The organism is Flagellimonas aurea (assembly GCF_017313785.1).
GTDB lineage: Bacteria > Bacteroidota > Bacteroidia > Flavobacteriales > Flavobacteriaceae > Flagellimonas > Flagellimonas aurea.
Map to the genome: position 1 here is coordinate 403,701 of NZ_JAFLNL010000001.1, position 57,671 is coordinate 461,371.

50 protein-coding genes, 1 tRNA gene and 1 pseudogene (2 of these 52 cut by a window edge) are annotated in these 57,671 nt (G+C 45.2%); 18 read left to right on the forward strand and 34 right to left on the reverse strand.

Translation table 11 applies throughout. From position 1 onward, the window contains the following. The 6 genes from J0656_RS01770 to J0656_RS01795 form a co-directional block, all read left to right on the forward strand. On the forward strand, nt 1-1,488 hold the end of the coding sequence (locus tag J0656_RS01770; RefSeq protein ID WP_207031077.1) for a SusC/RagA family TonB-linked outer membrane protein. 1,740 nt of this gene lie to the left of the window's left edge; 1,488 of the gene's 3,228 nt are visible here — the last part of the coding sequence; its start codon lies beyond the left edge, outside the window; the stop codon is at nt 1,486-1,488. A gap of 11 nt (nt 1,489-1,499) precedes the next feature. After that, nucleotides 1,500-2,972 (forward strand): RagB/SusD family nutrient uptake outer membrane protein, encoded by a 1,473-nt coding sequence (locus J0656_RS01775; protein ID WP_207031079.1) that lies wholly within the window; start codon nt 1,500-1,502, stop codon nt 2,970-2,972. A 2-nt stretch (nt 2,973-2,974) separates the two neighbouring features. After that, on the forward strand, nt 2,975-4,363 hold the full coding sequence (locus J0656_RS01780) for a Gfo/Idh/MocA family protein (protein ID WP_375587599.1): 1,389 nt from the start codon (nt 2,975-2,977) through the stop codon (nt 4,361-4,363). Continuing rightward, entirely contained in the window at nt 4,363-5,748 is a 1,386-nt protein-coding gene (locus tag J0656_RS01785) for a DUF4832 domain-containing protein (RefSeq protein WP_207031081.1), read from the forward strand. The genes J0656_RS01780 and J0656_RS01785 overlap by 1 nt, the downstream gene beginning before the upstream one ends. Before the next feature lie 22 nt (nt 5,749-5,770). Next, nucleotides 5,771-6,634 carry a PKD domain-containing protein gene (locus tag J0656_RS01790; RefSeq protein WP_207031082.1) on the forward strand — a complete coding sequence of 288 codons (864 nt, stop codon included), beginning with the start codon at nt 5,771-5,773 and terminating at the stop codon, nt 6,632-6,634. Between the two features lie 104 nt (nt 6,635-6,738). Next, entirely contained in the window at nt 6,739-7,848 is a 1,110-nt protein-coding gene (locus tag J0656_RS01795; protein ID WP_207031083.1) for an acyltransferase family protein, read from the forward strand. A 36-nt stretch (nt 7,849-7,884) separates the two neighbouring features. Here the strand turns inward: J0656_RS01795 and glmM are convergent, their stop codons facing one another. The 6 genes from glmM to J0656_RS01825 are packed head-to-tail and all read right to left on the reverse strand — an operon-like array spanning nt 7,885 to nt 15,983. Then, nucleotides 7,885-9,264 (reverse strand): phosphoglucosamine mutase, encoded by a 1,380-nt coding sequence (glmM, locus tag J0656_RS01800; protein WP_207031084.1) that lies wholly within the window; start codon nt 9,262-9,264, stop codon nt 7,885-7,887. Between the two features lies 1 nt (nt 9,265). Further along, nucleotides 9,266-11,188: a glucosamine-6-phosphate deaminase gene (gene nagB, locus J0656_RS01805; protein WP_207031085.1), complete on the reverse strand. Its 1,923-nt coding sequence runs from the start codon at nt 11,186-11,188 to the stop codon at nt 9,266-9,268. Between the two features lie 33 nt (nt 11,189-11,221). Beyond that, complete coding sequence (locus J0656_RS01810) at nt 11,222-13,030, reverse strand: sodium:solute symporter family protein (protein ID WP_207031086.1); 1,809 nt, start codon at nt 13,028-13,030, stop codon at nt 11,222-11,224. Next, nucleotides 13,027-13,962, reverse strand: coding sequence for an SDR family NAD(P)-dependent oxidoreductase (locus J0656_RS01815; protein WP_207031087.1), 936 nt, complete (start codon nt 13,960-13,962; stop codon nt 13,027-13,029). The genes J0656_RS01810 and J0656_RS01815 overlap by 4 nt, the downstream gene beginning before the upstream one ends. A gap of 12 nt (nt 13,963-13,974) precedes the next feature. Next, nucleotides 13,975-14,856: a sugar phosphate nucleotidyltransferase gene (locus J0656_RS01820; RefSeq protein WP_207031088.1), complete on the reverse strand. Its 882-nt coding sequence runs from the start codon at nt 14,854-14,856 to the stop codon at nt 13,975-13,977. Continuing rightward, nucleotides 14,853-15,983, reverse strand: a complete 1,131-nt coding sequence (locus J0656_RS01825; protein WP_225605629.1) for a mevalonate kinase family protein — start codon at nt 15,981-15,983, stop codon at nt 14,853-14,855. Before J0656_RS01825 ends, J0656_RS01820 begins: the two co-directional genes overlap by 4 nt. Before the next feature lie 143 nt (nt 15,984-16,126). Here J0656_RS01825 and J0656_RS01830 point away from each other — a divergent pair, with 143 nt between their 5' ends. Then, a complete protein-coding gene (locus tag J0656_RS01830; protein WP_207031090.1) occupies nt 16,127-17,155 on the forward strand; it encodes a LacI family DNA-binding transcriptional regulator in 1,029 nt (342 codons plus the stop codon). 7 nt (nt 17,156-17,162) lie between these two features. Here J0656_RS01830 and J0656_RS01835 read toward each other — a convergent pair whose 3' ends face one another. Then, entirely contained in the window at nt 17,163-17,789 is a 627-nt protein-coding gene (locus J0656_RS01835; RefSeq protein WP_207031092.1) for a carbohydrate-binding family 9-like protein, read from the reverse strand. Between the two features lie 244 nt (nt 17,790-18,033). Between J0656_RS01835 and J0656_RS01840 the strand changes: the two genes are divergently transcribed. The 4 genes from J0656_RS01840 (at nt 18,034) to J0656_RS01855 (ending at nt 22,814) form a co-directional block, all read left to right on the forward strand. Then, on the forward strand, nt 18,034-18,228 hold the full coding sequence (locus J0656_RS01840; RefSeq protein ID WP_207031094.1) for a tetratricopeptide repeat protein: 195 nt from the start codon (nt 18,034-18,036) through the stop codon (nt 18,226-18,228). 96 nt (nt 18,229-18,324) lie between these two features. Beyond that, the gene (locus J0656_RS01845) at nt 18,325-21,555 is read left to right on the forward strand and encodes a DUF2723 domain-containing protein (RefSeq protein WP_207031097.1); all 3,231 of its coding nucleotides are present in this window, start codon (nt 18,325-18,327) and stop codon (nt 21,553-21,555) included. A gap of 36 nt (nt 21,556-21,591) precedes the next feature. Then, entirely contained in the window at nt 21,592-21,867 is a 276-nt protein-coding gene (locus J0656_RS01850) for a VOC family protein (protein ID WP_207031099.1), read from the forward strand. A 323-nt stretch (nt 21,868-22,190) separates the two neighbouring features. Further along, entirely contained in the window at nt 22,191-22,814 is a 624-nt protein-coding gene (locus J0656_RS01855; protein WP_207031101.1) for a class I SAM-dependent methyltransferase, read from the forward strand. A gap of 2 nt (nt 22,815-22,816) precedes the next feature. Here the strand turns inward: J0656_RS01855 and J0656_RS01860 are convergent, their stop codons facing one another. The 10 genes from J0656_RS01860 to J0656_RS01905 all read right to left on the reverse strand — a co-directional run bounded on the left by J0656_RS01860 (nt 22,817) and on the right by J0656_RS01905 (nt 35,951). Further along, nucleotides 22,817-24,184, reverse strand: coding sequence for an MATE family efflux transporter (locus J0656_RS01860; protein WP_207031102.1), 1,368 nt, complete (start codon nt 24,182-24,184; stop codon nt 22,817-22,819). A 2-nt stretch (nt 24,185-24,186) separates the two neighbouring features. Beyond that, the gene (locus J0656_RS01865) at nt 24,187-26,406 is read right to left on the reverse strand and encodes a DUF5916 domain-containing protein (RefSeq protein ID WP_207031104.1); all 2,220 of its coding nucleotides are present in this window, start codon (nt 26,404-26,406) and stop codon (nt 24,187-24,189) included. A 12-nt stretch (nt 26,407-26,418) separates the two neighbouring features. After that, nucleotides 26,419-27,849: a DUF3526 domain-containing protein gene (locus tag J0656_RS01870; RefSeq protein WP_207031106.1), complete on the reverse strand. Its 1,431-nt coding sequence runs from the start codon at nt 27,847-27,849 to the stop codon at nt 26,419-26,421. Next, a complete protein-coding gene (locus J0656_RS01875) occupies nt 27,846-29,273 on the reverse strand; it encodes an ABC transporter permease (RefSeq protein ID WP_207031107.1) in 1,428 nt (475 codons plus the stop codon). The genes J0656_RS01870 and J0656_RS01875 overlap by 4 nt, the downstream gene beginning before the upstream one ends. Nucleotides 29,274-29,283: 10 nt before the next feature. Further along, nucleotides 29,284-29,985: an ABC transporter ATP-binding protein gene (locus J0656_RS01880; protein ID WP_207031108.1), complete on the reverse strand. Its 702-nt coding sequence runs from the start codon at nt 29,983-29,985 to the stop codon at nt 29,284-29,286. Further along, nucleotides 29,985-31,181 carry a DUF4374 domain-containing protein gene (locus J0656_RS01885; RefSeq protein WP_207031109.1) on the reverse strand — a complete coding sequence of 399 codons (1,197 nt, stop codon included), beginning with the start codon at nt 31,179-31,181 and terminating at the stop codon, nt 29,985-29,987. The genes J0656_RS01880 and J0656_RS01885 overlap by 1 nt, the downstream gene beginning before the upstream one ends. Nucleotides 31,182-31,211: 30 nt before the next feature. Then, a complete protein-coding gene (locus J0656_RS01890; protein WP_207031110.1) occupies nt 31,212-33,653 on the reverse strand; it encodes a TonB-dependent receptor in 2,442 nt (813 codons plus the stop codon). Next, the gene (locus tag J0656_RS01895) at nt 33,654-34,571 is read right to left on the reverse strand and encodes a hypothetical protein (protein ID WP_207031111.1); all 918 of its coding nucleotides are present in this window, start codon (nt 34,569-34,571) and stop codon (nt 33,654-33,656) included. Between the two features lie 2 nt (nt 34,572-34,573). Then, the gene (locus J0656_RS01900) at nt 34,574-35,053 is read right to left on the reverse strand and encodes a UCP032817 domain-containing protein (RefSeq protein ID WP_207031112.1); all 480 of its coding nucleotides are present in this window, start codon (nt 35,051-35,053) and stop codon (nt 34,574-34,576) included. A 589-nt stretch (nt 35,054-35,642) separates the two neighbouring features. Continuing rightward, entirely contained in the window at nt 35,643-35,951 is a 309-nt protein-coding gene (locus J0656_RS01905) for a hypothetical protein (protein WP_207031113.1), read from the reverse strand. 134 nt (nt 35,952-36,085) lie between these two features. Here J0656_RS01905 and J0656_RS01910 point away from each other — a divergent pair. Further along, nucleotides 36,086-36,705: pseudogene (locus tag J0656_RS01910) on the forward strand (transposase). A gap of 286 nt (nt 36,706-36,991) precedes the next feature. Here J0656_RS01910 and J0656_RS01915 read toward each other — a convergent pair. From J0656_RS01915 to mce, 13 genes are all read right to left on the reverse strand, one after another. Beyond that, nucleotides 36,992-37,672: a hypothetical protein gene (locus J0656_RS01915; protein WP_207031115.1), complete on the reverse strand. Its 681-nt coding sequence runs from the start codon at nt 37,670-37,672 to the stop codon at nt 36,992-36,994. Between the two features lie 42 nt (nt 37,673-37,714). Further along, nucleotides 37,715-38,131: a VOC family protein gene (locus J0656_RS01920; RefSeq protein WP_207031116.1), complete on the reverse strand. Its 417-nt coding sequence runs from the start codon at nt 38,129-38,131 to the stop codon at nt 37,715-37,717. Between the two features lie 10 nt (nt 38,132-38,141). After that, nucleotides 38,142-38,381 carry a hypothetical protein gene (locus J0656_RS01925; RefSeq protein ID WP_207031118.1) on the reverse strand — a complete coding sequence of 80 codons (240 nt, stop codon included), beginning with the start codon at nt 38,379-38,381 and terminating at the stop codon, nt 38,142-38,144. A 64-nt stretch (nt 38,382-38,445) separates the two neighbouring features. Next, nucleotides 38,446-39,060 carry a hypothetical protein gene (locus J0656_RS01930; RefSeq protein ID WP_207031120.1) on the reverse strand — a complete coding sequence of 205 codons (615 nt, stop codon included), beginning with the start codon at nt 39,058-39,060 and terminating at the stop codon, nt 38,446-38,448. Nucleotides 39,061-39,122: 62 nt separating this feature from the next. Beyond that, the gene (locus J0656_RS01935) at nt 39,123-39,611 is read right to left on the reverse strand and encodes a hypothetical protein (RefSeq protein WP_207031121.1); all 489 of its coding nucleotides are present in this window, start codon (nt 39,609-39,611) and stop codon (nt 39,123-39,125) included. A gap of 488 nt (nt 39,612-40,099) precedes the next feature. Next, nucleotides 40,100-40,438: a hypothetical protein gene (locus tag J0656_RS01940; protein WP_207031122.1), complete on the reverse strand. Its 339-nt coding sequence runs from the start codon at nt 40,436-40,438 to the stop codon at nt 40,100-40,102. Nucleotides 40,439-40,452: 14 nt separating this feature from the next. Beyond that, nucleotides 40,453-40,755 (reverse strand): type II toxin-antitoxin system RelE/ParE family toxin, encoded by a 303-nt coding sequence (locus J0656_RS01945; RefSeq protein WP_207031123.1) that lies wholly within the window; start codon nt 40,753-40,755, stop codon nt 40,453-40,455. Beyond that, a complete protein-coding gene (locus J0656_RS01950) occupies nt 40,742-40,993 on the reverse strand; it encodes a type II toxin-antitoxin system ParD family antitoxin (RefSeq protein WP_207031124.1) in 252 nt (83 codons plus the stop codon). The genes J0656_RS01945 and J0656_RS01950 overlap by 14 nt, the downstream gene beginning before the upstream one ends. Before the next feature lie 98 nt (nt 40,994-41,091). After that, on the reverse strand, nt 41,092-41,613 hold the full coding sequence (locus tag J0656_RS01955) for a hypothetical protein (RefSeq protein ID WP_207031125.1): 522 nt from the start codon (nt 41,611-41,613) through the stop codon (nt 41,092-41,094). 84 nt (nt 41,614-41,697) lie between these two features. Beyond that, complete coding sequence (locus tag J0656_RS01960) at nt 41,698-42,306, reverse strand: recombinase family protein (RefSeq protein WP_207031126.1); 609 nt, start codon at nt 42,304-42,306, stop codon at nt 41,698-41,700. A 182-nt stretch (nt 42,307-42,488) separates the two neighbouring features. After that, complete coding sequence (locus J0656_RS01965) at nt 42,489-43,058, reverse strand: Arm DNA-binding domain-containing protein (RefSeq protein ID WP_207031127.1); 570 nt, start codon at nt 43,056-43,058, stop codon at nt 42,489-42,491. Nucleotides 43,059-43,282: 224 nt separating this feature from the next. Continuing rightward, nucleotides 43,283-43,356, reverse strand: a tRNA-Ile gene (locus tag J0656_RS01970). Nucleotides 43,357-43,415: 59 nt separating this feature from the next. Further along, nucleotides 43,416-43,823 carry a methylmalonyl-CoA epimerase gene (gene mce, locus J0656_RS01975; protein ID WP_207031128.1) on the reverse strand — a complete coding sequence of 136 codons (408 nt, stop codon included), beginning with the start codon at nt 43,821-43,823 and terminating at the stop codon, nt 43,416-43,418. A 102-nt stretch (nt 43,824-43,925) separates the two neighbouring features. Here mce and rbfA point away from each other — a divergent pair, with 102 nt between their 5' ends. Next, complete coding sequence (rbfA, locus tag J0656_RS01980; RefSeq protein WP_207031130.1) at nt 43,926-44,321, forward strand: 30S ribosome-binding factor RbfA; 396 nt, start codon at nt 43,926-43,928, stop codon at nt 44,319-44,321. Between the two features lie 2 nt (nt 44,322-44,323). Next, nucleotides 44,324-45,529 (forward strand): ABC transporter permease, encoded by a 1,206-nt coding sequence (locus tag J0656_RS01985; protein WP_207031132.1) that lies wholly within the window; start codon nt 44,324-44,326, stop codon nt 45,527-45,529. On the opposite strand, the gene dusB is transcribed toward J0656_RS01985, so the two are convergent. After that, complete coding sequence (gene dusB, locus J0656_RS01990; RefSeq protein WP_207031134.1) at nt 45,526-46,518, reverse strand: tRNA dihydrouridine synthase DusB; 993 nt, start codon at nt 46,516-46,518, stop codon at nt 45,526-45,528. The genes J0656_RS01985 and dusB overlap by 4 nt on opposite strands. A 52-nt stretch (nt 46,519-46,570) precedes the next feature. Beyond that, on the reverse strand, nt 46,571-48,991 hold the full coding sequence (locus J0656_RS01995) for an outer membrane beta-barrel family protein (protein ID WP_207031136.1): 2,421 nt from the start codon (nt 48,989-48,991) through the stop codon (nt 46,571-46,573). 151 nt (nt 48,992-49,142) lie between these two features. Between J0656_RS01995 and lepA the strand changes: the two genes are divergently transcribed. Next, the gene (gene lepA / locus J0656_RS02000) at nt 49,143-50,939 is read left to right on the forward strand and encodes a translation elongation factor 4 (protein ID WP_207031139.1); all 1,797 of its coding nucleotides are present in this window, start codon (nt 49,143-49,145) and stop codon (nt 50,937-50,939) included. Nucleotides 50,940-50,944: 5 nt separating this feature from the next. Here lepA and J0656_RS02005 read toward each other — a convergent pair whose 3' ends face one another. Together J0656_RS02005 and J0656_RS02010 are read right to left on the reverse strand one after the other, a co-directional pair. Continuing rightward, nucleotides 50,945-52,723 (reverse strand): SLC13 family permease, encoded by a 1,779-nt coding sequence (locus tag J0656_RS02005; protein ID WP_207031141.1) that lies wholly within the window; start codon nt 52,721-52,723, stop codon nt 50,945-50,947. Nucleotides 52,724-52,845: 122 nt separating this feature from the next. Continuing rightward, a complete protein-coding gene (locus J0656_RS02010; protein WP_207031142.1) occupies nt 52,846-54,699 on the reverse strand; it encodes a cation:proton antiporter in 1,854 nt (617 codons plus the stop codon). A gap of 209 nt (nt 54,700-54,908) precedes the next feature. Between J0656_RS02010 and J0656_RS02015 the strand changes: the two genes are divergently transcribed. The 3 genes in view from J0656_RS02015 to J0656_RS02025 are tightly spaced (at most 39 nt apart) and all read left to right on the forward strand, a layout consistent with a single transcriptional unit that may run on beyond the window. After that, nucleotides 54,909-55,766: an MBL fold metallo-hydrolase gene (locus tag J0656_RS02015; protein ID WP_207031143.1), complete on the forward strand. Its 858-nt coding sequence runs from the start codon at nt 54,909-54,911 to the stop codon at nt 55,764-55,766. A gap of 39 nt (nt 55,767-55,805) precedes the next feature. Continuing rightward, on the forward strand, nt 55,806-57,455 hold the full coding sequence (locus J0656_RS02020) for a S8 family peptidase (RefSeq protein ID WP_207031144.1): 1,650 nt from the start codon (nt 55,806-55,808) through the stop codon (nt 57,453-57,455). Between the two features lie 3 nt (nt 57,456-57,458). Further along, nucleotides 57,459-57,671, forward strand: the 5' end (the start) of a protein-coding gene (locus tag J0656_RS02025) for a M1 family metallopeptidase (RefSeq protein ID WP_207031145.1). It continues 1,638 nt past the right edge of the window; the window shows 213 of its 1,851 coding nt (coding positions 1-213); the start codon lies at nt 57,459-57,461; its stop codon lies off the right edge, out of view.

Consider the following 57,671-nt stretch of genomic DNA (forward strand, 5'->3'; position numbering starts at 1 on the left):
CGCTCTGAAAGTACCTCCGCCGGAAACACGGATTTCATTTCGGATGCCTTTCTATGGAACAATCTGAATGCAGGGGCAGGGACAAAAATCGTAGGGTCTTCAAAAACCGAAAACAATTTCGTATCCTATTTTGCACGGGTCAACTACGTATACAAGGACAGATATATTCTTACCTCTACGGTACGTAAGGATGGCGCAAGTGTATTTGCCGCCAATAACAAGTACGGTATATTTCCTTCCATTGCCGTGGGCTGGAACCTCAGTGAAGAGCCCTTTATGGAAAACCTTAAAGATGAAATATCCCAATTCAAGCTCCGAATCGGATATGGGGAAACAGGTAATGCCGATATCGGGGGTAATGCTTTTGCTGCCTATTACGCCCAACCCGCATATTTAGGTCCCGATGAATCCATTAATGTTGGGGTCTTTGCTTCAAGATTGGCCAATCCGGACCTTAAATGGGAAACCACCAAGGAAACCAACATCGGACTTGATTTTGGTTTCTTGAACCAACGTATTTACGGATCGGTCGAAGTGTTCAACAAAGAAATATCTGATTTACTGATGGAAAAACCCATCAATTCATATAACGAGATCAATTCCGTTTGGGCCAATGTGGGAAGGACGCAGAGTAAGGGATTTGAATTGACCTTGAGTTCAGACATCATCCGTTCAGAAGATGTCCTCTGGAGAAGCACCCTGACCTACTCCCAATACCGGGACAGATGGAAAGAACGTGCCGAGGATTTCAGACCGGCCGTTTATGAGAACGATACGGATCCCATCAGGGCCCGTTACACCTATATCTCAGATGGTATCATGCAAGCAGATGAAATCGTTGAGGCACAGCCGGACCTATTTCCCGGGCAGATCAAGATAAAGGATGTCAATGGTTTTTCAAGGGATGCCGATGGCAACCCGGAAGTCGATGAGAACGGTCGTTTTATCAGAACAGGAGCTCCAGACGGTAGGATCGATGAAGCGGACATTGTACTGATGGGGTCTACCGACCCGGATTTCATTGCCGGGTTTGCCAGTACCCTTCGCTATAAGAACTTTCAATTGAACTTTAACTTCAACGGCATGTTCGGAAGACAGATTATCGACCAGACGGATTTCACCTACGGGATCACGGCGGTGGGTGTCGCGACCAATGGGCGAAATGCCCTAAGAAACGTGCTCAATCGATGGACCCCTGAAAATCCATCCACTACAAGGCCAGCCTCCCATTTTGGGTACACCCAATACGGTTCAGGCGATTTTTTCCTGCAAGATGCCTGGTTCATCCGATTGCAGAATGTATCCCTGTCCTACAACCTGCCCAAAAAATGGTTCGGATCGGTAATCAACAGTGCAGCCATTAGACTGGATGGACAAAACCTCTTTGTAATCACTCCCTATGATGGTATTGACCCGGAAACAGATGCGTACACCGCGGCCTACCCCAATGTAAGGTCATACACGCTTGGACTTGATTTAAAATTTTAAAAAACATTGTCATGAATCGATTGAAAACATATATTTTCCTCACAGTCGCAATTGTATTGACCGGCTGTGACCCAGAATTGGAGTCCATCAATTACGATGAGATCAACCCCAGTATATTTCCATCCTCCGAGGCAGATGTGGAGTCCTTGGTCATTGCGGCCTACCACCCCTTGAGAGGAGCTTGGTCCGATGGTATCCATACCACTTCGGAAAACGGACTGATGTTCGTATTGGACGCCACCACTGAAATCCTCCAAGGAAACTATGCCGTACAACAAGAGGCCACTTTGCACCGGTATAATCCCACGACCACTGGGGTCACCCGTTTCTATGATACGTTTTACAACAAGATCAGTGCGATGACCTTGAGTATCGATAGAATCGCCAACTCCGATGTCAATGAGAACATCAAGGAACAGGGCATTGCTGAAATTCGCTGTGCACGGGGTCTTTTGGCCTATGAGCTCTTCGATATGTATGGTCCTTTGGTCATCGCTCCCTTGGAAATCCTTCAAAACCCACTGGAAGAGGCTCCACTGGCCAGACTTTCCCATGAAGAAATGGTCTCTTTTATAGAAACGGACCTATTGGCCGCCATAGAAGGGCTACCAACACCGGAAGAGGCCACCTATGGGCGGTTCAGCCAAGGTTTGGCGCGTATGATCTTGATTCGCCTGTACCTGCATGAAAAGCGTTGGGGCGACGTACTGACACAGGCCAATGCAATTTTGGATATGGGATATTACGAATTGGAAGATGATTACGTAGGGCTTTGGGACGTTGAGGCCCCAGTGGACAGTAGGGAGGTCATTTGGGCCATCCCTGCCGATTATGCCGGAACCAGCGAAAACCAATGGCAATTGATGGTGCTGCCCAGTAATTTTCCAGAGCGTGGAGGGTGGGGAACCATCCAAAGTTCTTGGAAATTTTATGACTCTTTTGAAGAAGGGGACATCCGAAAAACCAATCTCATCGCAGAGTATACAGGTACCGATGGAGTTACCTACAACCGTGAAAACCCGGCCAATTATATGCAATTGGGTCCATTGCCCCTTAAAATAGCGGCGGATGCCGATCGGAGCACTGGACTGACCACAGTGGATATAATTCAATATCGCTTTGCCGATGTACTATTGTCCAAAGCGGAAGCCTTGGCCAATATGAACGGAGGGGGAACCCAAGAGGCCATTGACCTAGTGAACATCGTACGTGAAAGGGCCCAAATACCACCATTGGAATTGACAGGGCATACGGATATCGATAGTTTCAACACCATGATATTAGTGGAACGATCCCATGAGTATTGGTGCGAGAACGGGCAATACCGTTCCGACCTTATACGACATGGAAAATATGTGGAATATGCCAATGACCTGAATGGCGTATCGAGTGAAAGCGCTCCCTACAAAGTATTGTTTCCCTTTTCGCTCGAACGTATCTCAGAGGGCAAAGGTGCTTTTCTCCAGAACCCAGGGTACAATTAAATATGGAACAAACAATAAAATCAATGGGGCTTAGGACTATGGATTCGAGAAGAACATTTTTAAAAAAATCAACATTGGCGGGCATTGGACTCTCTATCTCCCCTTCCTTTACCTATGGACAGTGGGACCCCAGTGAAAAATTAAAGATAGGAATGATCGGCGTGGGACTTCGGGGCACCAATCACTTGAACAACCTGTTGCTCAGGAAGGACATTGAAATCGTTGCCATCTGTGATATCGATACTGCCCGTACCGCATTGGCCAATGAATTGATTGCTAAGGCCGGTTTCGCGCGACCTAAAGTGTTTGGAAAGGATGTGTATGATTACAGGAACCTGTTGGAAATGGAACAAGTGGATGCCGTTATCATCTCCACTCCATGGCTTTGGCATACCGTAATGGCCAAGGACGCCATGAAAGCGGGAAAATATACCGGTCTCGAGGTATCTGCCGCCAATACCCTGGAGGAATGCTGGGATTTGGTCGAAGTCCATGAACAGACGGGTACACAACTCATGCTTTTGGAAAATGTAAATTACCGAAGGGATGTACTGGCCGTTCTCAACATGGTCAAACAACAAGTTTTTGGCGAATTGGTGCACTTTAGATGCGGCTATCAACATGACCTACGGGAGGTAAAGTTCAACAACGGCAAGCAACCCTATGGAGGCGGTGTGGAATTTGGTGAAAAGGCCATCTCGGAAGCCAGTTGGCGTACCAACCATTCCCTAAAAAGAAATGCCGATGTCTATCCAACTCATGGTGCCGGTCCCATCGCAGCCATGTGCGATATCAACCGCGGCAACCGCTTTTTGTCGATATCCTCCAATGCGACCAAAGGGATCGGACTCCATAATTATATTGTGCAACACGGCGGTAAGGACCATCCCAATGCCAAATTGAAGTTTAAGCAAGGGGATGTCATTACTTCCACCATTGAGACCGCAAATGGGGAGACGATAATCGTGACCCATGATTGCAACTTGCCCCGCCCCTACTCCCTTGGGTTTAGGGTACAGGGTGCCAAGGGCCTCTGGGAGGTCGATGGCAATCGCATCTATATAGAGGGACAATCCGAACCGCACACTTGGGACGATGCCTCGGGTTGGCTGGAAAAATATGATCACCCGCTCTGGAAAAAGTATGGAAAATTTGCCGAGGGATCGGGGCATGGCGGTATGGACTTCTTTGTCATCAATGCCTTTGTGGAATCTGCAAAAAAGAACATCGCACCCCCTATCGACGCATATGATGCAGCTGCTTGGAGTGCAATTACCCCACTCTCCGAGGTCTCTATTGAAAACAATGGGGAACCGCAGGATTTTCCTGACTTTACCAGAGGAAATTGGATTAAAAGAACTCCCTATAATTGGATGAAAAACGACTTCTAATGAAAAAGATAAAAATGACAAATCATTATATATTGGGCCTGATCTTCCTGGCCTTCAACTGGAACTGTCAAAGCGATGGCGGAGGCACGGAACCCACAGAAGAACCGGCGATCGAAGCGGGCGTCTCCCAAATCGATTATCAGGTCTCCCAGCAAGTATTTACCAATCCAGAACGTGGATTTATGCATACCTGGACGGTGTTTTCCGAAGGGAATGCGGTGGACCCTACGGCATTGGACAACCTGAAGAACCAAAATGTAAGCCTTATACTGCGATTGTATTATTTGGAGCAATTCAAGGACGGGCCGCTTAGTACGGTACAACTGGAACTGTTCCAGACCGATATGGAACGGTTTAGGGAGGCCGGGGTCAAATGCGTGCTCCGTTTTGCCTATACCAACGACCAGAATGGAACCGATGCGCCTATTGATGTCATGGAGACCCATTTGGACCAATTGGCCCCACTTTTTGAAGAAAATGCCGATGTTATCGCGTTTGTACAGGCCGGTTTTATAGGTGCCTGGGGAGAGTGGTACTATTCATCTAATGGATTGGCCAATACGGAAGGTAGGGAAGCATTGCTTACCAAAATGCTGGAAGTCTTTCCGGAGAACATCAAAATACAGGTGAGGACCCCATTGTACAAACAGGCGATTTTTGGGTATTCCACGGCCATGGGTTCGGATATCGGCTATGGAACAAGTGACCTGGCAAGGGTCGGCTTCCACAATGATTGCTTTATGGCCAGTACCACGGATTATGGGACCTATCAGGATATAGCGGCAGAAAAGGATTATATAAGTAAAGAAGCCCTTTATGTACCGACTGGTGGGGAAACCTGTCCGCCCGTAGACATCCCATTGGCCGACTGTACGACCGCGGAAACGGAAATGGAACTCCTGAAATGGACGTACCTGAACCTGGATTATTATGGCCCTGTACTGGACGGATGGCGAAATGCCAATTGTTTTGAGGATTTCCAGCGCAGACTGGGTTATCGCCTGGCCCTCAGACGTGCCACCTTAGCGGATGAAGTTTCCAACAGCCTTCAGCTTCGGTTGGACATGGAGAATCTGGGCTTTGCGCCCGTTTACAGTACCAAGAACTCCTATCTGGTACTACGGTCGACTGCGGACGGGACCCTATTCAAAAAACCATTGGAACTTGATATCAGAAGGCTTTTGCCGGATTCAACGTTCGAATGGGAAGAGACTCTGGATATCTCGGACGTACCCCAAGGCAGCTATGAACTGCTCTTGGAAATTGCAGATGCCTTCGAATCATTACAGGGCAGACCCGAGTACAGTATACGACTGGCCAATGCCAATGTTTGGGAAGCTTCCACCGGATTCAACGACCTGAACCATACAATTACAATCAATTAACCAACTTCTTAAAACGAATATTATGAAAAATCTACAGCTAATTTTAGGGATGCTAACCCTTCTGTTCTGTATCGGGTGTTCTGATGACGACGGCAGTGCAGGGAATGGTACGGGCCCCGTGGCGGACTTTTCCTTTAGCAATGACGAAAGTACGTTCACCTTCACCAATCTCTCGGAGAATGCAACGGATTACCAATGGGACTTTGGGGACTTAAAGTTCTATTCCTATGAGGAAAGTCCGACTTATACTTATGACATAGGCGGTGAAATTACAGTATCACTGACCGCCACCAATGAAGCCGGGGAAAGCGATTTTATTTCGAAGACCATCACGGCGCCCGAGATCATCATCATCAATATTGACATTGATGGAGAATTCGAGGATTGGACGGATGTAGCGATTGCTGCTGAAAATACCTCGGGTACCGGATCTATTCAACGTATAAAGGTATGGGCAGGAGGAGAAAACGTCAACATCTATTTTGAGGGAAATACCAGCATGCAAATGGAACTGGTGGATATGTTCATCAATAGTGATGGTGATCCCGCAACGGGATTCCTCCATGGTACTTGGCCAGAGAACTCAGGGGCAGAATTCCTGTTTGAAGGCCCTTTGGTCAGTAATGGTTGGGGCAGTTTTTATGCACATGCAGACCCTGCTGGAGGATGGGCCTGGAACGCCATTGCAGGTTCGGCGGCCAATTTGACCTCCTCTGGGATCGTGGCCCTCGATGAAGAGACCAATGCCATTGAGTTCCAAATTCCCAAGACCCAGTTTGGGACATTGGGCGAGTCCTTCGGAATTGCTATAACCGAAATGACAGCGGGTTGGGCCCTAGTGGCCAATTTCCCCGAAGGAGGTTCCTTTATCATCATTGAACCTTAAACATTCTTGGAAATAATTGAGTTAGTTTTATATTGATGCAAATGCCTTGGCCCGGTGGACTCCATTGGTCAGGGCTTTTTTGTTATAACCAAATATAACCGGCCATGAAAAATACTGCCATTACAGACACCCCCAAGCGATTGCTGTCCATTGACGTGCTCAGGGGGTTCGATATGTTGATGATCATTTTTGCCGATCATTTTTTCTACAATCTCCACCAGGGGGCACAAACTGGGACCACTGCATTTTTTGCCGAACAGTTTTCCCATCCTGATTGGTTTGGTTTTCATTTTTATGACATTATCATGCCTCTCTTTCTTTTTGTGGTTGGTGCGGTGATTCCCTTTTCCATGGAGCGCAGGGTCCGTTCCACGCCGAATAAATTCAGTCTCTACCCCCACTTGATCAGAAGGTTTGTCATCCTGTTCATCCTGGGTTGGGTCGTTCAGGGCAATCTCCTGCACTTCGACCTACAAAAGTTCCAGGTGTTCAGTAACACACTTCAGGCCATTGCGGTCGGTTATCTGTTCACCTGTATCGCTTATATACATCTGGGGAAGAAGGGAAGATACCTCCTTTTTCTGGGTTGCTTACTGGTCTACACCCTGTTACTGGAATTCGCATATATCCCCGGTATAGGTTCCAGTGAGTTACTGCCCGACAGGAACATCGCCTTATATATCGACCGCTTGATCTTTGGCCCCTTCGATGATGGGTATCAATATACATGGCTACTGACAGGACTGGGCTTTACAGCCACTACCCTATCCGGTCTTTTTGCCGGGGAGCTCCTAAAATCAAGGCCATTTGAGACCAGGACACTTTGGTTATTGACCATCGTGGGCCTGGCCGGCATTTCCATGGCACTGGTGCTGCATTTATGGCACCCGATCGTTAAAAAGATATGGAACAGTTCCTTCGTACTGCTTTCCTCCGGGATCTGTTTTTTGTTACTGGCCCTTTTCTACTGGATCGTGGACATTAAAAAATATAGGCAATGGGCCTACCCCTTGAAGGTCATTGGCATGAATGCCATTACGGCCTATGTACTGTCCCATGTGATCCACTTTCCTTCCATTGCCAAACAATTGTTATTTGGCCTTGAACAATTTGTAGGTCCGTACTATGATGCGCTGGCATCGATTGGAGGATTTCTGCTCTTGTACCTCTTGTTGTGGTATATGTACAAAAATCAAACCTTTATCAAAATATAAAGGGAACCGCCAGGCCTATCCGGTTCATGACAGTGATCATGAACCGGATACGAGGTTCCGGATCTCGGTTATCATGGCCGCGAGACCGCTTGGCTCCCTATGCTCGGCATACAAGCGTACAATGGGTTCCGTATTTGATTTTCTCAATTGGATCCACCCATTTGGGTAATAGATCTTGAGCCCATCTTCCTCGTTTACCTGTATACCGGTATGGGAAGCCTTGATCTTCGCGAACCATTGCTCCACCTGTACGTCCTCGGACAATTCCATTTTGGTCTTTTCCATAACGTACTTTGGCAATCGGTCCACTAAGGCCGATAGCGTTTGTCCTTCTTTGGCCAACAGGGTCAGTACGATCGCTATCCCTACCAACGCATCCCTTCCATAATGTAATTCGGGGCAAATGACCCCTCCATTGCCCTCTCCTCCGATAACCGCATGGTGGTTCTTCATCGCCTTCACTACGTGGACTTCCCCTACCGGGGACTCAAAAAAGGGCACGCCGCGCTTTTGGGCAATATCCTGTAAGGCCATGGTCGACGACATATTGGCCACCAGTGGCCCTGATTTTTGGGAAAGGATATGATCGGCAACAAGTACCAAGGTATTTTCCTCCCCAATGGGAACACCATTTTCTGCGACCAACGCCAATCGATCGACATCGGGATCAACGGCAATGCCCAGATCCAAACGATGTTCCCGAACAAGTTCCCCCAACCCTGTCAAATGCTCCGCCAAAGGTTCGGCCACACGCTGAAAATGGCCATGGGGCTCGTCATAGATCTGTTCGATACGGTCTACTCCCAATCTTTCCAAAAGCAGTGGTACGGCCAGGCTGCCAACGGAATTGACACTATCCACCCCAATGGAAAAATGGGCCTTCTTGATGGCTTCCACATCTACGATGGGCAACTTTAAAATAGCTGCAATATGCTGTTCCAGGGCATTTTGGTCCGTGCCATAGGTTCCCAATTCCGTGGACTCAGGAAAGCTAAGTGCGGTATGCTCCGCAAGTTCCATAATGGTCGCCCCTGCTTCCTTGGAAAGGAACTCCCCTTTGTCGTTCAACAATTTAAGGGCGTTCCAGTGCATCGGATTATGACTGGCCGTTAAAATGATTCCGCCCTGTGCCCTATGATGGACCACAGCCATTTCCACCGTGGGTGTTGTTGCAAGACCAAGATCCACAATATGGATGCCCATGCCCATCAGTGAACCGATGACCAAATGGGAAACCATTTCACCGGATATACGCGCATCCCTGCCCACGATCACCGTAGGGCCGGTATCCGAGTTGTTCTTGACCCATGTGGCATATGCAGTGGCATATTTGACAATATCCATTGGGGTAAGCGAATTCCCTGGGGTCCCTCCTATGGTACCCCTGATTCCAGAAACTGAACTGATCAAAGCCATATCAAAAGTCGTATTTTACAAAAGCTTCCATGGCCGCATAGCTGGCCAATCCCAATTTTTGATATTTCAGGGCGGTATCCTTATTACGATCTTCCGCCCGTACCCAGAACTCACGTAGGTCCTCCCCTTGGAACATCACACCATCTTTCTGGGTCTGATGATAAAAGATGGCCTTCCTTTTGCGCAGGACCTGTTCAGGGCTCATGGGGACCGCCATCTCGATTTCATGGATATCCCATTCATGCCATGCGCCCCGATAGAGCCATACCCAGCATGCTTTCATAAAAGGCTTTTTCTTGAGCTCTTCCAATGAAGCAAAAAGTGCTTCCAGACATACCCTGTGGGTACCGTGCGGATCCGCCAGGTCACCCGCCGCATAGATCTGATGGGGCTTAATGGTTTCAATGATCTGGTTCATGATCGCAATATCCTCGGGGCCCAATGGATTTTTTTTAATGGTCCCTGTCTCATAGAACGGAAGGTCCAAAAAATGTACCTGGTCATCAGGGATACCCATATAACGTGTTGCCCCGATACTTTCCGCCCGTCGGATAGTACCTTTTAGTTTTCTTACCAGTGAGGAGTCATAGTCCTCGGTTGTCTTTTGGCCGATGTCCTGAATGATCTGTTCAAACATGTTGCTCTCCCCCATGCTCTGCGCCACTTCGGCAACTTTGAGGGCCTCGTGATCGGCCACTGCGATATTTCCAGAGGTCTGGTAGACCACGTGGACCTCGTGCCCCTGGGCCACCAATCGGTCAAAGGTACCCCCCATAGAAATGACGTCGTCATCGGGATGTGGGCTAAAGATGATGACCCGTTTACATGCCGGTACTGCCCGTTCCGGTCTATGGGTATCATCGGCACTCGGCTTGCCCCCTGGCCAGCCCGTGATCGTATGTTGTAAGCGGTTAAAGGCCTTGATGTTGATCTCATAGGAAGATTGTTCCATACTGAGCAGGTCCGACATGCCCGAATCATTATAATCCTTGTCGGTCAACTGCAGAATGGGTTTTTCCTTTTGCAAGCTCAGCCAGACCAGCGCCTTATGGGTCAGCTCACCCGTCCATTTACAATCGCCCACCAGCCATGGGGTATCGATACGTGTCAAATGGGCGGCAGATTCCCTATCGAGCACAAAAGTGGTATTTTCATGTTCTTGGAGATAGGTCGCGGGAACCTCCGGGCTCATGGCTCCCTCAATAGTTCCCTTGATGACCTCCGCCTTGTTCTGTCCCCAGGCCATAAGTACGATTCGCTTGGCTTTCCGGATCGTTCCAATCCCCATCGTAATCGCTTTTCTGGGCACATTTTCCAGGCCTTTGAATGCCGGGGCTGCATCGACACGGGTAATATGGTCCAAGGTAATGTCCCTCGTGGCCGAATTAAAATGGGAACCCGGTTCATTAAATCCTATATGCCCGGTCCGTCCAATACCTAGAAGCTGAAAATCCAGTCCGCCGGCCGCTTCTATCGACTGTTCATAGGACCGACAATAGGCCTTAACGTCTTCGGAAGCGATCGTACCGTCCGGAATATGCACATTGGACGGGTCAATGTCCACATGATCGAACAAATGCTGGTGCATAAAGTAATGGTAACTCTGTATATTGCTTTTTTCCATAGGGTGGTACTCATCCAGATTAAAGGTCACCACGTGCTTAAAGCTGAGGCCTTCCTCTCGATGAAGGCGTACCAATTCCTCATAGACCCTGATCGGTGAGGAGCCCGTTGCCAAGCCCAACACACAGGTTTTGCCCTGATTCGATTTCTTGCGGATCAAATCGGCCATCTCATGGGCCACTTGGATAGCACCCTGTTTGGCATCCTCAAAAATGACATTGTGTATTTTTTCGAATCGGGTCTCTTCAAACTGACCCGCAGGTTGATAGTCGATCGTATGGACCGGTATAAATGTTTTCATTGTAATCGAATGTTGTTGTTGATTTTAAATAGGTTATTCAATGATATTTTTAATTCGTTTCCACAAGAGGAGTAGTGCACCTCCTGCCAGTAGACTGATTCCCGTCCACACCAAGGCATAGGTCCACCTACCGTATATCCAGTATCCCACGGCAAATAGGGCCGCATAGATAAAAACACTCCCCACGAGCATCGCGAGTATACCACTGGGGACGCTCCAAGAGGTTTCGGCATCGGCCAGATCAGAACTGGGATGACGGTCTATAATTCGCTTCCATCCCGGTCCTCCAGGCCTGGTCTTTTGATAAAAACGGTACAATACCCCATCGTCCTCTGGCGGGGTCAAATAGGTTACGGCAAGCCAGGCAACAGTGGTCAAGGCGACCACTACAATATATTCGGACCAATCGGGCAGGATTCCAACGTCCGTTGCGAACAGGTATGCGCCCATTGGTGTTAATTTGAACAGCAGGGAAAGGGCGCCGGAAACGAACATGGCCGTGATCTCGCTCCAAGCATTGATACGCCACCAAAACCAACGGAGGATAAAAATAAGTCCCGTGCCTGCGCCAAAGACCAATAAAACCTCGAACAATTGCAAAGCATTCTGTAGCACCAGGGCCAATAGGGCACTGACCAACATTAAGCCCACGGTGGCCATCCGGCCCACCCGGACCAATTGCTTTTCTGAGGCATCCGGATTGACCCTACGCTTGTAAAAGTCATATACGATATAGGAAGACCCCCAATTGAGCTGTGTGGAGATCGTGGACATATAGGCCGCCACCAAGGAGGCCAGTACGAGTCCCAACAAACCGGCGGGCAACAAGGTGAGCATGGCCGAATAGGCCAGGTCATGCCCCAGTTTGTCCTCGGATACGATAGGAAAGGCCCGTTGAAGGCTATCCAGGTCTGGAAACACGACCAATGAAGCCAGTGCGACCAATATCCAAGGCCATGGGCGTATGGCATAATGCATGACGTTAAAGAAGAAAGTGGCCCCAATAGCGTGTTTTTCATTTTTGGCCGATAGCATCCGTTGTGCAATATATCCGCCTCCCCCGGGTTCCGCACCTGGATACCATGAACTCCACCACTGGACCGCCAAGGGAATGACCAACAGGGGGATCCAGGAACGGGAATCGTCCATATCTGGTAGGATATCCAGTTTCCCTTTGACATTTTCATGGGCAAGGAGTACTTCAAGCCCTCCGACCTCCGGTAAGTTGACCAGGTAATACGCCGCACCTACCGCTCCGATCATGGCCACAAAAAAGAGTACGAAATCCGTATAGACCACCCCCTTAAAGCCACCTATGGCACTAAATATCACTGTGATCAGTCCTGCGGAGACCACGGTCTGCCACGGTTCCAGCCCCAACATGATACCCCCTATCTTAATGGCTGCCAAGGTTACCGCGGACATGGTGATCACGTTAAAGACCACACCGAGGTACAAGGCCCGGAACCCCCGTAAAAAGCGCGCCGGTGCACCGCCATAGCGCAATTCATAAAACTCTAGGTCCGTATTGACATTGGACTTTCGCCATAGGCGTGCATAGATAAAAACGGTCAACAGTCCTGTCAGCAGAAAGGCCCACCATACCCAGTTCCCGGACACCCCATTGGTCCGTACGATATCGGTCACCAGATTGGGCGTATCCGTGGAAAAGGTAGTCGCGACCATGGACATGCCCAGCAGCCACCAGGGCATGGAACGCCCCGAAAGAAAATAGTCGGCACTACTACGGCCCGCACTTTTGGACACATAGATGCCAATGCCAAGCGTTACGGCAAAAAAAGAAAAAATGATGATATAGTCCCAGAATTCCAAAGCAATCATACGCGCTGTTTTCCTAATAGTTGTTGTTCATAATACGTGATGGTCTCCATGAGCGCCCTATCCAATTCATAGATGGCGTTATAGCCCAAATCGGCAAAACGGGTCACATTGGCCCTGGAATGTTTGACGTCCCCTGCCCGTTCGTTCTCGAAGACTATCCGGGAACGCGAACCGGTAATGGAGATGATCTGTTGTGCCAGTTCCAATATAGAGGTACTTTGCCCCAGGGCCACATTGTACATTTCCGTTCCCTGTTCCATGGCGAAAAGATTGGCCCCCACGATATCCTTGACATAGATAAAATCCCGTGTCTGATGACCATCCCCATAGATGACCAAGGGTTGGTCCGTCAATGCTTGTCGTATAAATATGGGAACTGCCGCCGCATAACTCGAGGAGGGGTTTTGACGTGGTCCAAACACATTGAAATAGCGCAAGGAAGTGGTCGGAACCCCCCACTGCTCCCGATACATCCGAAGGTAATATTCGCCATCCAATTTGGTCACGGCATAAGGGGTCATCGGTTCAGGGGCCATCCCTTCCTGTTTGGGCAGGGTCGGGTTGTTGCCATAAATGGCGGCCGAACTGGAAAGAACGACCTTACAGCCCTTGTTTTTTTTGGCAGCCTCCAGAATGTTCAGGGTCCCCTGAACATTTATAGCAAGACATTCTTCGATGCGTTCGAGGGATTCTGGGACACTCACCAAGGCCGCCAAATGAAAGATTCCCTTGGCACCATCAGCCAATGCGACCATGGTATCCCTGTCCCTGATATCGGCCTCTACGAATTCCACCGCCAAGTGTTCGATATTGGCCGGGAAACCTGTTCTCAAATTATCCACCACGATGACCTTGTGCCCTTGCGAAGCCAAGCTTTCAGCTATATGGCCACCAATAAAACCGGCACCGCCCGTTACTACATATTTATCCATTCCATCACACATTTAGGCCCAATCCAGCACACTGTAATGCGCTTCCAGGTACTTTTTCACATCAACAATATCATCTTTGGCCGTTAGATCGGGAACGTGCTCCGAGAATGGCACCCCTATGGCGGATCGGGGGAACTCCCCCAACATGTTCAAAAAAGCGGTAGGGAGCTCCTTCTCATCACGCTCGGGATGGACGGGGCAATTCTTAAGATAGGGATACATTTTTTCGCCATCAAAGGTGAACGCATTCATGCTCACTCGAAGTTTCCCCCATTGGTCCCTGTAGGCGTCCACTTGATCTGCCTTGGGCTTTTCTATAATATCCAGTAGATAACCCTCGTCATCCAATTTGGCCAGGGCAAAGCGTGAAATACGTTCTTCCGGGAAATCCATCGCACTACGATCATACGCGATGAACGCGTTAGGGACCTCCGTGACCCGCAGCGCACGAAAAGCTTCCACTGAATATAGATTATCACTGTTACAGACGGAAAAACGCTGCTCTTGCAACTCGGGGTACTGGGTTACGGCCTGATACAGAGCATCTGCGGTACCGTAGGGTTTGATCATGCCATCAGGTACAAATTGCACGGCAAAGTTGATTTCCAAACCATGGAAATGATTGCCCGCACTTTGGGATCCATAAAAGTCTTGGAACAATTGGCCGTTTTCGCCCACAACGATATAAATATTGGTAAAACCGGCCGCTTTGGCATTATATAATACATAATCCAACATGGGCCGGCCTTGCTTGCCCACCCCAATAAGTCCTTTGCTACGTTCATTGGCCTGCTTGATATCCTCTTCGCTCAAACCATCTGAACGTGTGGCCTCTTTTTTCATTCTGGAGGAGGCTCCCCCAGCCAAGATCACTAAACTTGAAATTGCCTTCATTTTGATTTATTTTGATTAGCTGTTACGACATGGGTTCCCGGGTCGACATGGACCGCATACGCATCCCTGGCCCCGGCTTGCATCAATGCGTCGATGATCTTTTGCTGTTCGCCCGCTTTGGAAAGGACAACGATGCTCCCCCCCCTTCCCGAACCAACAATTTTGGCGCCTAGGGCACCTGCAGCGTTGGCACCATCCACCATACGGTCGATCAAGGGCAGGGTTATTTCCAAATAGTCCTTGAGAATATGGTGGTGCGCGTTCATTAGTTTTCCAATATGTTCCAGGTCGATTTTCGGTTTCCTGAATGCTTCCAAGGCCCTTTGGGTGATATCATGATTGCGCACGGCTGCCTCAAAATATACCCGTAGCCCGTCGTTCACATAAGGAACATATTGGGGAAAGTCTTGGATACTAAGTCCCTTGATATCAAACCCGGGAACTTTTTCCTTGACCCTATGGATGGCCAATAAAGCCTTTTCCTTCAATTCGCCCAGCACCCCTGTGGTCTCCTTGGGAATACCGGATTCCGCAACGATCAGACCGGGTATGTTCAGATCAAAGACCTCATAGCTCAAATCGTCGCCCGTCTCCAAATAGATGACATTGCCGAGCCCTATACTATACTGGTCCATTTTGCCTCCTGGAAAACCATGAAAGGCCACCTCTGCCTCATAGGCGATCCTGGAAATAAATTCCTTATCGATAGTGGCACTGCATCCATATGCCGTCACCAAAAATTGGATCCATGAAACGATTACGGCACTGGAACTGGAGGTACCTGCATTGATGGCAATATTACCGGTAATGGTGATATCATAACCCTGATTGGGAACACATCCATAGTGCTCCAAGATATCCATGGCGGCCAAAAAATAATCCCCTCTTGGCACCGGGCCCTTTCTATCGATGTCGATATATCGATGTCCTCCGATATCCGGAGTATCCACGAACAATCTTTTTTCACCATTCGGCTTGGCCCTTAAGGTAATGTGCCGATCAATGGCACAGGCAATTACAGGCAATTCCAAATAATCTTGGTGGTCGCCGAACAAACAGGTTCTCCCAGGGGATTTCACAACGATTTCCCCGGTATCCAAAAACGGAACTATTGAATTATCTATCACTTACTTACCATATTAAATACATAGGAACCACGATAGATTCCTTTCAATTCTGGTGCAATATATAAAAAAATGTGTACGTACACACTAAATTAGTGTTATCGTTAACACGAATAGATTTCCATTTTTGGATATATTTGTCCGTCATGAAGAAAAAAATCACCATTAAGGACATTGCCAAAGTGGCCAATGTATCCATAGGCACTGTGGACAGGGTCATACACAAAAGGGGGAAAGTTTCAGAAAAAGCACTTCTTAAAGTCAATGCGGCCCTTGAGGAGCTGAACTATAAGGCCAACCCCTTGGCACGTTCCTTAAAAAACAATGTGATTTATACCATTGCCATCTTGATTCCCGATCCCGAAAAAGATCTGTACTGGCTTCCTTGTCGAAAAGGTATTGAAGAGGTCATTTCGGAATATGAAGCCTTTGATGTGGATATCTCGGTACATTTTTTTGACCCTTCAAAACCCACGTCCTTTGTCCAAAAGGGCATGGAACTTATCGCTATGTGCCCCAATGCCTTTTTGTTCGTACCGTTGTTCGAACGGGAGAGCGACCGGCTCCTGGAAGCGCTGAACCAACGGGATATCATCAAGGCCACCTTTAACAGTCTACCCCGAAACCATGTGGACCAACATGTTGGGCAGGACCTTTATCTAAGTGGCCGGGTCGGCGCCAAGCTTATTTATGACTTTGTACGGCCCGCTTCAAAAATCGCCATTATCCATATTGACGAGGCGTTCAACAATGCCATCCATATGCAACAAAAAGAAGAAGGCTTCAAGTCATTTTTTAAGGAAATGTCCCCTGGACATGAGATCCACACCAAAATTGTGGATACCGAACAAATACGGCAGACCTTATCCGACTTCATTCAGGAAAACCAGATTACGATGTTCTTTGTGACCACCTCAAAGACCTACGAGGTAGCACGTACCTTGGAATCCTTGGACATGGCAGGTACCGTTGTCGGTTATGACCTACTCCCGGATAACCTCAGCTATTTAAAAAAGGGAAGGATACAGTTCCTGATCCATCAAGCACCGGGGCTTCAAGCTTCTTTATCTTTAAAAAGTTTGGTAGAAAAGCTCCTATTCGATAAAGAATCACCCAAAAAGCAATTATTGCCCATTGAGATCATCAATTCGGAAAATGTCGAGAGCTATCCGTAGGTCCCTGTCAGCCTAGTATCAATTTCCCAAAAGCGGACTTTACATGAAAATCCGGGGTATCGGTCCCAGGGTCCACCCAAGTGATCCAATTAAAGCTGGGCGCTTCCCCGTTTCCGGTTCCAAGCCGCTGGCAATCTCCCCTGAAAATCCCTGCATTCAAATTCCCGTCTTTTAAAATACCCAGATCGGCCAAAGATTTTAAACTGATCTTTGCCTCTACCAGATAGCCATCCTCATGGACCTCGGCCCGAACGGACAATTCTTCCTGAGGCCAACACCAGGTATAATCAAAATCCCTATAAAACGAGGCCCTGTAATCCAAGATCCTACCAAGAGGGTCCAACTCCAGACAATAATAACGTTCCAAGTCCTCATCGGTCCTAAAAAAGATCTCTATCCTGTCCGAATCGGCAACATCGAGTTTATGGTCCCTATCAGTGGAAACCAAAATTTCCCTATCCTTGACATCATACCTGAGGTATAGCCAATCCTCATCGTACAATGCCCTAAATAATGTACGCTGTACAGCTGTGTCCGTCCAAGGTTGGATAAAATCTTTAAGGGTATCCGCCCTACTCCAGGCATCATTATCAAAGTCCTGCCCTGATAAGGACCTCACCTGATACGTTTTCATGTTTTTTTGCTTTTATTGGGAGAAAAATGACCAGAGATATGTCGGTCAACCCCACTTTTTAATGAGATTACTAAATTAATAAAGGACATGGATTTCCTATTATAGATTGTCCATTTTATTTCACTGTTCTTTCTTTCAAATAAAAAAGCACAAGAATACCATTAATAAGAAAATTGAAAATTAAGCTTTTCAATGGTCTATAACATTAGACAGGAATACTTTAAATATGCCAATGAGGGACAGCATGAAAAAAGCAATTGATATCTTAAAGTTTATTGTCCAGGCTTGTTCCAATCAATGGTATCCCTACAGTATTCTTGCAGAATTTCAATTACAGGCCGGGCAGAAGGATGAAGCCATCAAGAACTACAAAAAAAGTTTGGAACTGAATCCAAATAATGAGCAAACCATTCAACAACTGCAAAAATTGGAACATTAGCAATAAAGGAAAACCTTTCTCTAAACCAATTTAATAAATCGCGACGCCTAAAAGATTATTTGATAACTTGTAAGAGAATAATCTAACACTGATCTAATGGCCATTAACTATAACAAATGGAACGTTCTTATGGGTTGGGGAGTGTTCCTGCTCAGTCTATTGGTATATTCCTTAACGGTTGAGCCCACAGTAAGCTTTTGGGATTCCGGTGAATATATCGCTTCATCCGCCAAATTGCAGATTGCCCATCCTCCGGGAGCACCTTTGTTCCAGATGATAGGGGCGTTTTTTGCCCAATTTGCCCTAGAAGCTGATCAAGTGGCCAAAATGGTAAACTATATGTCCGTTCTTTCATCGGCTTTTACCATTCTTTTTCTTTTTTGGACAATTACCAACCTTACCAAAAAATTGGTTGCAAAAGATGGGGTCTTTACCGACAACAAAGCTTTTATGGTAATTACCAGCGGCCTAGTGGGAAGCCTGACTTATACGTTTTCGGATAGTTTTTGGTTCAATGCAGTTGAAACCGAGGTCTATGCAATGGCCAGTTTGATCATGGCTTCACTCATTTATTTGGGAATACGTTGGACAGATGACCTTGATGAACCAAGGGGAAATCGATGGCTGTTACTGATTACTTTTATAATAGGCTTGACCTTTGGCGTACAGTTTATGGGGTTCTTGGCGATACCGGCAATTGTTTTGATGTACTTTTTCAAAAAACACAGGAGTATCTCACCAAAGAAGTTCATTGTGGCCAATATCGTCGCTATCGGTATCCTGTTGTTGATTTTTAAGTTTTCATTGACCTATGTACTTAAACTTTTTGGCTGGAGCGAGGTCTTTTTTGTAAACAACTTTGGACTTCCCTTCAATTCGGGGACTATTTTAATGGGTCTGTTCCTTGTAACATTATTTTGGATAGGGCTGAGATATACCAAAAAAAAGGGTTTTGTAAATGCCAACACTTCCATATTGGCCTTGGCATTCCTTTTTATGGGGTTTTCCACTTGGTTGATGATGCCCATTCGAGCCAATGCACATGTGGTCATCAATGAAAATGATCCCTCCGATGCACGCGCACTTTTGGCCTATTACAATAGGGAACAATACCCCAGTGCGGAAAGTCCCTTTTATGGTGCCTATTACAGCAATAGGTTTGGAGATTTTGGCGAACCGATGGATGACAAACCCAAATATGAAAAAGATGAGGCATTGGGGAGGTACGTGGTCGTCAACAAATACGAGGATGCAAATCAAAAGCCCGATAAAAGACATGTGGGATTGCTTCCAAGACTTTGGAGCGATCAACATGCGGAAAACTATATCGCTTATTTCGGCCCCTTGGATTTTGAGGTAAAACCAAAATTTAAAGGAAACAAGGAAATTGCCCAGACCATTGCGCAAATTAAAACAGGTTTCCAGAACGGAGATTTGGACGCTTCCGATTATGTCCGTGCATTGGAGACACTTGATGAATATATTACCGTTCATCCACCCACTCTTTGGCAAAATTTGGAGTATATGTTATCCTATCAGTTTGGATATATGTATTTCAGATACCTGATGTGGAATTTTACAGGTCGACAGAATGATTTACAGGGGCGTTATGATGGCAATGGAGAATGGCTCAGTGGCATACAGCTTTTGGACGAAGCCCGATTGGGCAATCAAAAATATCTGCCACAGGATGACCTGAAGAACAAGGCGCGAAACACCTATTACTTCCTTCCTTTGATTTTGGGGTTATTGGGCTTGGTGTTTCAACTTTCCAAGAACCCGAGACAGTTTTGGGTCTTTTTTGTGTTCTTCTTGTTTACGGGATTGGCGATTCAGTTTTATACCAACCCGACCATTTTTCAGCCTAGGGAGCGTGATTATTCTTTGGTGGGATCATTTTATGTCTTCTCCTTGTGGGTTGGAATGGGTGTATATGGCTTATATGAAATGGTAAAAAGCATGGGGCGTTACCGAATCGTTTCTCGTGGATTGGCGGTCATATGTTTGGCCTGTGCGCCTGTGTTGATGGCCTTTCAAAATTGGGACGATCATGACCGATCCAATAAATTTACCGCAAGAGCGGCCGCTAAGGCATATTTGGATTCGGTGCAGGAAAATGCTGGTGGCATACTTTTCACCATAGGGGATATCGATACTTTCCCATTGTGGTATGCACAGGATATCGAGAATTATAGAACAGATGTTAGGGTTGTGGTCTCAGGATACCTATCAACTGACTGGTATATCGATCAGATGAAGCGTAAAGCTTATGAAAGTGATGCCGTTCCATCCCAAATGACACATGACAAGTACCATTACGGTGCCAGAGATGTGGTTTACTACAGACCCATTCAAGGTCTAAAGGATAAAAGATGGGAAATAAAGGACTTTATGAACTGGATTGCCAGTGACCACCCAAGGACCAAAATTGGATATTTGTTTGAGAGCAATGGGGCCGATGTAAGTCAATATTCCGATTACGCCAAAGAACTTGTTTATTATCCCACGAATAAAATTCGGATCCCTGTCAATAAGGAGAATGTTCTAAGTTCGGGATTGGTCAAAGCAGAGGATGCAGACCTTATCGTGGATTATATTGACATTGATCTACCAGAGACAGGACTTACTAAAAACCGGATAATGATGCTGGACATTTTGGCTAACAATGATTGGCAACGGCCCATTTATTTTTCTGGGGGCAGCTATGATGATGCTGAGTATATTTGGATGAAGGACTACCTTCAGTTGGAGGGACTGGCCTATAAGTTGATTCCCATCAAAACTCCCAATAACAATTCAATTGAATTGGGACGCATAGATACGGAATTGATGTATCAGAAGGTCATGCATTGGGAATGGGGCAATTCAGGAAGTCCTGAAATTTATCATGATCCCGAAACAAGAAAACACTTTGGGGTAATAGTGAGAAGCACAGTTGGCCGCTTGACCGAACAACTCATCCAAGAAGGTAAAATTGACAAGGCGCGGAACATTGTTGAATTGATTATGGAAAAAGTACCAGTGGAATATTATGGCCACTATGTTTTTGTGGAGCCTTATTTGGATGGGTATTATAAAATCGGTGAAACGACCAAGGCCAGGGAATTGTTTGGTTTCCTAAAATCCAAATACCAAGAAAAATTGAAATATATCGGTAGCCTGACACTTGATCGGCAATATGATAATGTGGAAAGATTATTAAGGTCTATTGAGGGGTACAAAAGAGTATTGGGAATTGTCGAATCCAATCAGGACAATGGAATTCTGGAAAAAGAGGTTGAAGAATTCAATGAAACCCTCTCAAAATTTGAACTGCTAGAGGAATGAACATAATTTATCCATAATTCAATTAAAGAATTTTCAATGTACAATAGAATTGCCCATATCGCCTTGGTTGTAAAAGACTATGATGAAGCTATCCACTTCTATACAAAAAAACTGGATTTCGTTCTTATTGAAGACACTAAAATTGACGAAACCAAGAGGTGGGTGATTATTGCGCCAAATGGGGCAAAAGAATCCTGCTTGCTGTTGGCCAAAGCTGCCAACGAAAAACAATTGGCCTGTATTGGAAACCAAACAGGAGGTCGGGTTGGTTTTTTCCTTTTCACAGATGATTTCAGGAGAGACTATGATTAAACTGACGAATCGGGGAGTAACATTTGTGAGGCCTCCAAAAAAAGAACCTTACGGGGTTGTGGCCGTATTTAAAGATCTTTGTAGACTCCATACATGAAAGAAAGACAAGGATGAATGACGGCAATAACTTTTCAGGACACGCAACCTTTTCGCTGTGGGGCAGGCATTATTAAAAGTAAAATGCGATTTTATACCTTGACTACGAACTAAGAATAGAGGTCACTGTGTATAAGGAAGGATCGCTAAATAGAACTTATAAAATCTACCTTTAGGTTAGTTTTGGTTTAGTACCATTATCTTTGTCCAACACATCGTTGAAAACAATGGAAAATACGGAATGGAAAGGTCATTATAACAAGCTGGAGAAATCCTGTGCCCTGCCTTCCACCACTCTTTGTAAGGCCATTCAATTGATAAATGAGGGCTTCGACCCACCACAAGAGATCCAAGCCGTGGACCTTGGTTGTGGCAATGGCGTCGATACCGCGGCCATGCTACAAGAGGGGTACCATGTACTTGCCATTGATAAGGAACCGGATGCATTACGGCACATTGCCAAAACATTGGCCCCAAGATATTCCGGTAAACTGAGGGTACTGCTCAGTCCGTTTGAGGATCTGGATGAACTCCCTGCCAATAATTTGGTCAACGCCTCATTTTGCCTTCCCTTCTGCCCCCCAGATCATTTTGCTCCCTTCTGGTCCCTGATTTCCCAATCCATACTTCCGGGAAGGTACTTTTCCGGACATTTTTTTGGTCCAAGGGATTCATGGAGTTCCAATACCCAAATGACCTTTCATACGAAGCAAGCAGTTGAGGCACTGTTCAGGGGTTTTCAACTGAGCTATTTTGAAGAAACGGCCAAAAATGGCAAGACCATTTCGGGAAAGGACAAGTTCTGGCACGTTTTCCATGTGGTGGCCCAAAAGGAAAAGGTTCTGGAATAAAGTTATGATCGGAACTTCCCAAAAGGAGTCCCACTTGAGAATGAAATCTTTTTGAGCACCTTAAAGGATACCAACCATAAAATTAGGGCATAGCACATGTTTTCAATGACCAAACTGTAATAAATGCCATCCAACCCATACGATTGGGACATCGCCCAGATGATGGGTGCAAACAACAGGAATTGACGCCCAATGGGCAACGCACTTGCCAGCCTTGCCCTGCCCAAGGATTGAAAGAGCACGACACTGCTTGAGGAAATGGGCATGGCCAAAAGGACGGCCAAGATGAGGCGTAAATTAAATATCTCATTAGCGTCCATCATCTTTTGTGGCAACATCACTTGGATGATATGGTCGGGGAACAATAGTACCGGAACCACCAAAAAGATTGCCAGAGCATAGCCGGCCCATCGAAAAACAGAGATTCCATCCTTAATTCTCTGGATTTCTCCAGCCCCATAGTTCACACCAATGATCGGTTGCATGGATTGATACAGGCCCAACAAGGGAACGCCCATAAATGAAAACAGCCTAAAAGCGGCATTGAAAAAAGCGATTCCCTCCAAAGTGCCATAATGGGCCACCAAACGGAACAGTACAAACTGCCTAAAGACATTGGACAGTTGCATACTGAAAGCCGATAGGCCTACACCCAGAACCTCCTTTTGAATTTGTGACTCCAGTCTAATAGTGAACTTCCCGGTATCAAAAGAAGCCTTGCCACTAACAAAGTAATAGGAGGTCAAGAGACAATACACGAACATCACTGTAATACTGCTCCACGCCGCTCCCGCCACCCCCAAACCCAAAACCTCGATAAAAAAAGGTGTCAATGCCACATTGAGACCGACCGCCACCATGGTAATGTTCATGGCCTTTCCCATCTTTCCCTCTGCACGGATCAACCCATTGGCCGACAGCCCATAGATACTGAAAAAAATGCCCAAGGCATATACTTTAAAGTAGGACGTTCCGTAATCCGACAATGTACCTTCTACCCCTACCAAGTACACCAAATCCTCTGCAAAAAAGGCGCCTATGGTAGTCAATACAAAAGAACTTAACAGGGATAGGGCCAACATATTGGGAAATATCTTCCGTTGCACCTTGGTCTGTCCGCTCCCTATGGCCCTGCTGAGCATGGAGGCCGAACCGGAAGCTATACAAACAGTGACACTGGTGACGACCAACAGCAGCGGGAACAGCATGGACACCCCCGTAAATGCCTCGACTCCCAAGAAATGGCTGATATAGAACACATCGATAAGTCCGTTGATGGAGATTACCAGCATACCCAAAATACCGGGAAGGGAAAGTCTCCATAGAAGTTTCCAAAGACCGTCACCGACTAGATCAAGCTTTTTTCCCAATTCTAGAACTGTTTCAAAAAAGTGATCTTACTGATGAACTGTGTCGTTCGTTGTACTGGATCGAACAGATCCGTTTGGGTATCATTGAACACCAAATAGATAAAGGACAAGGGCATATATTCCCAACTGAAACGTATGTTCCATCTTCCTTGCTTGTCAAAACTGTTGTACTGATAGAACGAGGAGAGCTGTACCTTTGGGTTTAAGGCCAAGCGGAGGCTGGCCGAGTATAGGTCCGTATCCAAATCCTCCTCCAAGATGCCAACACCATTGATGTTGTTGTGCTCGTAGTCGCCCGTGATCGCTATGTTCGGTAAGGGGGCGTACCGCAACCCGGCCACTGTGGTGTTTCTGGTACCATTGTAAAATTTTCCAAAATCATACTGTACGGATCCGGACAATTTTTTGGAGCGATCAGTGTTGTACCGGAGCAGGTAACGGGTATAACTATAGTTCCCCTGTTCGATTTCCAGTCCCAACGGGGCAAAGTCAAAATTGATGTTTTGCCAAGTCGGGGTAAAGGAAGCCTCAACAAAGCTATTGTCCTTGAACCAGGTAAAGATTGGGAAAATATACAGGCTGGCCTGTTGGAAGTTCCCAAAATTCCCAAAATCATGGTAGTAATTTAAAAACGCTCCGGGATCCCATCGCCTTACAAACGGCAAGCCCTTGGGCCTGACGATGGCATAGCCTCCTGGACTGTGGTACATTACATCCTTTTGGAACACATACCCCATATCAGGGGCGTAATCCTCGCTCACGAAGGCATTCACATACCCTAAATAATACTTATTGGTCTGTGAACCCGCGAACAATCTACCTGCATATCCCAGGTCACCGGTCCCACTGTCCAAGGATGTCGACAGTAGATACGACAAGGTAAGCTCGCTCTTGGGCCGGATCAGCCCATCAATGGAAATCGTGGCATTGTTTTGGCTTTCAATTCCCAGACTCCCCGATGAATCATCCAATCGATAGGTCACCATGGCGCCCATATTGTTCTCCTTTCCATAGTTCTGGGTGTAACGGGCCACTCCGAACGTGCTACCGGTACTGTTATCGGTTTCCCGTTGACGGACCACTAGCGCGGCAAGGGTACGGTCCTCGTTCCTATCGGTAAACCGCATACCCGCGTCCAAAGGGGCCGGTGCCGCGTTGAAACTGTTTTCCAATCCAATGGTCCGACTAAAGAAAGGGCGCACCTGGTTGTTGCCACCGCCGGCCCATATACCCGAGTTTTCCAAAAAGAACTGCCGTCGTTCCGGAAAAAAGATATTGAAACGTTCCAGGTTGTTCACTGCCCTATCCACATCCGCCTGGGCAAAATCGGTGTTGATGGTAAGGTCCAATACGGCATTGGGATTGATGGCCCATTTCACGTCACCGCCCACTTTGGGCTCGCTGGACCTTTCGGTGACCGAACCTCCTGATTTATTCTCATCGTATTGGTACAAGGTATAGGGTTCGATACGGATATTGGCCGAAGGCGGGGGCACCTCCAGTCCCGTGAGCTTAGCGGCATAGGTCATCCTGTTCTGTGAGAAGGATTGGGGAATGGCGGGAAAGACGGTCTTCTCAAAATCCTTTCGTGCCAAACGGTAAAACGTAACGCCCCACTCGATCGGAACACCGGGCACGGGCCTGTCGTAACGGATCGACTTGAACGGGATGGCGAACTCCGCATAATAACCTTCCTCGGTCCGATGGGAGCGTACCCGCCAAAGGGCGTTCCAATCCTCATCGGTATTGTTGTCGTTGAAACTTTGGAGGTCCAACTGATTGCCATGGGGCGTGGTCTGGAAGGATACCGCATATTGTTTTGTATTCTGGGCATCGATCTGGATGCCGAACACATCGTTCTCGCCATTGTCAAAATCACGCCTCAGATCCTGCATCCGCACCCCTTTCTTCCCCAAGGAATCGGACGCGAACACCCCAAAATAGATGTGCTTGTCGTCATATAGCACACGTACCGCTGTAGGGTTCTTGATCGGACCGCCCTGCTGGGGCTCCACCCTAAAAAAATCGGTGATTGGTCTGGCCAATTGCCAATCCCCTTCATCCAAGCGGCCATCTATATCAATTTTACCGGTGGCCCGTACCGCTGAAATGACAGTGGGGGTTTCGGGCGGCGGGAAATTCCCTTCCCTGTCCTGTGCAGTACCAATGGTACAGATCCATACGGATACTGCTAAACATCTTATACTTTTCCTATTTTTCATACTTAGCTTTGGTTATGTCAGTTTTCGGTTAAAAAGAAGAAGCCCTGCCCCCATGATCAAGATCACACCAAGAAACAATTCCAATAAGCGCTTCATAATATTGTTCATTCTTGTCCCCCGGTCCACAGACAATTCAAATGTTGGTAGGTCCCCATAATCCCCTGCAGCGATGGCATGGCCAAAAAACAACCTGCTGAAATAGAAATGGGTGATGTTCCTGTGAAAGTTTTCAATGGACCGGTGAAAGGATTGAAAGGTGCCCAGATCCGTTTCCACCACTTCGTTGAACACCCCTTGTGCATTTACGGCCGGATTGATCCATCGGAAGTTGGAGATCCATGCTTCCCGCAGCCGGATCTGTTCCTGATATTCCGTTACCTCTTCCCTATAATGGGCATCGTTGAGGGCAGTAAAGGCGGCATAGGCCTTGGCCAAGGTATTTTGGTCGAGTAGCGAATCGGCCCCCTGATATACTTTCTGGGTTTCCAGATATTCCAAAACCACCGTCTTGGCCTCCTCGAGATCCTCCTCATTCTCCAAGCTTTTCCTGCGGGTTATTTCGGTCAGAACCGTACTGTCCACAGGATGGGAAGCAGTGGCATAACTGTTCAGTACTGCTGGGAAGACAATAAGGAAAAACAACCAAAGGGCAGCAGCGGAGATGGCCGTCAACGAGGAATTCCGTTTGAGTGCCACCAAAGCATACATCAGGGCAAACCAAAAGCCCAGATAGCATAACAAAGTGGCCGACCATAGCACCGCTGCGAGTCCGTCAAGGCCGATACCGGAGACCATAAAGCCAATGAGGGACAGGAGGATTCCCAATCCGGTGATCAGTAAAAAATAGAACCCGAACCGGACCAGGATGATCTTATTGAGGCCTATGGGCTGTATGTTGAGCAAGGGCAGCACCCCATTTTCCTTCTCTTCGGCATACAGCCCATAGGTAAAAGCGATGACAAGCAGGGGAAACAAATAGATGAGCACAAAGGAAAGGTCAAAATTGCCAGCATACAGCTTGAGCGGATTGGCCAGTTCCCCTTCGAACAATTGATAGTACAGGCTCATCCCTGTCAATTTGTAATAATAGGGCTCCACATCCCTTTGTCCCAAGGCCAGGGCCGCATAGGCATGTGGGGGCAAAATGGCATGGTACCCATGCCGGTGCCAAGCATAGGCCGGGTCGGAAGCTATTTGCAATACCTGTTCTTCCTTGGTCGAGGAAGGGGTCATTTCAAAACTCCTTCGGTATTCGTTGAACTCATCCCGTTCAATCTCCCCAACCGCTTCAATGGTCTGGCGCTGTACTTGGATTATGGCGTTACCATAATAAATGGCATACAGTCCCAATAAGAGGATACTGGCGAACAGGAGCATTTGAAAGCTGTTTCGAAACATGGATATGGCCTCAAATCGCCACAGGATTTTCAATGTCTGTATCATAGGTTCTTGATTTTACGTGGGATGGTCATAAGAAAAAGAATCCATAGCACCCATAGCGTCAAGGCCAAGAGTTCCGCTCGATAAAACGAAAGGGCTCTCTGCGCGGTAAAGGAAACGTATCGAAAATCCTCAATGGATTCCCATAACTTCTCATCGGCCTTATATTCAAAGAATTCACCGTAACGGGAATTTTCGGCCATGTCCCTGTTCATTGTCCGAATGAGATTGCGTCGGTATGTCTCGGTCTTGGCCGTAAAATCATTGAAGCTGTACCAGTCCGTGCCCGCCATTGCCATGGACAGGTTTCGCACGGCCATATAAGGGGCCACAAAAGCCAATAAACTCCCTATTCTGTTCTGCTCCTCGAAGCGCGCGTATAATTTGTCATTGTGGGCATCATACACTTTATTGGAGTATTCCTCCCCTTCCTGCATCCGGACCCCTTCAAAATTCAGGGGCAGTTGATCTAGGGATGTTACACCATAGTGTGCCAAATAATCCTCCTTAAGCCTTGCCTCCCGTTCCAACCTGGAGCCCGCCCCGTCCATTCCATTGGCAATATCCGAATGTATCCCCTCCTTGAATGCCTTCATCGAGGGCAGGGGATAGAGGGTCTCACCAAAATTGGCCGCGGTTTTGGGGATGATGACTCCCGTTACCATCCAAAAGGTCAAAAGGGTCAATAAGGCGTTTCGGGCACTTGACGATTTGAGGGATACCCAAACCGAAAAGCCAGTGAACACAAACAAATACAGCGCATAAATCCCAAAGAGCAGCACGGTACGAAGCCCGACATCGGTGATGACCTGATTTTCGCTCTCTTCCCCGCTGAGCAGGTACAGTCCGATAAAAAAGGGGGTCAAAACAATAAACCCAACCAAGGTAAAGGCCACAACCTTCCCCATCAAGATCGATCGTACCGATACCCCTTGGCTTATCAACAGCCTGAGCGTTCCGGTCTCCCGTTCCTTGGTAAAAGATTGGAACGTAATGAAAATGATCAATAAGGGCAATAACAATTGGAGCACCAAGGCGGCGGTCAGTTCCCCAAAACGGATGGCGCCCCCATAGCCCTGTACCGGTCTGAACATGAACTCATGGGGGTAATGGGCCTCTAGGTACACAGAGGTGCCTGTATAGGTATCCAACCCATGATCAAAAAGGCTCAATATGGTTTTTGGTTTAAAGACATAGGTCCCATAGTGTGCGGCTATATGCGGATGTTTCTCCCCTTGCTCCAACCACTCCGTCCGTTTTTGATCACTTGCCCTGTCCACCATCAATTTTTGCTGTCGATACACCTGATGTCCCGTATAAAGCCCCAATAGCATAAGCCCGATGACCACACCGAGAAGTGTCCAAAGTGTCCTCTGCCTTGCCATATTCTTGATTTCCTTACTGGCCATCAAAAAAACTGTTCCCATAGTTGATGTTTTAAGCATGCATGTGCCTTAAATATTTACTTTCCAAATCGTTAAAGGATATCTCACTGGTTTCCATGGTCTCCAGCAAGGTCCCTTCTTTCATGATCCCAATATGGGTACCGGTATCCTTGGCCCTAAAAAGGTCGTGGGTGGCCATCAAAGTGGCCACCTTTTGATCTTTCATTTCCAAGAGCAGTTCGGAGAACTCATTGCTGGCCTTTGGGTCCAGGCCGGATGTAGGCTCATCCAAAAGCAGCACCTTGGCACCCTTGGCCCTGGCCAGGGCTATGCCCACTTTTTGGCGCATTCCCTTTGAATACCTGTCCACCCGTTGGTGGACAAAATCCTTTTGCAAACCCGATTTCAGCAACAAGGACTCCAATGCGTCCCGATCTTGCCCGACCCCGCCCAGTCCACAGAAGAATTCAAGGTTTTCAAGACCCGTAAGGTTCTTGTACAGCTGTAGGTTTTCGGGAATATAGGACAGCCACTGCTTCGTTTTCCGGGCGTGCTCCGTCACGTCCAGACCATTGATCAATGCCCTCCCGGAAGTGGGCTCTATAAAGTTCAGGAACAGATTGATGGTCGTTGACTTTCCCGCTCCATTAGCTCCGAGCAGGCAGAAGATATCACCTTCATCAACGGTGAGGTTCAACGAATCCAGTGCGGTGAACCCTCCGTATTTTTTGGTCAGGTCTATAGCTTCCAGCATTATTCCCCGTTTAGCGTAATAAAGCCGGAAATATAACCTCCATTGCTCGTAATTCTTTTTTCGACCCCTTGTGTTTCGGGATCATAACCATAAAGTGCATCCTCGTTCACCCCTGCAATGGGGAAAAGCAGTTCGCCCGATTCCATTTTTCTGGCGAACGAAGTCCTGGAAGCCGCAAATGTATTGGGCAGTGACTCATCAAGATCGCCCAGGTCCTGCGCTGCATAAAGGTCTATTTTGTGGTACCTGAATGCCGGATCGGCACCATCGGTACCAAAGAAGTTGTCATCGTTTTCCGATATCAAGGTCAGGGCCTCCCCGTTCCCGGTCAGGTACAGTCCAAAATAGGTCTTGCCCTCCATAGCTCCCAGATCAAAGAAATAGGACGCATCGAAATCCGTTTCACCTGCTTTTATGCGGAACACCCCGCTCGGCTTGTCACTGAACAGGCCCGAGGCCTGAAGGTAGATATCACCATTACTGTCCAAGGCCATTATCTCCGAGGCCAATGTGTTGAACGGTGTTGCGCTGCGACCGTCACTGATGACCTTTTCCAAGGTATTGTTGTCAGTGTTCACCACAGCGACCATGACTTCCCCGGATCCTCCAAAATCGTTGAGGGCAACAAACAGATGGTCATCGCGGGCGATCATATCGGAATAGAAAAGACCCTCGCCTGCCTCGCTCAAATCAATCTCCCCGGTGATCCTCATGGTAGTGGGATTGAATTCCACCACCTTGGAGATTCCACCACCGACGGTGGCATACCCCTTGTTTTGGTCCAATATCTCCACAGTGGAAAACGAATTGGAACCGGGTACGATGATTTCTTGGTCAAGCACCGCTTTGCCCCCATCGTCGAAAATGTATTTTTTCATCGTGGCCGGGGCCCCAAACCCTGCCGTGAACATGGATTCCCCATCGGAGTATATGGATGTGTACTGGCCAACTTCGGTACCATCACTATTGTCGATGGTTGATACATCAAGGTCGGTAAGACCAAGCAGAAAGCTTGTTACGGTCTCGCCTGCCCCGGATACCAGGGAAACCCCATAATTGACCTCGACGACATCGTCCACTGGGGGACCGTCATCCCCGGGAACGGAACCGTCATCGTTGTTGCACCCCATCAGCAGAAGGGTCAGAAAGATTTTTCCCAATAAAAAAATGGCTTTGTCTGTGTTTGGTTTTTTCATGATTTTTCAAATTTTAAATGGAACATTGATTTAGAATAGTATTGCTTTGAGCTTGACGTGCCAGGACCTTCCCGGTTTTTGTACCCCAAAATTGTCAAAGACCCTTTTGTCCAAAAGGTTATGGGCCTCCAAGGTCAAGGTGTATTTTCTACTTTTATCGGTATAGGATACCCCTGCGTGCTGTACCCATTGTTCAGGGATGGTCAGTTTGTCCTCCCTTCTGCCATCGATTTCCCAATAGCGAAAGAATTCATGTACATACTGTGCGGTCCACCAAATCTGTAAGAGGTCAGTATCCCCCAGCAATCCAGTTTGGGTGAACTGTAGTTCCCCATTGCCGAAGAGGTAGGGCCTATTGGGAAGGCGGGCACCAAAATAGCGGTTGCTGGACACCCCGGCATCCTCCTTGTCCGATCGGTTACGGAGATCTTGGTAGGTAGCGTTCAATGTCAGTGACACCTTTTTGATGGGATAGATCTTCACTTCACCCTCAACTCCCATGATCCGTGCCTTCAACAGGTTCTCATAGGTGCTCAGCACGGGCGGGGGCACGGCCTGTAGTATGATGATATCCTTCACCTCTCTAAAAAAACCATTGACCTCGGCCGTCCATTTGGTCCTTTTGTACTGGATCCCCAAATTGATGTTATGGCTCCGCTCCGGCCTCAGGTCCGGGTTTGCCGCTACGGCCACACTGAAGTCCCCCAAGGTCTCCACACGGTCGGGAAGCCGTGTCGCATATTCATAGGACAGTTTCCCCGTAAAATCCGTGCTCGGTTTCCAGGAAAAGGACTGCATGGCCCCAAATTCGTTGTTCTGCTGTCGGGTACTGACGGCTTCCCCTTCCACAATTTCAAATCCCTTGGCGTGGTAGTGGTACCATTTAATACCGGTCAAGCTTGTCAGGTTTTTATCAAAAAGTTCCTTTTCAAGGCCAATACCGATATTCAGTTTACCGATACGTATCGGTCGTGCAAAATGATCCTCCCCGTAGAACGCTTCGGCCACGGGGTCTTCACCCACCCTTTTATAAAGGGATCCCACCCCGTTCAGGGTCCATTCGGTATTCCCGTTTGGTGCATAGGTGAACTGCAGCCTCCCCGTGCCATTGTTCCCCGTGAGTTCGAGATCGTTCCGTGAAGTGGTGATCTCACCCCCGGAATTGCGCCGTCCCACGATCTCCCCCCTCCAATTGTAAATGTTCAGGGTCGTATCGATGAACTGTGTCACTATCCGATTGTATCCTATATAGGCCTTGGCATCGACATTCCGTATGATTTCCTTTTTATCGTATTCCAGGGCAGTGTTGAAGGTCCTTACTTTGTTCAGGGCCTCCCCGTAGGGTTGTCGCATCTCAAAATTGTGCTGTATCTCATCGTAGAGCCCAGCTATGGAAGCGCTCAATGAAACACGATCGGCCCATGGGATATCCGAAGCGGATAGGCTCCCCCTAAATAGATAGCTTTTAAAGGCATCATGGAATTTACGGGTGGATATGGCCTGAGGGTTGCCGTTTTCATCCACGAGGTTTACGTCATCTACGGTGTAATCGTTATCCGAGGCATTGTAATAGCCGGAAAAACCCAGATCAAGGTTCTTCATCAATTGTTTCCCGGCATTCAGGGCAACATTCCAGGTACCGAACGATCCATACTGTGCGCTCGTTTCCAGATAATCCCCATTAGCTTTTTTAGGTACAAGGTTCACGGCACCGCCCAGGGCGTCCGTTGCCAGACTGACGGGCACCGCTCCCTTGTAGACCTCGATCCTCTCGATCTGGCTTGTCGGCAGCATGGCCAGGGACGGGCCCAATCCTAGTTCCTGTGTAGGGAGCAGGTAATCCATGGGGATTCCATCGATAAAAAATCTCACCTGCCTCCCAGTGAGTCCCTGAAGTGAAACCTCCGCCGAGTTCCCTACCCCACCACTTTGGCGCACCCTCACTCCGGGGACCGTGCCCAACAGGTCGGAGGTAGAAACCGATCTATGGTGATAGGCCTCAGTTTCCACCAAGGAGACTGAAAGCGGACTTTTCTTGATCTGGGTCGCTTTTGATTCCCCTTGAACCACCACTTCGTTGAGTTGGTTCTGGCCTGGTCTCAAAATAATCAGGACTTCAACATTCGGATTGTCCTTGGAAATTTCGAAGGTCCTATGGATCGTTTCAAATCCTACGTGGGAAACTTCTAGGGACAATATACCATGGGGAAGGTCGGTAAATTTGAAAAATCCGTTTTCATCGGAAGCCTCGGTCCTTTCCAACAGCGGTATGCCTATATGGGCCCCGATCAATGGCATCCCTTCATCATCGGTCACCGTCCCTGAAAGTACCGCTTTTTGGGCGTGCATATGGCTTGCTAAGAATAGCAGCAAAAATATCGGACCAAGTCCCCTTTTTATATCGCAAAAGAGATTGGGTCCCATCATGATTTGGTTTTGGACAATCCTGGTTTGGTGCAGTAATCGAATCATTTAAAGTTTTATTTGTTCAATAAGTCCTTGTTCTTCCATTTCCCTGAAAACATCCTTTTCCCCCTCTGACAGGGATCGTATGTGAAACAGGCCATCGGCCTTTTCCCAAAGATTTTTTGAAATTGGATCGAGTTGGAAGGCCGTTTCCCCTTCCTTTGGCATCACCCATGCGGTGCCATCCTTGTTTATGGAGAGCAGTTGTTGGTTCCTCAACAGGTATGGGGAGGGTTCTTTTGTCAAGGCTATTATCTCCCGCTCTTCATTGTAGATCAAAAAATCCCTTCCCTTGGTCAATGGAATCTGTTTGCTTTCATGCGAAAGCATCTCAAATACCTCCACTTGGGTCTCCATGGCTCCCCCTGCATCCGTAAGACAACGTACAATCTTCACGGGTGTCCTTTCCGCAGATTGGTTTTGGACGATGGCCATCCTTCCCTTTTGTCCTTCATCGACAGCTTTCAAGGAAATTCCTTCTACCCAAAAATGGTCTTCCCGCCTTGTCCTGGAATATTTCACTTTACCATTGTTGTGTACCTCTGATATAAGTTCGTATTTGCCCAAGGGGGCATTCTCTGGAAGGGAATAGGTAAAATAGTAATGACGTCCCGATTGGATGTTCTTGAGGATTTCCATCAACTTTTCGCGCTTGCAAGAGCCTTTCAGGTAATCGGCCAAAACAAGCAACGGTATATTCTTGTTCAGATATTTCAATTGTTTACCAGATTCTCCGGCATGCACCTTTTGATCGGGAAGTGCCAGTACATGCTCCTCAAAAAGCATGGTGATATTCCCCAAGGGGTCTTTGACCCCGATCCGCACCAAGGGGAATATGTGTGTTCCCTTTAGAGAGGCCGTGTTGAAGTTCCAATGGATGGTGACGGTCTTGCCGGGCAGGGTTCTTTTGGGAAAGATGCTCATGGTTATTTTCTCAGTTTATTGATGTTGGCCTTGCTATATTTTTGTGGATAGATATTGAACCATTTCTCAACAGTATCCGCGCCGAGGTGGTCGTAGGTAACGGAAAGGAGGAATTCCAATTTGTTCAGATATTCTTTCTTTGCTTTGTCCGAATCGGCAAGCATGGCCGATTTTCGTGCTTCCTTTTCCTTTTTGCTGGCAGGTAAGTGGTGGAAATAGGGGGTTCCCAGATACTCTTTACTGAATTCATGGTATTGTGGGGTAAACAGGATCAGATTGTGCCACATTTCATCGATGATCAAAAGGTCATCAGGGATAAAAACTCCAGGGATCTGGCTTATGTACAGGAATTTGAGGGTCTCTTCAAATATGTCCCGGACCTCGTCCTCTTCCATTTCGTACATGTCCATGAACCTTGAGATGGCATCCTCATCGGTAAAGGTGAGGAGCTTGGTCAGTTGTTGTCGGTCAAGGTTGTTCATTCTTTTATTTGTCTTTGATACTTGTGTCAGGGTATAAACAGTAACGGATTATTTCAAGGACGGTAAGGCCAAAGGCCCCACCGTCCCGCTCATGAAATTAGAGTGTGCTGGTACAGTGTCCGCAATTGCTGCAGTGAGTACCTCCATCAGGCTGCTTTGCTCTGTCAGCCAAGATTTGCGAAATCATAGATTCCTTGTTCTTCATGATGTAAGATTTAAAAGTGATGCCTACTCTTTCTTCAAGGTTTTCGGCTTCCCCTTGCGTTGCAACTTTTTTGGCTCCAAAAAGGATATGGGATGTCCCAAGGCATACCCGTGAAATGCTGTGAATACCTTGTTATTGATCTAGATATCTAGAGAATGTCCGCGCCTGCAGAAAAGATGACTTGTATTTGGAGTTCAAATATCCTTTGTTCCCTGTCAAGCCCATTTGTTCCAAACCATTTTTGGAACAAACAAACAATCAGTGCCAAGCAATAAGTGTAATAAAATCCTATACGCTGAAGAAACTGTTTCTGTAAAGTATCAAACAGTTCCCAAAGTCAATCGTCCGACCTTTTTAGGGTCACGAACATGTCATAAAAAAAGACTAAGAAAGTGTTGGGGGTGGCCTACTGAAAAGAGATTGGTCAATTAGGCCTTGGATATGATCAAAGTGATAATCGTATCCGGCTTCTTCCCGAACAACATATTCAGGGGCCGGTTCAATTGCTTCGTAAGAATCTGAAGAAAGGACAGGGAATTGATTGTCCAGAACAACAAACTCACACAAATCACATTGTGGAGCATCAGAGGCGTCATCGGAATGTGAAAATGTATGGAGTCCCGTCATTTTCACGGCGAAAATGACCAACAAAAAGAAATACGCGATTGTTCTTTTTATGATTCTTGAATCCATCTTGTACACAAACTTAAAAATAGTACGGAAACAGACTGTTAAATAAAATTTAAATTCTGAAGTGATTTAAACTTTTTTGAATAGAAAGATAGGGATACGGACATTTGTGTAACCACACGCAAATACCATAGCCCATGTACAAAGTACTTGACAAAGATACCATAGAAATGGAGATAGTCCCGCACATACCTTTATCGAAAAGGGAGTTTGCCCCAACGGCGCCCTGGTACGAGATTGTCAATGCGATACTCTACAAGTTGAAGACGGGCGTGCAATGGGAGTACCTGCCCACGGCCGCAAAAAGAGCAGGACCACCAACGCCCTCTTCCTTACCGATAGGCAGGGACTTCCCTTGGCCATGTCGGAACTGGGAACCACAATGATCTTTTTGATATCGAGGTGCAGTTCGAGGTGGTCACCGCCACCCTTGACAGAGCGGATATAAAAACGGAGGGGCTCTTCCTCGATGCCGATGCGGGATTCGATTCCAAGGACTTTCGCTCGGCCTGTGCAAGAAGGGACATCAATGCCAACATATGTTTCAAGAAGCGCAACGGCAGTGTGGATGACGGGGACGAATATTTTGATCGGGACCTTTATGACCAGAGGTATGCCGTGGAACGCACCAATCCATGGATCGACAGTTTCAGGTCACTGCTCAACAGGTTCGATACGACCATTGAATGCTGGAAAGGGTTCAACTACTTACATAGTAATTGCCCTGAAAAGATTCAAAACAAAAAAGTTTAAATGAGTTGACATTTATAAAGTAAAAGCACATAAGATTTGTGTTCAAAAGTTGTTTTTTGCTTTCCGTGTTCTTAAAGGGAATATTCTTAGGATTACAGGATTAAAACATTGATTTTCTATAATATAGAATTTTGTCGAAAATTCAGTCATCCCACCAATCTTTTTAATACTGAAAGACTTCCTTATCCAATCATCATTTTGCAAACTATTCTAAATTCCCTAACACCTAACATTATTGCAACCACAAAACAAATTGCTCCAAATAATAATTCAAGTTCTTTGTTGTTCATTTATGGCTGTTGTTTTTGGTTCATTATCTGAATGAAAGTATCATGCAAATAAATTCTCTTCAACTCGCTATTTTCATTCTTGTTGTAAATCAAAATTTCAAATTCGGTTTCAGGCCTTAACGCTTGTAGTGGTCCAGACAACATTTTCGATTCTACCCTTGCAATTGTATCCAAATAGTTTGTCTTGGCGGAAATTATCAAATTTCCTATTACCTGTTTGGCTTGATTTATAATCTCACTTTCCGAGTTTTGAAAATAGTTATGTCTTGCAATTTCCACGTTTTCTCTTTCAAGGTTATATAGAAATCCAAAAACACTGTCTTTAGTAATTATTGCTCCCTTCTTTACAAAATCGAAAGGAGGATTAACATTGGTTGAACCTTGTTCAATGAATGCGAGAGAATCCAATTCCTCAAAATTTAGTTTTAAACTGGATAGGATTTCTGAAATTAGTTCAGCCCGTTTGTCATGATTTTGTTTTGCCTGAAACAGTAACTCTTGTTCTGGAGTTCTTCCACTATCTAGCTTATAGACAATAGTTGTATCGATGTATTGTTTTACATATTCTTCATTTTGATAGACCTCCCAATCACTCTTGAAATTTTCGGCATATAGTTCTTTAAAGCTTTGAGCATTTGCAAATGAGCTAATCAACAATATTAATGCGAGAATTTTTTTCATTAAAAGGACATGTTAAACTTATCGTTTTATTGAACTTTTGATTTAAAAACTGATAACACCCTTATTATTTTCATTGGGTTCCAATAAGTCCCATAAATTACCATAAAGATCTTTAAATACGGCTACAACTCCATAAGGTTCCTGTTTGGGAGGTCTTACGAATTTGATTCCACGATTCATCAATTTAGCGTAGTCTCTATTGAAGTCGTCCGTAAAAAGGAAAAATCCAACCCTACCCCCTGTTTGGTTGCCTACACTTTTTGACTGCTCTTCATTAGCGGCTTTGGCCAGTAGTAGACTACACTCTTTTGCTCCGGTTGGAGAGATAACTACCCACCTTTTAAACTCATCGATTTTAGTATCCTCAAGAATTATGAAATCCAACTTTTGAGTATAAAATTGGATTGCTTCATCATATTCTTTAACAACCAAAGCGATATGGGCAATTCTGTTATACATAAAAAATCGTTTATTTGAACTTTGCTTGGTGTTCAGTTAACCATTCTATTATCCATTCATTTTCATTTATATAGCCTTTGACATCATTCTCAGTTTCAAGCCAAGTATCAAAGCCCTCTTTTCCCTCGACATCTTTAAATTCATAAATGTAAAATCCGCCTGAATGTTCACGATCATCAGTAAACTTCACGAACCATCCGATGTTCTTTCCTTCCTTGATTTTTCCTAAAATACCGTATTTTAACTCCAATCTTTCCTGTTCTATATCAATGTTATTGGCAATCGTTTAATTGAATTTATAATTAAGACGCCTTTTATTTACATTCGTTATTATAGAATTCAACTATTTCCTTTAACTCCTTTTTGGAATATTTCCCTTCTTCGACTTTCATAACTAAATCAGTACAGTCTTTGAAATAATTTTTAATAAATGCTTTAAATTTTTTCTTAGATGTAGAACTCATATGAGTGGCGTTTTCCTTTTTATTTCTTTTGAGATAAAGCCTACTATATGAATAAGAAGAGCCACCAACACTTTGTCCTGCATTGCCGCTGACTCCTAAACCAGCACCATAGCCCGAACTATATATCTGTTTTTCCTCAAGATAAAGTGATACAGGTCCCTCTACTAACAGAATCAACATTTTTGGTTTCTTATGGTCGTTAATTTTAATTCTCTTGTATGTTTTGGTGTCATTATTTTCCAAAAAGACACGTATAGTTTCAAAGTCCAACATTTTGAACCTTTTAAAACGTTCATTCTCATTAGCACGGTAACTAAAGCTTTTTGTATAGAATTTAGCATACCCTTTCATTGCGGTACCATCTTCCATGATGAGTTCTACCTTCTTTCCTTGTGCCTGAAGTGTACCGCAGATTAGGGGCGTACACAAAAACCATAGCATATAAATTAGTTGAATCGATTTCATTGAAATTGAATTGGTTGAACTATCCATTTTCTACTTAAAAAATATCGTTTATTTGAACTTTGTTATTGTTTTTGTTCCATCTTGTAGGTTAAAGGAAATTTAAGCTTACCCTTGTTTTTATCGGTCAACAAATGAAATTCCATTCCCCACCCATTATTAAAAGCTAGCACACCATATTCAAAATTAAAAATCACTGGACCCATACCATCAGGATATGGTTCAATCAATTCATAACGATCAAAATTCAGTTCTTCAATCAAAACATCATCTTCTACCTTTACGAATTTATCGGGCCCGAAAAGAATCATACTATCAGCTTTCAGGTAAGAAAATTCAAGGCTTTTAGTGGAGTCAATAAGGTTTTTATACTTGAATATAACTGAACTGTCATTTTCTATTCTGATTATTTCACATTCATTATTTCTAATCAATTGATCCATATCATAAACCATTAATTTCCCATTCTTGGTCTGGATTTGTTCTTGCTTTTTAGATTTCGCACAACCAAATAATATCCCTACACAACATATTATGTAAATAACCTTTCTCAATCTGCTTAATTAACTAGTGTCATCGTTTATTTGAACTTTGTTTTAATTAAACCACACTATTCGTGTTTGGAAGTCTAAAAATCCAAACGCCAATTACTATGATTAGTGAATAAATTAATGGCCAAACCGTTTGATCTGTCCATCTCGTTATAAATCCTTCATCAACAATATAGAAAGTAATCCAAACGGATAAAAAGGAATAGATTGAAAGTAACAATTTCCTTCTCCAAATTGGAATAGAGGACTTTAAACTTCTCTGTATTAATCCAAAAACAACCATTGCAGGAATTGAAAACAAGGAACCAACCAAGATCATTAAAATAATAATCTCATAAGATTCAAATATCTCGGAAAGGCTCGAATTATTAATTATAATTCCCAAAACAAGTGCCAACACCAGTGGAGAGGTTATAATTGTTAGAATCCATATTTGAGCAATGTATTTCACCAATAATTTGAATCGTTTATTTGAACTTTAGTTACTTTTCTTAATCCTCAAAAAAAGGAATTTGAAATTCTGGGTCACGATACCACTCAACATTAATTTTGTGTTTTTCCATTAACCCAACAACTTTTTCAAACGTAGGAAAAACTTTCATAGGAGTAGGTTTCATAGTTCCTATTTTAGCTTTTTCCAAGTGATTTTCTTCCAAGTATTTGTCAAGTTTTTTGATGCTTATTTTATTACCATTCAAAGTGATATTTGACTTACTATATACATACACCAAAACTTCATTATTAGCATCTGATGGTGTGTCAATAGCTTCTTGTCCAAATATTAATATTGGGAAAAATAATATTATAAGTACGTGTCTTAGATTCTTCATCGTTTATTTGAACTTTACTTAAGGTGTTTTGGAAAATCCATACGACCGCCCAAAACTCTTACAATGAATATTTTGCCATTTTCCACATAATAGAATATAACATGAGCTTTGTACCTGTAACGTGACAACATTTTATCCTTGACTGCCACATATCTTCTTCCGAGTTCAGGATTGTCGGCCAAATCGGCCAAAATAGTCTTGAAACCCTGGGCATATTTTAAGGATTGCCCCTCCCCGAATTTTTCTATTGTGTATTTGGCAATGGCCTTTAAATCAGCCCTTGCCTTTGCACTAATGACATATTTATTTTCCGGCATTGTGCTCGTTTATTGCTTCTCCCCAAATACTATCGATAGTAGCATCGGTCGGACCGCTCTCAATTCCTTCGATCAACGCTTCGTTCAAATCAATGATACGTTTTCTACGCTCTTGATCCTTTCGAATTATGTCCCTGATATATTCACTGTCGTTCGTGTAAAAACCCTGCTCGATCAAACTTTTGACAAAGGCATCTTGTTGTTCCGTGAAAGTGATGGATTTTCTTATTATTGCCATTTTGAACCAATAGTATTAATAATGATTCAATTTAGATAAATAATTTTGGATATGCAACTATCGTTTATTTGAACTTTTTTTAACTGAATTTTTATTGATTAGTTGGCCTTTTTATTTCGTCCCTGTAAGCTTTTTATTTCATTCTCCAAATCGGATTTCGCTCTTAATCTCCATTTAATTATTTCCTTTTCAAACTCAGATTCTGTTTCCTTTTTATTTGGTAAAGGAGGAGGTATTGGTGGTTCTGTGGCAGAAACATTGTGTTCAGGTCTTTTAAAACTCCTTGTAAGTCCGCAATGATTTATAACAATATGATTCTCATCGTTGAAACTTCCATAAATAAGCCACTTTCCTGTTTCGTCGATTATTGGGCCACACATTGGGTCATATTTTCCAATATAAATTGTTCCACTTTCTAAGCCTTTAAAAGATTCAAGGACTTTAAAAGTGAACCTGCTAAGTATAGAGTCAATTTCTAAAACTTCTCCTATGAAAATACATTCAGATATTTCATACTCATAATCTTGGATAGCCTTTAAACTTTTTGGGACCGAACAAGTGCATGCAATCGCTTTAGATGATGTTAATATCCAAATCAATATTATAAATGGAAATCTCATTTTTTAAAATTACTATTACCTTTTTTAAACAGATGTAAAATATATCTCAATATTCCAAATACAGATTAAAATCGATGACCTGATTCATCTTTTATATGATCTCAACTTTCCTGAAAGCCCCCTATGTCGTAAATACTTGTAATAGGTGGCCCTTGAAATGTTCAATCGTTCACATATCTCTGTAACGGTCAACACCCCGTTATTGAAATACTCCTCACAAAGTACAGCTTTTTGTTGATTTTTCTTACTTAATCCCTTTGGCGCTCCTAAAATCTTCCCTCTGCGTCTTGCCGATTCCAAACCTGCTTTAGTTCGTTCAATGATGATATCCCTTTCCAATTGTGCCAAGGCAGCAAAGATGTTGATGATAAACTCAGAATGGGAAGACTTTTCAGTAGTATCTATGAAAGGTTCGGTAATACTCCTGAAACGAACTCCCTTTTCCTTTAGCCGTGTCATAAGATTGGTAAAATGAATCAGGCTCCTTGCCAACCGATCAAGTTTCCAGACCACAATGGTATCTCCGTCCCTCACATATTTTAAAAGTTTGCTCAAGCTCTTCCGTGCTTCTTTGGTACTTGACACCTTGTCTGTGTAAATGTTCTTTTGTGGAATCCCTTCTTTGAGCAATGCATCCAATTGAAGGTCCAAACTTTGTTCCATGGTACTCACCCGTGCATATCCAAAAACCATAACCTGAAAGTTTAAATAAACGTCTGAATGTAAACTATTTATTTAGTACGGGGAAATGAACTTTAACAACCCAAGTAGATTCGTTGTTCTATGAAGTTCAATAAAACGGTGGTTAAAATTTGTTTACACATGGAATCTTCATTCAATAGCAAATGTTAAAATCAAGAACACCATTTTACGCTTTACATGCCCTTAATTGAATGTACCACTCCTGCACCTACCATATGTAGATAATGCTCAAACCGGGTAATAAAGCCCAATTCTACATCCTGGATAAAAAAATCTCTCTGTCCATACTCCTTTTGGATAAATCCCTCCAAATGGTTTCGTGTCCGCACATGCCTTCTATAAGTGCTATATGTGTAATCCTTTCCCATCAAGCTTTTCACTTTGGCATTGTGGCCATCATAAATTGACAACACTGTTTTAAGTTCATTGCCCTTATTCAACAGACGCCCTTTTAGCATCGATGCCGTAAAGGGCTTTTCTTGTGCTACAAACTCCCCTTGGATGCGCCGAATCCGAAATTTCAGTTCATCTATATAGCCATTGACCTCATCTTTTGTCGGTCCGTTTCCTTTGACCTTGTTTGAAATAGAGCACCATTGTTCTGAGTTTACCTTTCGCTTTAAGCTCAGTTCTGCTCTCTTTCCATCAACTGTTATACGAAGAAAGAGAGGTGACATTCCGTTCTTGTCAGAATCACTGGTTTTTGGATAAAAAAGGATGGAAAATGTGTTGTTTGCCTCCATAACTGTGTTTTTTGGATTTTTAATATCGATTACAAATCCGAACAAAGAATTGACATTCAATTCTTTAACATAGTTTTGGAAGCATTTTTACGAATAAAAAAGTACTCACCGATTTACTCACCAGAACGGTTGATTTCATATGGTTTTATACGAAACCAATGAAAATGAAAAAGCCTGAAAACAGTTCATTTTCAGGCTTTTAGGGAAATTTTGAAATTTCCCAGTGGTCCCACCTGGGCTCGAACCAGGGACCACCTGATTATGAGTCAGGTGCTCTAACCAACTGAGCTATAGGACCCGCAATTTGCGGATGCAATATTAGTGTTTATTTTTCTTTAGCGCAAGGTTTTAACGCCCCTAGCTTTCTTTTATTTCTTGGCAAAGCTCCACCAGCACGCCATTCGTGCCCTTTGGATGCAAAAATGCCACCAGTTTGTTGTCCGCTCCTTTTTTGGGCGTTTCGTTCAAAACCAAAAAGCCTTCTCCCTTCAATCTTTGGATTTCCGAAACAATGTCCGCCACCGCAAATGCAATATGATGGATGCCCTCCCCCTTTTTTTCCAAATATTTGGCGATGGGGCTATCGGGCTTGGTCGCCTCCAACAATTCAATCTTATTGGGGCCCGATTTAAAAAAGGAGGTCCTTACCCCTTCCGAGGCCACTTCCTCAATTTTATAGTGTGGCACGCCCAACAACTTTTCAAACAAAGCATTGGATGCCTCCAAGTCTTTAACCGCAATTCCGATGTGTTCAATTTTATCCATACAAGATGTAATAAGCGTTAAAATATGCCCCTTTTTCCAAAATTACGGAGTGTAAATGGTTAATAGCGTGAGGATAGTCATTTATTCGCTTATTTTTGCAGTATGGAGGAAACACAAAGACAGAAAAAGATAGCAGGAATCATTCAAAAGGACCTGGCCGATATTTTACAACGGGCCGCTACCGATGGTGGCCTCAAGGGAACCTTGATCTCTGTGTCCAAGGTTTCCGTAACCGTTGACCTATCCTTGGCCAAAGTGTACGTGAGCATTTTTCCGAACAAGGGTGCCAAAGAACTGTTGGAGGGCATCAAAGAGAGCCAAGTGGCCATCCGTTACGAATTGGCACAGCGCACCAAGCACCAGCTAAGGCGTGTGCCCGAACTCAATTTTTATCTGGACGATTCCCTGGAATACATCGAAGGGATCGAAAAATCATTAAAAAGAGAGGAAAACCCTATCGAGAACAGGGACTTGCTCGACAAACGTAAGAAATCCTAGTTTTGAACTTTCCGCTGTATATCGCAAAACGCTACCTACGGTCAAAAAGCAGCCAAAATGCGGTAAATATCATCAATTTCATTACTTTTTTGGTGATTGTGATAGGTTCCGCGGCCCTTTTTATCGTGCTTTCCGCTTTTGCCGGTCTAAAGACGTTCAGCCTTTCCTTTTCCAATACTTTTGATCCCGATCTGAAAGCTTCGCCCACTACAGGCAAGCATTTTAGCATTTCCGCGGAGGAAGAATCGGCCCTTGCAGAAATTGAGGGATTGGCCAATTTTTCCAAGGAGTTGGAAGAGCGGGCCTACCTTACCTATAAAGAAAAAAGTACGATTGGTTATATTAAAGGAGTGGACGAAAACTATAGGGCCGTTACCGGAGTGGACAGCACCCTTATATTCGGAAATTGGGGGTCGGATGTTAACAATGGTGTTATTGGGATTGGTATCTACAACCTATTGGGCGTGCCCATGAACAATAGGACCGCGATGGAAGTTTTGGTTCCCAAACCTGGCGAAGGTTCCTTTTCCCAACAAGGGTTCAATTCCAAGCCTTACGATGATCTTGCACTAGTGGTAAGCGGAGTGTATGCCGTGGAGGAATCTTTGGACAAAAAATACGTGTTTGCCCATCTTCCTTTGGTGCAAGAGCTGTTGCAGAAAGATAGCACCGAGGTTTCCGGTATCAATTTTAAATTGATGGATAATGCCTCTCCGGATGATGTCCGAAATTCCATAAATGCCGTTTTGGGCGAAAAAGCATCCGTTCTAACGCGCAGGGAGCAAAATACATCGCTTTACCGGATGCTGAACACCGAAAATTTAGCGACCTATTTGATTTTCACCTTGGTGCTCATCATCGCGCTTTTTAATGTTGTTGGGGCAATCATCATGATGATTTTGGATAAACAACAAAACTCCAAAACACTGTTCAGTTTGGGTACTACCATTAAGGAACTGCGCCGTATCTATTTTATACAAGGGTTGTTGGTCACTTCTTTTGGTGGGTTGATAGGCGTTGCCCTAGGAAGTTTATTGATTGGGTCACAATTAGCCTTCGGATGGTTGAAGATCACGCCGTCGTTGGCCTATCCCGTCGAGTTCAATGTCATCAACTTGTTGATTGTAGTCGGAACCATTGTGGTTTTGGGAGTTATTTCCTCAAAAATTGCGAGCAGCCGAATTACCGAAAAATTGATTTCCGCTTAAGCGAACTGAAAATTCCCGAATTTTTCCTCAACCTCCTCAAACGCGGCAAACACATCCGCGGCTTCGTCGCTGGTCACCATTTTCATGCGGTATTCCTTAAAGTGCGGAATGCCCTTAAAATAGTTGGTATAGTGCCTTCTAGTTTCAAAAACGCCCAGTTTTTCACCCTTCCAATCAATGGCCATTTGTAGGTGCCTGCGGGCCGCGTCCACGCGTTCTTGCATGGTAGGAGGTGCCAAGTGCCCGCCTGTTTTAAAGTAGTGCTTCACTTCCTTAAAAAACCAAGGGTAACCAATGCTTGCCCTACCGATCATGGCTCCGTCCAGCCCGTATTCGTCGCGCATTTTAACCGCTGCTTCGGGGGTGTCCACATCACCGTTGCCGAATACAGGAATGTGCATGCGTTGGTTGTTCTTCACCTCGGCAATGGGCTTCCAATCGGCCTCGCCCTTGTACATCTGCACGCGGGTACGACCATGGATGGAGATGGCCTCGATACCAACATCTTGAAGACGCTCGGCTACCTCAACTATTTTGATGGAGTTGTTGTCCCAGCCCAAACGGGTCTTTACGGTCACAGGCAATTTGGTACGCTTCACGATTTCTTCGGTCAGCTTGACCATCAAGGGAATATCCCTTAAAATACCTGCACCTGCATTTTTGCAGACCACCTTTTTTACGGGACAGCCAAAATTGATGTCGATAATGTCCGGGTTGGATTTTTCCACGATATCCACCGCCTGAAGCATGGAGTCCAGTTCGGCACCAAAAATCTGGATGCCCACGGGACGTTCTTTTTCATAAATGTCCAGTTTGATGACACTTTTGGCAGCATCCCTGATCAATCCTTCGGAAGAAATAAATTCGGTATACACCACATCGGCGCCCTGCTCCTTGCACAGTTTACGAAAAGGAGGGTCGCTTACATCTTCCATCGGAGCAAGAAGAAGCGGGAAATCAGGGAGTTCTATGTTTCCAATTTTTGGCAAATCCTACAGGTTTTTGGACTGCAAAAGTACAAAATAGCTTAGAACCAGAAAGCTAGTTCTGCGATTGAAGTCGATCGCGCTCATTTTTATCGATTCCGCGCTGGTTGTCCTCCAATCGGAAATTTCCGAAATTATAGGTAAAGCCAAAGCGGATAAACTGCGTTTCGGGGCGTCTGCGGTAAAAATTGTCCTGGTTGAGGTACTGCGAACGATACGTGGGCACGTATTGCTCCAAAATATCCTCGGCGGCGAGCGATAAGGTGATCTTATTATCAAACAGCGTTTTCCTCAAGCCAATGGTCACATTGAACTGCTCGTCCGACACATACGAACCATATAGGAATTGTGAAACATAGGTCGCCGCCACTTCGCCCGTAAAGGTCCCGTCCTTGGACAGAGTCAAATAATTGCCCAAATAGGCATACACTCCGTTCACTTCGTTGGTGAATGGGACGTTTCCGCTCTCCTCGGCCAAAAAGGTCTCTTCTTCGTGGAACAGGGAAGTATAGGCATACAGGAACCAAGGGGGCAAAATGGATTTGCTCACGGTAAAGTCCAACCCGTAGGATTGACTCTCAAGAACATTCTGCTTGATCTCCACCAAGGTTTGATTCTCATTGTCCTGAAATACGAGATAGGCAATGTTCCTACCGTTGTCCCGATAGTACACATCAAAGAAGTATTCACTGTTGAGCGTATAGTTGACGTTGAAATTGTTGCTGAAACTTGGTCGCAATCTGGGATTTCCCTCTTCAAAATCATTTTCATTGTAAAAAAAACGGAAAGGGTTCAGGTCATTGTACTTGGGCCTGTCAATATTTCGTCCATAATCAAAGGAAAAGCTATGCTTATCCGATGGTGAATAGAGCACATACACCGAAGGAAAGGGTTCGAAAAAATCTTGGGTGTTGTTTTCTCCCAAAGTAATGGAGTTTCCTTCCGCCTTGGTCAGCTCTCCGCGAACCCCCAGTTTCATCGACCATTTGTCCCAGTTTTTTACAAAGCTCAAATAGGCAGCATACACATCTTCATCATAAATGTATCGGTCCGATTGTGATGCATCAACCGTACTGCTGGACCCATTGAAATTGAAAAAGTTCATCGTGTTTTCTGAGGTAATCGATGACATCTTGGCCCCGGATTCAAAAGAAGCATTTCCGATAGGTGTGGAGTAGTCCAGTTGTCCCGTAAAAATTTTGATCTCTTGATCCGAATCGGTGTCAAACCCAAAATCCCTCAAAAAAGTACCATCGGCGTCAAAATAAGCAGAAGATAAGCGCTGGAACATTTCACCATTAAAATAGGTATAGTGACCATTGGCCCTGATCTGCGCTCCTTCTTTTTTTAGCTTGTGCACGTAGGTAAGATCGAATGCCAAGTTGGTGTTGTCCATGTTCGCATTGTTCTCCGTGGTAAATGTTGAATCCAATTGTGCCTGGCCGTTCCGCATTTCGTTGTTGAGCAAGGTCTCCTGTTCTTGGTCTAGATTGAAAAGCAGGTTGGAAGTGACATTCAAACTGTTCCGGTCATCAAAATCATAATCCAAAATAAAGCTGGCATTTTGCGACTGTGACCTATCTGTCTGGTTATAATCCGTATCCCAAATCGAGAAAACTTCATCGGAACCATCTATATAATTGATGCCCTTTTTGGTTTTGTTGATTTCCTTTTTTGGATTGATGGTATAGTTGGCAAACAAGTTCAGCTTGTCTGTTTTGTAGTAGTGACTGGTTCCAATGCTGAACTTTGGAAAAACGGCCTGTGTGAAGGTTCCGTTGATGCTGCCCTTATAACCGGGCACAATGTTCTTACTGGTAACGATATTCAAAATAGGGCCTCCTTCGGCATCATAACTAGCGGGCGGGTTGGCTATCACTTCCACTGATTTGATGTTGGTGCCCGAAAGCCCTTGTAATAGATCTTGGACCTCTTGACCTGAGAGCTGCACCTTTCTATCGTTGAGATAGACCGTAGCATTTTGGCCACGGATCATTAAATTATCTTGATTGACAATGACCCCTGGCGTATTTTTAAGGATATCCCACGACGTGCCTTGTGAAACCACGGTGTTTTCGACTGTAAAGACCAGTCTGTCCGGTAATCTTTGGAGCTTTGGACGTTGCGCGGTGACCACCACTTCGTCCAACTCATTGCTTTCCATTGGAATGATCAAGGCCCCTAATGAAACGTCTTTTGTAATGTCCAGCGCCCTTGGCTCAGAGCCGCTTCCCACATAGCTCGCCTGCAACAAATAGAGATTGGCCTCTACCCCGGTTAGCTTAAAAAACCCTTCCTCATCGGCAGAACTCCCTTGAACAAACGTCGAATCAACAGCTTCGAGCAAAAGAATGTTCGCATAAGGAACCACTTGATTTTGTTCGTCGACAACCTTTCCGGTAATGGTAAAGGTTTGGCCGTACGCGCCACAAATTGTAAAGGACACCCATAAAACAATAGAGGTGAGGTTCTTCATTAGAGGTTAGGGTTGAGCATCAAATCTAAGAAATTATTTCTGAGCGAAATACGAAGGAATTTTCTTATTGAGAAAAAACCGTTTACAGGTATTTAAAACAATTATATTTGCAGTTGATTATATCCCTTTTTTAGGGTATGTTATTGTTGATATGGAGAAGATCAGGAATTTTTGCATCATTGCGCACATAGACCACGGTAAAAGTACCTTGGCAGACCGTTTGTTGGATTTTACAGGCTCGGTGACCGAACGCGAAAAACAAGACCAATTGTTGGATAATATGGACTTGGAGCGTGAAAGGGGAATTACCATCAAGAGCCACGCCATTCAGATGGACTATATGCACAATGGGGAAAAATATGTGCTCAATTTGATCGACACTCCCGGTCATGTGGACTTCTCTTATGAAGTTTCCCGTTCCATTGCTGCCTGTGAAGGTGCCCTTTTAGTGGTTGATGCGGCACAAAGTATCCAGGCGCAGACCATATCCAACCTTTATTTGGCGCTGGAAAACGATTTGGAGATCATTCCCGTGCTCAACAAGGTCGACCTTCCAAGTGCCAACCCGGAAGAGGTTACCGACGATATCGTGGACCTTTTGGGGTGCAAACCGGAAGAAGTGATTCCCGCCAGTGCAAAAACAGGGATTGGAATCGCAGAGATTTTGACCGCAATCATTGACAGGATACCTCCTCCGAAAGGAAATCGTGACGAGCCCTTACAAGCCTTGGTATTTGATTCCGTTTATAACCCATTTAGAGGGGTTGAGACCTATTTTAGGGTGATGAACGGTGAAATCACCAAAGGACAGAAAATAAAATTTGTAGCGACCGGCAGGTCGTATGAGGCCGATGAAATCGGAACCTTGAAACTTACGCAACATCCCAAACAGAAGATCTCAACCGGGGATGTGGGGTACTTGATCACCGGCATCAAAGATGCCCGTGAGGTAAAGGTCGGTGATACCATTACCGATTCGGCCAACCCTACGAAAAACCCGATCGGTGGTTTCGAGGATGTGAAGCCCATGGTTTTCGCCGGAATCTACCCAGTTGACACCGAAGATTTTGAAGATCTGCGCTCCTCCATGGAGAAGCTTCAGCTTAACGATGCTTCCCTTGTCTTCACCCCTGAAAGCAGTGCCGCATTGGGCTTTGGTTTCCGCTGCGGGTTCTTGGGCATGTTGCACATGGAGATCATCCAAGAGCGTCTGGAGCGCGAGTTCGATATGACCGTAATCACTACGGTGCCCAACGTAAGCTACCACGCCTATACCACAAAGGACAGGGAAACAGCCGTTATCGTAAACAACCCGTCCGACCTTCCCGACCCATCGACCGTAGACCGTGTTGAGGAGCCTTACATAAAGGCCACCATTATCACCAAGTCGGATTTTGTTGGGAACGTAATGTCCCTATGTATAGAGAAACGGGGACAGATCGTTAACCAGACCTATTTGACCACGGAAAGGGTAGAGCTTATTTTTGACATGCCCTTGGCCGAGATCGTTTTTGATTTTTATGACCGCTTAAAGACCGTTTCAAAAGGTTATGCTTCTTTTGATTATTCGCCCATTGGCATGCGAGTGTCCAAACTGGTTCGGGTAGATATCCTTTTGAACGCCCAACCCGTGGATGCTTTATCCGCATTGGTCCATTTTGACAATGCACATACCATCGGTAAAAAAATGTGCGAGAAATTAAAGGAGCTTATTCCAAGGCAACAGTTCGATATCCCCATTCAAGCAGCAATCGGTTCCAAGATCATTTCCAGGGAAACCATTAAGGCGTTGCGAAAAGATGTTACCGCCAAATGTTACGGAGGTGATATTTCCCGTAAGCGTAAATTGTTGGAGAAGCAGAAAAAGGGTAAAAAACGTATGCGCCAAGTGGGCAACGTAGAAATTCCTCAACAAGCTTTTATGGCCGTTCTAAAACTGAACGATTAACCGGTTTAGCTTCCCGGATTAAAAGGGAAAAAGTACGGTATCACAAAAGTGGCCGCTATCCAGATAATGATATTGAGCGGGGTCCCGACCTTTAAAAAATCATTGAATCTGTAATTCCCGGGCGCATACACCATGGTGTTCGTCGGATAGCTTACCGGGGTCATAAAGGTCAGGGAGCAGGCAAACATCACCGCCACCAAAAACGGTCTTTCGCTTATCCCCATCGCGGAGGCCAAACTGATGACTATCGGTGTCATCAAAGCGGCCGTGGCCTTGCTTGAAAGCACGTTGGTACTTAAAAAAGTAACCAGATATAATATGCTCAGGGTCACTTGGGCATGATAATTTCCCAGTGTCTGCTCTATAAATTGGGCTATTTTTTCGGCCCCACCAGTCTTTTCAAGGGCCGTTCCCATGGAAAGCACCCCTGCCATCATAAAAATTACTTTCCATTCCACCGCCTCGTATGCCTCTTTCGGTTTTAAGGTGGATGTGGCCACCAACAACAGAGCGCCGACCATACTGCTTATCAAAATAGAGGTAAGGTTGAGAGAGGCTGCAAGCACCACCCCTACTGCAATAACAATAGCTGGGATGGCTTTTTTATAATTTACCTTTGCATGCTTGTATTCGGAAAGGGCCACCACCAAGCCCTGCTCGACCAGTGTGTCAACATCGGCCTCAGTGCCCAAAATCAGTAGCATATCGCCTTCCATCAACTTTACATCGGCCAATTTTTCATAAAGGATTTCCCCTCTTTGCCGGATGGCCAAAACCGACCCATTGTATTGCCTCCTAAAATTGAGCGAGCGTAAAGAGCCCTCGGTGAGCCTGGAGCCAAAGGGAACAATAACCTCATAAATGTTTTTCTCCAGTTCTGATTCGTCAAACCGTTTGTCCCCTGTTACCCTATATCCTTTTATATCCCGGATAGCATTCAGTGTTTTTGGTGGTACAAGGACCTTCATTACATCTCCTTCCAAAATGAATGTTTCGGGGCCGATACTTTTTTTGTTGAACCTATCCCTGGAAATGTCCAATATCTGCACGTTATAATCGTTGACCAATTTGGACATGTGCAAAGGTTTGTTGCTATCAGGACAATCTTTTTCGACCAATAGCTCGGTGATATACTTTTGGGCCTCTTTGGTAAGTACGTCCTGTTCCTTTTTTTGCTTTGGCAGTAGAAGCGGAGCCACAAAAAAGATATAGGCAAACCCAATGGTCGCCAAACAAAGTGCCGCCAGACTGAATTCGAACATACCAAAACCTTCCAATCCATATTCTTGCGCGTAGCTGCTTACCAAAATGTTGGTGGAAGTGCCTATCAAGGTGCAGGTGCCTCCAAATAACGCCGAAAAAGAGATGGGAATCAACAACATCCCCGGGGCTATTTTGGTTTCCCTGCACACGGTCAACGCAATGGGCAAAAGCAGTGCCACTACGGCAGAATCGTTCACAAATGCGGAAAACATGCCCGCGATAAGACAAAAGGTGATCAGGGCAATGCTGTAATGTATTTTTGCCAGTTTTATGATTCGGTCGCTAAGCCCCCCCAGGATACCGGAATTGAACACTCCGGCACTCACCACGAACATACACCCAAGGGTTATAGTGGCCGGATGGTTGAAGCCCGAAAAACCTTCTTTGGGACTAAGAACACCCGCCACTATGAACAGGGCCATAATGATGATGGAGGTGGTATCTATGGAGAAATAGTCCTTTATGAACAGGACGATTCCTATACAGATGATCACAATGGTAATAATCAAATCGCTGCCCATATTGCGCGTAATTTAGAGTTCCATTCTTTCTTTGGCCACCTATTTTTCTGTGCCGGCTCTATCAATGGTAAGTGAATGGAATCGTCTCTAAACCATTTTCGATTCTTCTTCAGAAAACAATTTTACTCTTTCTCGGGATTCTTTTTCTCTTTTGTCTCTTCGATCTCTTTCCCCAAATAAACCAATTTATAGCCCTCGCCTTTTGGGGTAAAGTCTTTACTGTTGGCGGGAATTATCTCAATACTGCCATCCGGGGCTTTGGTGAACAATGGAACGATGTCCCTTTCTTCATAGGTAATGTCGATCAACTCGTCATAGTGCTCCTTGTCCTCCAAATCAATTTCATGGATGGTAGGGTGCTTACGGACCGTGTCCATTAATTGAATAAAATCATCGGTATGCGAAAAAAGTCCTTCTTTTGGATTATTGTCCGGGTCGTTCACCTCTTCGGTGTTTACAAGCCTGAAGGCCCCGTTCTCCCCGAATTGTCTTTGAAACTTGTTGATCGCAAACTTGTTGATATCGGAATTGCCGGTCAAAGCCATTAAATACCCCATATCGTTGAGCTCGATGTTATCGGTGAGGGTATCGGAGAAAATATTGGCCGTAATGGCCTCAAGCCCCAGTTTTTTCGCTTTTTCTACATTATTTTGGTTGTTGTCTATCAAAACCACGTGCCTATTGTTCTTCCTAAGGTAGTTCCCTATCAATCTGGAAAGTTTGGATGCCCCAATAATTAAGATACCTTCGGATTTCTTTAGAAAAACGCCGACCAATTTTGCAAAAAAACGGGCCGTGGTCGCATTCAATAGTACCGTTCCCAGTACGATCATAAATACCAACGGGGTGATATATTCGGCACCTGCCTCTCCCCTTAACACCAGTTTGGAGCCAAAAAGCGAAGCAATACCTGCCGCAACGATACCACGCGGGCCCACCCATCCTATAAAAAGCTTCTCGTTGAATTTTAAATTGGACCCCTGTGAGCTCAGAAAGACCCCAATGGGCCGTATGATAAACACAATTACTGCGAAAAGTGCCACGGTGTTCCAATTATAAATAAGCTCCAGATCGCTGATGTTGATATTGGCCGCCAACAGGATAAAAAGAATGGAAATCAACAACACGCTCAAGGACTCCTTAAAATATAGGAGCTCTTTGATATTGGGCAAGTTCATATTTCCCATCACCATGCCCATGACCACCACGGCCAACAGACCGGATTCGTGTGCAAACAAGTCGGACTCCACATAAACAAGGAGTACCGTGCTCAATGAAACCACATTGAGCAGATAGTGCGGGATAAAATCCCTTTTAATGGCAAATGCCAATGCATGCGCAAATGTGAACCCAAAAGTAGTCCCGAACAGGATGATCTTACCGAACTCGATAAGTGCCGTTTGGGTAAAGGCCTGCCCTTCCCCAACACTAATAAACTCGAATACCAATACCGCGACCAAGGCCCCGATGGGGTCGATAAGGATTCCTTCCCATTTGAGTACCGCCGAAACGTCCTTTTTCAAAGGAATGTTCCTAAGGATGGGAGTGATCACGGTAGGTCCCGTTACAATGATCAAACCGGAGAACAAAAATGAAATTTGCCAAGAAAGGCCAAAAATATAGTGTGCGGCAACCCCTGCGCCAAAAAAGGTGACTATGGTACCAATGGTAATCAATTTGGTGATAACCGGCCCCACATTGGATATCTCCGCCCTTTTTAGGGTCAATCCCCCTTCAAAAAGGATAACGCTAATGGCCAAGGACACAAAGTAATAAAGCCCCTCTCCCGGGAACAGTCCCTTTTCACCATTCCAAATCGGCTCTATCAGTTTTGATCCATCTTCGGTATATAAAGTAGCTATGGGGCCCACCAGCAATCCTATCAAAATAAGGGGTAAGATTGCGGGGAGCTTAAAACGCCAAGCCACCCATTGTGCAATAATGCCAAGAATTATGATTCCAGCAAGTTCGAGCATTGTCTAAGTTTTGTGGAAATTTACAGTTTTTCTTTTAGATAATCATTCCCCAATGTATCGGCAGCGCAATAGGAAAGCCCATATTTGCCCAAACACTGCCGGATTTAACGAAACTCGTCCCCTTTTTGTTAAAATACGGCCAATATATCCTAATTTTTTCGCCGTTTGGATGGTGCTTTTCTTATTTTGCACCCCATTTTACTTTCGGAATGACAATTTATCCCATAGAGACAGGTAATTTTAAGTTGGATGGTGGAGCCATGTTCGGTGTCGTCCCCAAATCTATTTGGCACAGGACCAACCCTGCAGATGCCAACAATATGATCGATCTTGCCGCCCGGTGCCTTTTGATAGAAGACGGCGACAGGCTTATTTTGATCGATAACGGACTTGGCAACAAACAATCCGAAAAATTCTTTAGCTACTATAGCCTCTGGGGCAATCATTCATTGGACAGGTCATTAAAAAATGCCGGCTTCCATCGGGATGATGTAACCGACGTTTTTTTGACCCATCTCCATTTTGACCATTGCGGTGGCAGTATCCAATGGAACAAAGACCGAACTGGTTATGAGCCAGCCTTCAAAAATGCCAAGTTCTGGACAAATAAAGACCATTGGGAATGGGCCACCCGACCCAACGCAAGGGAAAAGGCCTCTTTTTTAAAAGAAAATCTGTTGCCCATGCAAGAAAGTGGACAATTACAATTTGTGGATAGAAAAGAATCTTCGTTTGTCGAAAATTCGGAGCTGGGATTTGGCATCCACTTTGTGGATGGGCATACCGATAAGCAAATGCTGCCACATTTAAAATATAAAGGTAAAACCTTGGTTTTTGTAGCCGACCTTATTCCAACCGTTGGCCATATTCCGTTACCCTATGTTATGGGGTACGACACCCGACCATTGTTGACCTTAAAGGAAAAAGAATCATTTTTAAATACCGCCGCAGAAAACGATTGGCTGCTCTTGTTCGAGCACGATGCCCATAATCAGATCTGCTCTCTGAAGCAGACCGAAAAAGGTGCCCGTTTAAAGCAACTGTTTTCTTACGACGAACTATTTTAAGTACAATAAATCAACTTCACTCTTTTACAAACACATTCTATGAATCGCACATATAACAAACTATCGTTTCTGTCGCTTTCCGCCTCTATTTTTTTAATGGGCTGTGGATCTACCGCATTAGTGTCAACCCCTGTTGATAATATTGACTCTGTTCCGTTAAAAGTCGCCGAACTTTCCGATGCGGAGAAGAAAAACTGGGGACATTTGGACTTGATCAAGGACACTATTCCCGGTATGAGCGTGGACAAAGCCTACGACGAAATCATCAAGAACAAAAAAGGGAAGACAGTTGTAGTGGCCGTATTGGATTCCGGTATGGATCTAGAGCACGAAGATTTGAAGGGCGTGCTGTGGACCAATTCAGATGAAATTCCAAATAATGGCAAAGATGACGATGGCAATGGTTATGTGGACGATATCCACGGATATAACTTTTTAGGAAAATCCTATAATGAGCAATTGGAATATGTTCGAATGCTGCGTTTAAATATCGGAGATGCGTCCGAAAGGGCGGAAGCAAGACTTTTGCTCGATAAAGAATATCCCGAAGCTGTTCAGAACAAACAACAGTACGAACAAATATTCCAGGTGGTAAAAGGTGCCGATGAGCTGGTAAAAAGCGAGCTTGGCAAGGAAGCCTACACAAAAAAGGATTTGCTTTCCATTGAGCCAAAAACGGCACAAATGGAGCAAAGTGTTGCCGTTTTGACCCAAATGTTCACCTATGGCGACAGTATTCCCGAAGTATTGGAGGAGCTCAAAGAAGGCATAACCTATTTTACAGATCAAGCAAATTACAACCTCAACAAAGACTTCAACGGCAGGGAGCCTGTGGGCGACGACCCTTACGATATTACCGATGTGCCGTACGGAAACGGAAACCCAAAGAACATGGTGGACACCGAGAGCCATGGTACCCACGTTGCCGGAATTATCGCAGCTCAAAGAAATAACGGTGTTGGCATGAACGGTGTGGCCAAAAACGTTGAAATTATGAGCATTAGAGCTGTTCCCAACGGAGACGAATATGACAAGGACATTGCCTTGGGCATTCGCTATGCGGTCGATAATGGGGCATCCATAATCAACTGTAGCTTTGGAAAATCCTTTTCCCCAAAAGCCGAATGGGTGTATGATGCCATTAAATATGCCGCTTCCAAGGATGTATTGATCGTGCATGCAGCAGGTAATGATGGAGAGGACCTGGAGGTTCCGGAAAACAGGAATTATCCAAATGACGATATGGACAGCGATAGCGAATTTGTTGACAACCTGATTACGGTAGGTGCTCTTTCCAGTAGTTACGGCTCCGAGATGGTCGCCTCCTTTTCCAACTATGGAAAACAACGTGTAGATGTATTCGCCCCGGGCGACGCCATATATTCCACGATGCCCAATAGCGAATACGAATTCCAGGGCGGAACATCCATGGCGGCCCCAGCAGTTGCAGGCGTTGCTGCATTGATTCTTTCTTATTATCCAGACCTTTCCGCATCGCAGGTCAAAAGTATCATCATGCAGTCCGGACTTAGGACCAAGACATCCGTTATCGTTGCAGGGGATGAGACCAAAGCGACCACTTTCGACAAAATTTCCAAGTCCGGCAAGATGGTTAATGCCTATAATGCCTTAATTTTAGCGGACAACATCTCAAACGGTAAAATGACCTTAGAAAGCAATTCAAAATAATATATGAAGCATTTACGATCCCTCTTTTTCTCGGCCTTTTTTGGAGCTGCATTTTTTTTAAGTGCGCAATCAAGTGACTGGCAACAGCACGTGGATTATACCATGAATGTACAAATGGATGTAAAGACCTATCAGTACACCGGTACCCAAAAATTGATCTATACCAACAATTCCCCGGATGAATTGAGCCGCGTTTTTTACCATTTATACTACAAT

Coding starts and splice junctions, on each gene's coding strand:
- J0656_RS01775 (WP_207031079.1), top strand. CDS start 1,500: ATGAATCGATTGAAAACATATATTTTCCTCACAGTCGCAATTGTATTG.
- J0656_RS01780 (WP_375587599.1), top strand. CDS start 2,975: ATGGAACAAACAATAAAATCAATGGGGCTTAGGACTATGGATTCGAGA.
- J0656_RS01785 (WP_207031081.1), top strand. CDS start 4,363: ATGAAAAAGATAAAAATGACAAATCATTATATATTGGGCCTGATCTTC.
- J0656_RS01790 (WP_207031082.1), top strand. CDS start 5,771: ATGAAAAATCTACAGCTAATTTTAGGGATGCTAACCCTTCTGTTCTGT.
- J0656_RS01795 (WP_207031083.1), top strand. CDS start 6,739: ATGAAAAATACTGCCATTACAGACACCCCCAAGCGATTGCTGTCCATT.
- glmM (WP_207031084.1), bottom strand. CDS start 9,264: ATGGCTTTGATCAGTTCAGTTTCTGGAATCAGGGGTACCATAGGAGGG.
- nagB (WP_207031085.1), bottom strand. CDS start 11,188: ATGAAAACATTTATACCGGTCCATACGATCGACTATCAACCTGCGGGT.
- J0656_RS01810 (WP_207031086.1), bottom strand. CDS start 13,030: ATGATTGCTTTGGAATTCTGGGACTATATCATCATTTTTTCTTTTTTT.
- J0656_RS01815 (WP_207031087.1), bottom strand. CDS start 13,962: ATGGATAAATATGTAGTAACGGGCGGTGCCGGTTTTATTGGTGGCCAT.
- J0656_RS01820 (WP_207031088.1), bottom strand. CDS start 14,856: ATGAAGGCAATTTCAAGTTTAGTGATCTTGGCTGGGGGAGCCTCCTCC.
- J0656_RS01830 (WP_207031090.1), top strand. CDS start 16,127: ATGAAGAAAAAAATCACCATTAAGGACATTGCCAAAGTGGCCAATGTA.
- J0656_RS01835 (WP_207031092.1), bottom strand. CDS start 17,789: ATGAAAACGTATCAGGTGAGGTCCTTATCAGGGCAGGACTTTGATAAT.
- J0656_RS01840 (WP_207031094.1), top strand. CDS start 18,034: ATGAAAAAAGCAATTGATATCTTAAAGTTTATTGTCCAGGCTTGTTCC.
- J0656_RS01845 (WP_207031097.1), top strand. CDS start 18,325: ATGGCCATTAACTATAACAAATGGAACGTTCTTATGGGTTGGGGAGTG.
- J0656_RS01850 (WP_207031099.1), top strand. CDS start 21,592: ATGTACAATAGAATTGCCCATATCGCCTTGGTTGTAAAAGACTATGAT.
- J0656_RS01855 (WP_207031101.1), top strand. CDS start 22,191: ATGGAAAATACGGAATGGAAAGGTCATTATAACAAGCTGGAGAAATCC.
- J0656_RS01865 (WP_207031104.1), bottom strand. CDS start 26,406: ATGAAAAATAGGAAAAGTATAAGATGTTTAGCAGTATCCGTATGGATC.
- J0656_RS01870 (WP_207031106.1), bottom strand. CDS start 27,849: ATGATACAGACATTGAAAATCCTGTGGCGATTTGAGGCCATATCCATG.
- J0656_RS01875 (WP_207031107.1), bottom strand. CDS start 29,273: ATGGGAACAGTTTTTTTGATGGCCAGTAAGGAAATCAAGAATATGGCA.
- J0656_RS01880 (WP_207031108.1), bottom strand. CDS start 29,985: ATGCTGGAAGCTATAGACCTGACCAAAAAATACGGAGGGTTCACCGCA.
- J0656_RS01885 (WP_207031109.1), bottom strand. CDS start 31,181: ATGAAAAAACCAAACACAGACAAAGCCATTTTTTTATTGGGAAAAATC.
- J0656_RS01890 (WP_207031110.1), bottom strand. CDS start 33,653: ATGATTCGATTACTGCACCAAACCAGGATTGTCCAAAACCAAATCATG.
- J0656_RS01895 (WP_207031111.1), bottom strand. CDS start 34,571: ATGAGCATCTTTCCCAAAAGAACCCTGCCCGGCAAGACCGTCACCATC.
- J0656_RS01900 (WP_207031112.1), bottom strand. CDS start 35,053: ATGAACAACCTTGACCGACAACAACTGACCAAGCTCCTCACCTTTACC.
- J0656_RS01905 (WP_207031113.1), bottom strand. CDS start 35,951: ATGGATTCAAGAATCATAAAAAGAACAATCGCGTATTTCTTTTTGTTG.
- J0656_RS01915 (WP_207031115.1), bottom strand. CDS start 37,672: ATGAAAAAAATTCTCGCATTAATATTGTTGATTAGCTCATTTGCAAAT.
- J0656_RS01920 (WP_207031116.1), bottom strand. CDS start 38,131: ATGTATAACAGAATTGCCCATATCGCTTTGGTTGTTAAAGAATATGAT.
- J0656_RS01930 (WP_207031120.1), bottom strand. CDS start 39,060: ATGAAATCGATTCAACTAATTTATATGCTATGGTTTTTGTGTACGCCC.
- J0656_RS01940 (WP_207031122.1), bottom strand. CDS start 40,438: ATGAAGAATCTAAGACACGTACTTATAATATTATTTTTCCCAATATTA.
- J0656_RS01945 (WP_207031123.1), bottom strand. CDS start 40,755: ATGCCGGAAAATAAATATGTCATTAGTGCAAAGGCAAGGGCTGATTTA.
- J0656_RS01950 (WP_207031124.1), bottom strand. CDS start 40,993: ATGGCAATAATAAGAAAATCCATCACTTTCACGGAACAACAAGATGCC.
- J0656_RS01955 (WP_207031125.1), bottom strand. CDS start 41,613: ATGAGATTTCCATTTATAATATTGATTTGGATATTAACATCATCTAAA.
- J0656_RS01960 (WP_207031126.1), bottom strand. CDS start 42,306: ATGGTTTTTGGATATGCACGGGTGAGTACCATGGAACAAAGTTTGGAC.
- J0656_RS01965 (WP_207031127.1), bottom strand. CDS start 43,058: ATGGAGGCAAACAACACATTTTCCATCCTTTTTTATCCAAAAACCAGT.
- mce (WP_207031128.1), bottom strand. CDS start 43,823: ATGGATAAAATTGAACACATCGGAATTGCGGTTAAAGACTTGGAGGCA.
- rbfA (WP_207031130.1), top strand. CDS start 43,926: ATGGAGGAAACACAAAGACAGAAAAAGATAGCAGGAATCATTCAAAAG.
- J0656_RS01995 (WP_207031136.1), bottom strand. CDS start 48,991: ATGAAGAACCTCACCTCTATTGTTTTATGGGTGTCCTTTACAATTTGT.
- lepA (WP_207031139.1), top strand. CDS start 49,143: ATGGAGAAGATCAGGAATTTTTGCATCATTGCGCACATAGACCACGGT.
- J0656_RS02005 (WP_207031141.1), bottom strand. CDS start 52,723: ATGGGCAGCGATTTGATTATTACCATTGTGATCATCTGTATAGGAATC.
- J0656_RS02010 (WP_207031142.1), bottom strand. CDS start 54,699: ATGCTCGAACTTGCTGGAATCATAATTCTTGGCATTATTGCACAATGG.
- J0656_RS02015 (WP_207031143.1), top strand. CDS start 54,909: ATGACAATTTATCCCATAGAGACAGGTAATTTTAAGTTGGATGGTGGA.
- J0656_RS02020 (WP_207031144.1), top strand. CDS start 55,806: ATGAATCGCACATATAACAAACTATCGTTTCTGTCGCTTTCCGCCTCT.